This window comes from Pseudoalteromonas sp. SR41-7 (genome assembly GCF_014163935.1).
Lineage (GTDB): Bacteria > Pseudomonadota > Gammaproteobacteria > Enterobacterales > Alteromonadaceae > Pseudoalteromonas > Pseudoalteromonas distincta.
This window is the reverse complement of record NZ_JACJEF010000004.1, coordinates 1-57,671: the sequence shown is the minus strand read 5'-3', so window position 1 is coordinate 57,671 and position 57,671 is coordinate 1. Positions and strand designations below refer to the sequence as shown.

Annotated in this window: 47 protein-coding genes and 2 pseudogenes (1 of these 49 running past the window's edge); 28 read left to right on the top strand and 21 right to left on the bottom strand. The window is 40.0% G+C overall.

Going from position 1 to position 57,671, the window contains the following annotated elements; translation table 11 throughout:
* Positions 1-493, bottom strand: the 5' portion of a protein-coding gene (gene ubiG / locus H5092_RS06590; protein WP_024600254.1) for a bifunctional 2-polyprenyl-6-hydroxyphenol methylase/3-demethylubiquinol 3-O-methyltransferase UbiG. 218 nt of this gene lie to the left of the window's left edge; only the first 493 of its 711 coding nucleotides appear in the window; its start codon is at positions 491-493; its stop codon lies off the left edge, out of view.
* 176 nt (positions 494-669) lie between these two features.
* Between ubiG and gyrA the strand changes: the two genes are divergently transcribed.
* From gyrA to H5092_RS06540, 10 genes are all read left to right on the top strand, one after another.
* Positions 670-3,369, top strand: a complete 2,700-nt coding sequence (gene gyrA, locus H5092_RS06585) for a DNA topoisomerase (ATP-hydrolyzing) subunit A (RefSeq protein ID WP_002961163.1) — start codon at positions 670-672, stop codon at positions 3,367-3,369.
* A gap of 158 nt (positions 3,370-3,527) precedes the next feature.
* On the top strand, positions 3,528-4,610 hold the full coding sequence (gene serC / locus H5092_RS06580) for a 3-phosphoserine/phosphohydroxythreonine transaminase (RefSeq protein WP_024595544.1): 1,083 nt from the start codon (positions 3,528-3,530) through the stop codon (positions 4,608-4,610).
* The gene (gene aroA, locus H5092_RS06575) at positions 4,610-5,887 is read left to right on the top strand and encodes a 3-phosphoshikimate 1-carboxyvinyltransferase (RefSeq protein WP_182733171.1); all 1,278 of its coding nucleotides are present in this window, start codon (positions 4,610-4,612) and stop codon (positions 5,885-5,887) included. The genes serC and aroA overlap by 1 nt, the downstream gene beginning before the upstream one ends.
* Positions 5,888-5,993: 106 nt before the next feature.
* Positions 5,994-6,704: a (d)CMP kinase gene (cmk, locus tag H5092_RS06570; RefSeq protein WP_154903185.1), complete on the top strand. Its 711-nt coding sequence runs from the start codon at positions 5,994-5,996 to the stop codon at positions 6,702-6,704.
* 95 nt (positions 6,705-6,799) lie between these two features.
* Complete coding sequence (gene rpsA, locus H5092_RS06565; protein ID WP_002961176.1) at positions 6,800-8,467, top strand: 30S ribosomal protein S1; 1,668 nt, start codon at positions 6,800-6,802, stop codon at positions 8,465-8,467.
* A gap of 67 nt (positions 8,468-8,534) precedes the next feature.
* A complete protein-coding gene (ihfB, locus tag H5092_RS06560; protein ID WP_002961178.1) occupies positions 8,535-8,822 on the top strand; it encodes an integration host factor subunit beta in 288 nt (95 codons plus the stop codon).
* 21 nt (positions 8,823-8,843) lie between these two features.
* Entirely contained in the window at positions 8,844-9,125 is a 282-nt protein-coding gene (locus H5092_RS06555) for a lipopolysaccharide assembly protein LapA domain-containing protein (RefSeq protein ID WP_039489780.1), read from the top strand.
* 2 nt (positions 9,126-9,127) lie between these two features.
* Positions 9,128-10,264, top strand: coding sequence for a lipopolysaccharide assembly protein LapB (gene lapB, locus H5092_RS06550; RefSeq protein WP_002961182.1), 1,137 nt, complete (start codon positions 9,128-9,130; stop codon positions 10,262-10,264).
* A 44-nt stretch (positions 10,265-10,308) separates the two neighbouring features.
* The gene (gene pyrF, locus H5092_RS06545) at positions 10,309-11,013 is read left to right on the top strand and encodes an orotidine-5'-phosphate decarboxylase (protein ID WP_149602755.1); all 705 of its coding nucleotides are present in this window, start codon (positions 10,309-10,311) and stop codon (positions 11,011-11,013) included.
* A 93-nt stretch (positions 11,014-11,106) separates the two neighbouring features.
* On the top strand, positions 11,107-11,481 hold the full coding sequence (locus tag H5092_RS06540; RefSeq protein WP_024595713.1) for a hypothetical protein: 375 nt from the start codon (positions 11,107-11,109) through the stop codon (positions 11,479-11,481).
* A gap of 39 nt (positions 11,482-11,520) precedes the next feature.
* Here the strand turns inward: H5092_RS06540 and H5092_RS06535 are convergent, their stop codons facing one another.
* Together H5092_RS06535 and H5092_RS06530 are read right to left on the bottom strand one after the other, a co-directional pair.
* Positions 11,521-12,354: a S1 RNA-binding domain-containing protein gene (locus H5092_RS06535; protein ID WP_002961188.1), complete on the bottom strand. Its 834-nt coding sequence runs from the start codon at positions 12,352-12,354 to the stop codon at positions 11,521-11,523.
* 2 nt (positions 12,355-12,356) lie between these two features.
* A complete protein-coding gene (locus H5092_RS06530; protein ID WP_002961190.1) occupies positions 12,357-13,685 on the bottom strand; it encodes a DEAD/DEAH box helicase in 1,329 nt (442 codons plus the stop codon).
* A gap of 208 nt (positions 13,686-13,893) precedes the next feature.
* On the opposite strand from H5092_RS06530, the gene H5092_RS06525 reads away from it, so the two are divergent.
* From H5092_RS06525 to H5092_RS06505, 5 genes are all read left to right on the top strand, one after another.
* Complete coding sequence (locus H5092_RS06525; protein ID WP_182733170.1) at positions 13,894-14,901, top strand: rhodanese-related sulfurtransferase; 1,008 nt, start codon at positions 13,894-13,896, stop codon at positions 14,899-14,901.
* Positions 14,902-15,114: 213 nt separating this feature from the next.
* Entirely contained in the window at positions 15,115-16,131 is a 1,017-nt protein-coding gene (locus H5092_RS06520) for an efflux RND transporter periplasmic adaptor subunit (RefSeq protein ID WP_024600243.1), read from the top strand.
* Between the two features lie 2 nt (positions 16,132-16,133).
* Positions 16,134-19,214, top strand: coding sequence for an efflux RND transporter permease subunit (locus tag H5092_RS06515; RefSeq protein ID WP_182733169.1), 3,081 nt, complete (start codon positions 16,134-16,136; stop codon positions 19,212-19,214).
* A 142-nt stretch (positions 19,215-19,356) separates the two neighbouring features.
* Positions 19,357-21,252, top strand: coding sequence for a DUF294 nucleotidyltransferase-like domain-containing protein (locus H5092_RS06510; protein WP_182733168.1), 1,896 nt, complete (start codon positions 19,357-19,359; stop codon positions 21,250-21,252).
* A 3-nt stretch (positions 21,253-21,255) separates the two neighbouring features.
* Positions 21,256-21,969 carry a 3'-5' exonuclease gene (locus tag H5092_RS06505; RefSeq protein WP_182733167.1) on the top strand — a complete coding sequence of 238 codons (714 nt, stop codon included), beginning with the start codon at positions 21,256-21,258 and terminating at the stop codon, positions 21,967-21,969.
* Positions 21,970-22,049: 80 nt separating this feature from the next.
* Here H5092_RS06505 and H5092_RS06500 read toward each other — a convergent pair whose 3' ends face one another.
* Positions 22,050-23,630: a BCCT family transporter gene (locus H5092_RS06500; protein WP_002961195.1), complete on the bottom strand. Its 1,581-nt coding sequence runs from the start codon at positions 23,628-23,630 to the stop codon at positions 22,050-22,052.
* A gap of 894 nt (positions 23,631-24,524) precedes the next feature.
* Here H5092_RS06500 and egtB point away from each other — a divergent pair.
* Positions 24,525-25,796, top strand: a complete 1,272-nt coding sequence (egtB, locus tag H5092_RS06495; RefSeq protein ID WP_154903179.1) for an ergothioneine biosynthesis protein EgtB — start codon at positions 24,525-24,527, stop codon at positions 25,794-25,796.
* A complete protein-coding gene (gene egtD, locus H5092_RS06490; protein ID WP_182733166.1) occupies positions 25,793-26,767 on the top strand; it encodes an L-histidine N(alpha)-methyltransferase in 975 nt (324 codons plus the stop codon). Before egtB ends, egtD begins: the two co-directional genes overlap by 4 nt.
* 283 nt (positions 26,768-27,050) lie before the next feature.
* Here the strand turns inward: egtD and H5092_RS06485 are convergent, their stop codons facing one another.
* From H5092_RS06485 to pxpB, 6 genes and pseudogenes are all read right to left on the bottom strand, one after another.
* Positions 27,051-27,938, bottom strand: a complete 888-nt coding sequence (locus H5092_RS06485) for a PhzF family phenazine biosynthesis protein (protein WP_182733165.1) — start codon at positions 27,936-27,938, stop codon at positions 27,051-27,053.
* A complete protein-coding gene (gene asnB / locus H5092_RS06480; protein ID WP_182711293.1) occupies positions 27,922-29,595 on the bottom strand; it encodes an asparagine synthase B in 1,674 nt (557 codons plus the stop codon). The genes H5092_RS06485 and asnB overlap by 17 nt, the downstream gene beginning before the upstream one ends.
* Before the next feature lie 153 nt (positions 29,596-29,748).
* Positions 29,749-30,417 carry a pyroglutamyl-peptidase I gene (gene pcp, locus H5092_RS06475; protein ID WP_220492491.1) on the bottom strand — a complete coding sequence of 223 codons (669 nt, stop codon included), beginning with the start codon at positions 30,415-30,417 and terminating at the stop codon, positions 29,749-29,751.
* Positions 30,410-30,688: pseudogene (locus tag H5092_RS20810) on the bottom strand (5-oxoproline transporter, DUF979 family subunit); the annotation flags it as partial. The gene pcp and the pseudogene H5092_RS20810, both read right to left, overlap by 8 nt.
* Before the next feature lie 50 nt (positions 30,689-30,738).
* Positions 30,739-31,665 (bottom strand): biotin-dependent carboxyltransferase family protein, encoded by a 927-nt coding sequence (locus tag H5092_RS06465; protein ID WP_182724320.1) that lies wholly within the window; start codon positions 31,663-31,665, stop codon positions 30,739-30,741.
* Positions 31,658-32,323, bottom strand: coding sequence for a 5-oxoprolinase subunit PxpB (pxpB, locus tag H5092_RS06460; RefSeq protein ID WP_182724321.1), 666 nt, complete (start codon positions 32,321-32,323; stop codon positions 31,658-31,660). Before pxpB ends, H5092_RS06465 begins: the two co-directional genes overlap by 8 nt.
* A gap of 248 nt (positions 32,324-32,571) precedes the next feature.
* Between pxpB and msrA the strand changes: the two genes are divergently transcribed.
* Both msrA and H5092_RS06450 read left to right on the top strand, forming a co-directional pair.
* Complete coding sequence (gene msrA / locus H5092_RS06455; protein WP_182733164.1) at positions 32,572-33,861, top strand: peptide-methionine (S)-S-oxide reductase MsrA; 1,290 nt, start codon at positions 32,572-32,574, stop codon at positions 33,859-33,861.
* Between the two features lie 313 nt (positions 33,862-34,174).
* Entirely contained in the window at positions 34,175-34,771 is a 597-nt protein-coding gene (locus H5092_RS06450) for an amino acid ABC transporter substrate-binding protein (protein ID WP_259398371.1), read from the top strand.
* A gap of 881 nt (positions 34,772-35,652) precedes the next feature.
* On the opposite strand, the gene H5092_RS06445 is transcribed toward H5092_RS06450, so the two are convergent.
* The 9 genes from H5092_RS06445 to H5092_RS06405 all read right to left on the bottom strand — a co-directional run bounded on the left by H5092_RS06445 (position 35,653) and on the right by H5092_RS06405 (position 45,465).
* A complete protein-coding gene (locus H5092_RS06445; protein ID WP_024590165.1) occupies positions 35,653-36,534 on the bottom strand; it encodes a LysR family transcriptional regulator in 882 nt (293 codons plus the stop codon).
* Positions 36,535-36,867: 333 nt separating this feature from the next.
* Positions 36,868-37,524, bottom strand: coding sequence for a CoA transferase subunit B (locus H5092_RS06440; RefSeq protein WP_039489749.1), 657 nt, complete (start codon positions 37,522-37,524; stop codon positions 36,868-36,870).
* Between the two features lie 14 nt (positions 37,525-37,538).
* Positions 37,539-38,237: a CoA transferase subunit A gene (locus H5092_RS06435; protein WP_008135270.1), complete on the bottom strand. Its 699-nt coding sequence runs from the start codon at positions 38,235-38,237 to the stop codon at positions 37,539-37,541.
* 261 nt (positions 38,238-38,498) lie between these two features.
* Positions 38,499-39,395 (bottom strand): hydroxymethylglutaryl-CoA lyase, encoded by an 897-nt coding sequence (locus H5092_RS06430; RefSeq protein WP_182720862.1) that lies wholly within the window; start codon positions 39,393-39,395, stop codon positions 38,499-38,501.
* Positions 39,395-41,398, bottom strand: coding sequence for an acetyl/propionyl/methylcrotonyl-CoA carboxylase subunit alpha (locus tag H5092_RS06425; protein WP_182724324.1), 2,004 nt, complete (start codon positions 41,396-41,398; stop codon positions 39,395-39,397). Before H5092_RS06425 ends, H5092_RS06430 begins: the two co-directional genes overlap by 1 nt.
* Positions 41,399-41,406: 8 nt before the next feature.
* Positions 41,407-42,177, bottom strand: coding sequence for an enoyl-CoA hydratase/isomerase family protein (locus H5092_RS06420; RefSeq protein ID WP_182733163.1), 771 nt, complete (start codon positions 42,175-42,177; stop codon positions 41,407-41,409).
* A gap of 12 nt (positions 42,178-42,189) precedes the next feature.
* The gene (locus H5092_RS06415; RefSeq protein WP_182733162.1) at positions 42,190-43,797 is read right to left on the bottom strand and encodes a carboxyl transferase domain-containing protein; all 1,608 of its coding nucleotides are present in this window, start codon (positions 43,795-43,797) and stop codon (positions 42,190-42,192) included.
* Positions 43,798-43,807: 10 nt separating this feature from the next.
* Positions 43,808-44,983, bottom strand: a complete 1,176-nt coding sequence (locus H5092_RS06410; RefSeq protein WP_182733161.1) for an isovaleryl-CoA dehydrogenase — start codon at positions 44,981-44,983, stop codon at positions 43,808-43,810.
* A 47-nt stretch (positions 44,984-45,030) separates the two neighbouring features.
* Positions 45,031-45,465: a MerR family DNA-binding transcriptional regulator gene (locus tag H5092_RS06405; RefSeq protein ID WP_165723432.1), complete on the bottom strand. Its 435-nt coding sequence runs from the start codon at positions 45,463-45,465 to the stop codon at positions 45,031-45,033.
* 330 nt (positions 45,466-45,795) lie between these two features.
* Between H5092_RS06405 and H5092_RS06400 the strand changes: the two genes are divergently transcribed.
* The 7 genes from H5092_RS06400 to H5092_RS06370 all read left to right on the top strand — a co-directional run bounded on the left by H5092_RS06400 (position 45,796) and on the right by H5092_RS06370 (position 53,545).
* Positions 45,796-46,977: an acetyl-CoA C-acyltransferase gene (locus H5092_RS06400; protein ID WP_008135263.1), complete on the top strand. Its 1,182-nt coding sequence runs from the start codon at positions 45,796-45,798 to the stop codon at positions 46,975-46,977.
* Between the two features lie 125 nt (positions 46,978-47,102).
* Positions 47,103-48,593 carry a CoA-acylating methylmalonate-semialdehyde dehydrogenase gene (locus tag H5092_RS06395; protein WP_182733160.1) on the top strand — a complete coding sequence of 497 codons (1,491 nt, stop codon included), beginning with the start codon at positions 47,103-47,105 and terminating at the stop codon, positions 48,591-48,593.
* 151 nt (positions 48,594-48,744) lie between these two features.
* Entirely contained in the window at positions 48,745-49,902 is a 1,158-nt protein-coding gene (locus H5092_RS06390; protein WP_002961869.1) for an acyl-CoA dehydrogenase family protein, read from the top strand.
* A 10-nt stretch (positions 49,903-49,912) separates the two neighbouring features.
* A complete protein-coding gene (locus H5092_RS06385; RefSeq protein WP_182733159.1) occupies positions 49,913-50,704 on the top strand; it encodes an enoyl-CoA hydratase in 792 nt (263 codons plus the stop codon).
* Complete coding sequence (locus tag H5092_RS06380) at positions 50,704-51,855, top strand: enoyl-CoA hydratase/isomerase family protein (protein WP_182733158.1); 1,152 nt, start codon at positions 50,704-50,706, stop codon at positions 51,853-51,855. Before H5092_RS06385 ends, H5092_RS06380 begins: the two co-directional genes overlap by 1 nt.
* Positions 51,856-51,865: 10 nt before the next feature.
* Positions 51,866-52,765, top strand: coding sequence for a 3-hydroxyisobutyrate dehydrogenase (gene mmsB / locus H5092_RS06375; protein WP_182733157.1), 900 nt, complete (start codon positions 51,866-51,868; stop codon positions 52,763-52,765).
* A 9-nt stretch (positions 52,766-52,774) separates the two neighbouring features.
* Positions 52,775-53,545, top strand: a complete 771-nt coding sequence (locus H5092_RS06370; protein ID WP_149592399.1) for an SDR family oxidoreductase — start codon at positions 52,775-52,777, stop codon at positions 53,543-53,545.
* 243 nt (positions 53,546-53,788) lie between these two features.
* Here the strand turns inward: H5092_RS06370 and H5092_RS06365 are convergent.
* A pseudogene (locus H5092_RS06365) lies at positions 53,789-54,751 on the bottom strand (integron integrase).
* A 239-nt stretch (positions 54,752-54,990) separates the two neighbouring features.
* Here H5092_RS06365 and H5092_RS06360 point away from each other — a divergent pair.
* Entirely contained in the window at positions 54,991-55,344 is a 354-nt protein-coding gene (locus tag H5092_RS06360; protein WP_024607715.1) for a hypothetical protein, read from the top strand.
* Between the two features lie 114 nt (positions 55,345-55,458).
* Positions 55,459-56,460 carry a DUF4365 domain-containing protein gene (locus H5092_RS06355; protein WP_182733156.1) on the top strand — a complete coding sequence of 334 codons (1,002 nt, stop codon included), beginning with the start codon at positions 55,459-55,461 and terminating at the stop codon, positions 56,458-56,460.
* 28 nt (positions 56,461-56,488) lie between these two features.
* On the opposite strand, the gene H5092_RS06350 is transcribed toward H5092_RS06355, so the two are convergent.
* Positions 56,489-57,442 carry an IS110 family transposase gene (locus H5092_RS06350; RefSeq protein ID WP_182733155.1) on the bottom strand — a complete coding sequence of 318 codons (954 nt, stop codon included), beginning with the start codon at positions 57,440-57,442 and terminating at the stop codon, positions 56,489-56,491.
* Between the last annotated feature and the right edge of the window lie 229 nt (positions 57,443-57,671).

Below are 57,671 nucleotides of genomic sequence, written 5' to 3'. Positions count from 1 at the left end.
CGTATAGATATGCTTTAGGTGTTTTGTTAAGGGTTGAAAAAAACACATCCGCGCCTGGTTTGGCAAGTGCAGCTACAGCATGAATGATAGAAGCTGGGTCGGGTACGTGCTCAAGCATTTCCATACAGGTTATTACATCAAAGCGCTCTGGGTTTTGCGAAGCAAACTCTTCTGCCGGTATTTTTATGTAATCTACATTTACGCCAGTTTCTAAACTGTGCAACTTAGCAACAGTTAAAGGCTCTTGCCCCATATCGATGCCAGTTACTTTTGCGCCCATGCGCGCCATGCTTTGGCTTAAAATACCGCCACCACAGCCAACATCGAGTGTTTCTTTATCGAATAAGCCTTGCGTTTTGTTTGCTATAAAGTCTAAACGTAACGGGTTAATTTCGTGAAGAGGTTTGAATTCTCCGTCTAGGTCCCACCAACGCTCGGCGATGGCTTCAAATTTTGCTATTTCTGCGTGATCTACATTTTGATGTTCGGTCATAAAATACTTCCTCGTCAATCTGAGGCCATTATATAGGGCTAAATTGATAAATCGCAAAGTTTTGCGCCTGTAAATTAAAATTAATTGTGATAGCATGGCTGTTAGAAATAATAACAATACTCTTAATACCCAATACCGGGTTGTTGAGAGCTGATACTGAAGGAATGTGATATCAAATGACTGATCTCGCCAATGAAATTCTGCCAGTCAATATTGAAGACGAGTTAAAAAACTCCTACTTAGATTACGCAATGAGCGTAATTGTAGGACGTGCATTACCAGACGTACGTGACGGCTTAAAACCTGTTCATCGCCGCGTTTTGTTTGCAATGAACGAGCTTAGTAATGACTGGAACAAGCCTTACAAAAAATCGGCCCGTGTGGTCGGTGACGTAATCGGTAAATACCACCCACACGGCGACAGTGCAGTTTATGACACGATAGTTCGTATGGCTCAGCCATTCTCACTGCGTTATATGCTAGTAGATGGCCAAGGTAACTTCGGTTCGGTTGATGGTGATTCAGCAGCGGCAATGCGTTATACAGAAGTACGTATGGCTAAAATGTCGCATGAGTTATTAGCCGATCTTGAAAAAGAAACGGTTGATTTCGTTCCTAACTACGATGGCACTGAGTTCATCCCTGATGTTTTACCAACGAAAGTTCCTAATTTATTAGTGAATGGTTCGTCAGGTATTGCAGTAGGTATGGCTACAAATATACCACCACATAACTTAACTGAAGTTGTAAATGGTTGTTTGGCACTTATTCAAAATCCAGATTTAACTATTTTAGAGTTAATGGATTATATTCCTGGTCCTGATTTCCCAACGGCTGCAATTATCAACGGTAAGAAGGGTATTGAACAAGCCTACTTAACTGGCCGTGGTAAAGTGTACATGCGTGCACGCGCCGACATCGAAACCGATGAAAAAACAGGCCGTGAAACAATCATCGTTCACGAAATTCCTTATCAAGTTAATAAAGCTCGTTTAATTGAAAAAATTGCTGAGCTGGTTAAAGATAAGAAAATTGAAGGTATTAGTGCGCTACGTGATGAATCAGATAAAGACGGTATGCGTATCGTTATTGAAATCAAACGTGGTGACGTAGGCGAAGTTATTTTAAACAACTTGTATTCACAAACTCAGTTACAAACTGTGTTTGGTATGAATATGGTTGCGCTAATTAATAACCAACCTAAATGTTTCAATTTAAAAGAAATGTTAGAAGAGTTTATTATTCACCGTCGTGAAGTAGTAACTCGTCGTACAGTATTTGATTTACGCAAAGCCCGTGACCGTGCACACACGCTTGAAGGCTTAGCGATTGCACTTGCGAACATTGACCCAATTATCGAACTTATTCGTAAATCCCCTACACCTGCTGAAGCTAAAATTGCTTTAACAGCGCGTCCGTGGGAATTAGGTAATGTACAAGGTATGCTTGAAAAAGCAGGTGAAGACAATGTTGCTCGTCCAGATTGGTTAGCAAGCGAACTTGGTATTCGCGATGGTCAATATTATATCTCTGAGCAACAAGCTCAAGCAATTCTTGATTTGCGTTTACATAAGCTAACAGGTCTTGAACACGAAAAAATCTTGACCGAATACCAAGCGTTATTAGAACTAATTGCTGAACTACTTTATATTTTGGCAACTCCTGAGCGTTTAATGGAAGTTATACGTGACGAGCTAGTTGAAATTAAAGAGCAATATGGTGATGAGCGTCGCACTGAAATTAATGCAGCTGCTCACGATATCAGCCTTGAAGACTTAATTACCGAAGAAAACGTAGTAGTAACGCTTTCTCACGAAGGTTATGTGAAGTATCAAGCATTGTCTGATTACGAAGCACAGCGTCGTGGTGGTAAAGGTAAGTCAGCAACGAAGATGAAAGATGAAGATTTCATCGAACGTCTATTAGTTGCAAATACACACGATACTATATTGTGTTTCTCTACGGCCGGTCGTTTATATTGGCTTAAAGTATATCAGTTACCACTAGCGAGTCGTGCAGCGCGCGGTAAGCCAATTGTTAACTTGTTACCACTTGAAGCTGATGAACGTATTACTGCTATATTGCCAGTACGCGAGTACGCAGAAGATAAATACATCTTTATGGCAACAGCATTTGGTACAGTTAAGAAAACACCATTAACGGCTTACAGTCGTCAACGTGCAAGCGGTATTATTGCTGTTAACTTAAATGATGGCGATAGCCTGATTGGGGTTGACATTACCGATGGTAGCAACGAAATTATGTTGTTCACTGATGCAGGTAAAGTTGTACGCTTTAAAGAAGCTGAAGAAACAACAGTTGTTGATGAAAACGGTAACCCAGTATTAGACGAAGAAGGTAACCCTGAGATTCGTTTCAAAGGCGTTCGCCCAATGGGTCGTACCGCTACAGGTGTTCGTGGTATTAAAATGGCCGATGATCAACGCGTAGTATCGTTAATTGTACCAAAAACTGACGGTGCTATTTTAACGGTAACTGAAAATGGTTACGGTAAGCGTACACAACTAGAAGATTACCCATCTAAGAGCCGTGCAACACAGGGTGTTGTATCTATCAAGGTGAGTGAGCGTAACGGTGCTGTTGTTGGCGCTGTACAAGTTGATGATAACGACGAAATCATGATTATTTCAAATCGTGGTACCTTAGTACGTACTCGCGTTAATGAAGTTTCTACGGTTGGACGTAACACCCAAGGTGTTATTTTGATCAGAACTATTGACGAAGAGCAAGTAGTTGGTTTACAACGTATAGAAGAGATTGAAGTTACAGAAAGTGACTTGATTGATATTGAAGACGTTGAAACTGTAGATACGGTTATTGATGAAGTAGCGGATGATAATCCTCCTTCAGAATAATTGATATTGAAAAAGCGGCCTTGGCCGCTTTTTTTAATGTTGTTGAAAAAAATTAATAGGGTGTGAAGTTATATTCATTCACTAAAACTCAAAGGTTTAGTGGGTGGGTATTGAGCATTCATGCTTAGTAGTTAAATTACTGGAATGAGGCAAAGGTAATGAGTAAATATAATTTTTGTGCGGGGCCAGCTATGCTTCCGCAAGCGGTTATGAAAAAAGCACAAAAAGAGTTTCTAGATTGGCAAGATTTAGGTGTGTCTGTGATGGAAATAAGCCATCGTAGCAAAGAGTTTTTAGCCCTTACAGCTAAATGTGAAGCCAGCCTTCGTCGCCTAATGAATATCAGTGATGAATTTGAAGTGCTGTTTATGCATGGTGGTGGTCGTGGTCAGTTTAGTGCTGTGCCATTAAATTTACACCAAGAAGGCAAAGCTGCGGTTTATTGCGAAAACGGCGTGTGGTCAAAAAGTGCAACAGACGAGGCCAACAAGTTTACTCAAGCAACCTCTATTGATGTGCGTAATGATGCCAATGGCGAGTTTTCTATTAAACAGGTTGCTGATTGGGTGTTACCAGAAGATGCATCTTACATTCACTATTGCCCTAACGAAACGGTTGACGGCTTAGAAATTTTTGATGTACCAAGCCACCCAACTGCACCGATCGTTGCTGATATGTCGTCAACTATTTTATCACGCGAAATAGACGTTAATAAATTTGATTTAATTTACGCTGGTGCGCAAAAAAATATCGGCCCGTCGGGCATATCAATCGTTATTGTTCGTAAAACATTACTTGAGCGTGAAGGCTTACCTAAGCCAGGCATTTTAGATTACGCATTAGAAGCAAAACAAGGCAGCATGTTTAACACTCCTCCCACATTTGCTTGGTATTTAGCTGCTGAAGTATTTCAATGGCTTGAAAGTAATGGTGGCGTAAAAGCGATGGAAGTTCAAAATATTGCTAAAGCGCAGCTACTTTATGACTTTATTGATGAATCGAGCTTTTATACCAATAAAGTAGCTAAACATTGCCGTTCACGTATGAATGTTCCGTTTTGGCTTAACGATGAAAGCTTAAATGATAAGTTTGTTGCTCAGTCTAAAGATGCAGGGTTACTCGCTCTTGAAGGCCACAGAATTGTGGGCGGTATGCGCGCAAGTATTTATAACGCAATGCCTATTGAAGGTGTTCAAGCACTTGTAGACTTTATGGCTGCTTTTGCAAAGGAGCACAGCTAATGGAGCAGCTTCGTTTAGAACCTATTTCTAGAGTAAATGGCACAGTAACCCTACCAGGTTCAAAGAGTCTATCGAACAGAATTTTATTATTAGCAGCACTTGCAAGCGGTACTACCGTTGTAGAAAACTTACTTGATAGTGACGATATACGCCATATGCTGGGCGCCTTAAAGTTATTAGGTGTAAATGTAACTTTAAATGATGACCGCACTGTAGCCACCGTAGAGGGTGTTAGTGGTGTGTTTAATACACCGACTGAGCCATTGTTTTTAGGTAATGCGGGTACTGCTTATAGACCTTTAACGGCAGTACTTGCTGGCGTTGCTGGTGAATTCGAGCTAATAGGCGAGCCACGTATGGAAGAGCGCCCGATAGGGCACTTGGTTGACGCGCTGCAAGCATTGGGTGGTGATGTTACTTATACAAAGCACAAAGACTACCCACCACTTAAAATTGTCGGTGGCCAAATAAAAGGCGGTGAGGTTGAAATTGACGGCAGTATTTCAAGTCAATTTTTAACCGCTCTATTAATGGCAGCGCCATTATTTAACGGTGATACAACAATAACTATTAAAGGTACTTTAGTCTCTAAACCTTATATTGATATTACACTTGATGTAATGGCACGTTTTGGAGTTAATGTTGAGCACATTGATTATGCAACTTTTAAAGTTAAAGGTGGTCAACAGTATCAATCATTAGATCGCATAATGGTTGAAGGCGATGCATCTTCTGCCTCTTACTTTGTTGCTGCGGCTGCAATTGCAGGGGGTGAGATTGAAATTAAGGGCGTGGGTGCCAAATCGGTGCAAGGTGATATAGGCTTTGCCAAAGTAATGGAGCAAGTAGGCGCAAAAATTGATTGGTATGATGAGCGTTTAGTTGTTCGCAAAGGCGAACTAAAAGGCGTGGATATTGACGCCAATGCAATTCCTGATGCAGCCATGACTCTTGCAACTGTTGCTCTTTTTGCCAAAGGCCCAACAGCCATTCGTAACATTTATAACTGGCGAGTAAAAGAGACAGACCGTTTATATGCAATGGCAACTGAGCTTCGTAAAGTAGGCGCACAGGTTGTAGAAGGTGAAGATTTTATAGAGATCACCCCACCTGAAACATTTAATGATGTTACTGTTGATACTTACGACGATCACCGTATAGCCATGTGTTTTGCAATGGTTGCTGTTGGTGGAAAGCCAATAACAATTAATGATCCAAAGTGTACCTATAAAACATTTCCTACATTTTTCAATGTTTTAGCGTCAGTCAGTGAATAAGCTAATTAGAAGTAATTACAAAAGTTACACACTAATAGCAGATATATTTTAATAACTGACGTATAATGTCGCGGTTTATTTAGGTGTGCATTGCAGGAGGTTTTAAATGCAGGCGTTATTAATGCCCGTGATCACCGTTGATGGCCCAAGTGGTTCAGGTAAAGGAACTGTTTGTCGCTTGTTAGCCGACAAGTTAGGGTGGGATGTATTAGATAGCGGTGCGATTTATCGTGTTTTATCTTTAGCTGCACTTCATCACCAAATTGCATTAGACAATGAAGAAGGGCTTGTCCCGCTTGCTGCAAATTTAGATGTGCAGTTTTTGGTAGATAGCCAAACTAATGCAGGAAAAGTTATTTTAGAAGGCGAAGATGTAACCACTACTATTCGTAATGAAGAAGTAGGCGCTGCGGCTTCAAAAGTTGCAGCATTACCTCGCGTTCGTGAAGCGTTATTACGTCGCCAGCGTGCATTTCGCACTGAAAATGGCTTAATTGCCGATGGCCGTGATATGGGCACTGTGGTTTTTCAAGATGCGCCGTTAAAAATATATTTAACAGCCAGTGCAGAAGAGCGTGCTCGTAGACGCTTTGTTGAGTTGAATACGCGCGGCCTTGATGTTACACTAAGTGGTCTATTACAGGACATTCAAGCTCGTGACGAGCGCGATATGAATCGCACCGTTGCTCCGCTTGTACCTGCAGAGGATGCTATTGAGATCGATACTAGCGATCTTAATGCACAGCAAGTGTTTGATAAGGTAATAACTTTATTGGATATTGCTATCTCTGAAGGTAAGCTTCCTAAACGAAGCTAAACACATTTTATGCGCCAGCAGGATGCCAGTGCTATTTTAACAACCCCATGCAGCATGGTTGCTTATTGGTATTAATATATGAGACGTATATTCGTATGTCAGAAAATTTTGCGCAGTTATTTGAAGAAAGCTTAAAGGGTTTTGAAGCAGAGCAAGGCTCTATCGTTAAAGGTACAGTAATCTCTATCGAGAATAACATTGTACTTGTAGATGCTGGTCTTAAATCAGAAAGTGCTATCCCTGCAGAGCAGTTCAAAAATGCTGCTGGTGAACTAGAAGTTGCTGTAGGCGACGAAGTAGATGTTGCACTAGATGCAATTGAAGACGGTTTCGGTGAAACTATCCTTTCTCGTGAGAAAGCTAAGCGTCACGAAGCATGGATCCGTCTTGAGAAAGCATGTGAAGAGCAAGAGACTGTTACTGGTGTTATCAACGGTAAAGTTAAAGGCGGTTTCACAGTTGAAGTTGATTCAATCCGTGCTTTCCTACCTGGTTCACTTGTTGATGTTCGTCCGGTACGTGACACAACTCACCTTGAAGGCAAAGAGCTTGAATTTAAAGTAATCAAGCTTGACCAAAAACGTAACAACGTTGTTGTTTCACGTCGTGCAGTTATCGAATCTGAAAACTCACAAGAACGTGAAGAGCTTCTTGCTAACCTTGTTGAAGGCCAAGAAGTTAAAGGTATCGTTAAGAACCTTACTGACTACGGTGCATTCGTTGACCTTGGTGGTGTTGATGGTCTACTACACATTACTGATATGGCTTGGAAGCGTGTTAAGCACCCTTCAGAAATCGTTAATGTTGGCGACGAAATCGCAGTTAAAGTTCTAAAATTCGACAAAGATAAAACTCGTGTTTCTCTAGGCCTTAAACAGCTTGGTGAAGATCCATGGGCAGCTATCGCTGGTCGTTACCCAGAAGGTTCTAAACTTTCTGGTCGTGTTACTAACCTTACAGATTACGGCTGTTTCGTGGAAATCGAAGAAGGCGTTGAAGGTTTAGTACACGTTTCTGAAATGGATTGGACTAACAAGAACATCCATCCTTCAAAAGTTGTAAGCCTTGGCGACACTGTTGAAGTTATGGTTTTAGAAATTGACGAAGAACGTCGTCGTATTTCTCTTGGTCTTAAGCAATGTATTGCTAATCCTTGGCAGGAATTTGCTCGTCTACAAAACAAAGGCGATCAAGTTACTGGTAAGATCAAATCAATCACTGACTTCGGTATCTTTATCGGTCTTGACGGTGGTATTGACGGTCTTGTACACCTTTCAGACATTTCTTGGAATACACCTGGCGAAGAAGCTGTACGTGAATTCAAGAAAGGCGACGAAATCACTGCTATCGTATTGCAAGTTGACCCAGAGCGTGAACGTATCTCTCTAGGTGTTAAGCAAATCGAAGCTGACCCATTCAATAACTACCTTGATGCAAACAAAAAAGGTGCTATTGTTAAAGGTAAAGTGACTGAAGTTGATGCGAAAGGCGCAACTGTTGAACTTATCGAAGGCGTTGAAGGTTACATCCGTGTAGCTGATATCGCTCAAGAGCGTGTTGAAGATGCAACTACTGTTGTTTCTGTAGGCGACGAGATTGAAGTTAAATACGTTGGTGTTGATCGTAAGAACCGCACTTTAAGCTTATCTGTAAAAGCTCTTTTCGAAGCTGAAGAGAAAGAAGTACTAGAGAAGCTTAAGAAAGAAGAGCCAGTGTTTGAAAACGCAATGGCAGCTGCTTTCGCAAATGCACAAAAAGACTAATATATAATTAGTTTTTAGTTGGAAGGGCATTTTTTGCCCTTCCTATATCTCTTTTTAAGGAAACGCTATGACTAAGTCAGAATTGATAGAAATACTTGCGGAACAACACGCACACGTTCCAGTGAAAGATGTTGAGAATGCTGTAAAAGAAATTCTTGAACAAATGGCCGGCTCATTATCTACTTCAGATCGTATTGAGATCAGAGGTTTTGGTAGTTTCTCTTTGCATTTCCGCGCTCCTCGCACAGGTCGTAATCCTAAGACTGGCGATACAGTTGAGCTTGAAGGAAAGCATGTACCTCATTTTAAACCAGGCAAAGAATTACGCGACCGCGTGAATGAAAGCATTGCCTAGTTAACTTAGTGGAGTAGTTACTTGTTCAAGGTATTAAAAATTATTCTGGTTGCACTATGCCTTATCAGTGCATTTGTATTAGGGTCACAAAACCCACAGTTAGTACAAGTAAATTACATTATAGCCAGTAATACACTACCTTTAGCTGTAATAATAAGTATCTGCTTTTTATTAGGTGTTTTGATTGGTTGTTTTATTAGCTTTAAATTGTTTTCGCAATTAAAGTGGCAAAACTACCGCTTAAAAAAGCAATTAGCGCCTGAAAAAGATAAAAAAAAGCTTGCCGCGAATAAAGACACCTAACTATGATTGAGCTTTTGTTTTTACTATTACCTGTTGCCGCTGGTTACGGTTGGATTATGGGTAAAAACAGTGCTAAAAACCAAGCTCATCAACTTAATCGTCAGATCACTTCTGAATATAGCAAAGGCTTAAAATTTCTACTCGATAGAGAAGAAGATCAAGGCTTAGAGCATTTAATCAACTTACTTGAAGTTTCAGCCGACTCTGTTGAACACTATTCTACACTTGCCACCATGTTTCGCCGTAGAGGTGAATTAGACCGCGCAATAAAAATTCACGAACTTCTATTAAAACACCCAAGCTTAAATGAACAACAAGCTGCAACTAGCCGTTTAGAACTAGCCGAAGATTATATAATGGCCGGACTACTAGATAGTGCGGAAGAGCACTTAGTTTGGCTAGTTAAAGCAGGGCATGTAGAAGCGCTGGACCCTATTATCACTTTATATTCGCAAACCCGTGAGTGGGAAAAAGGCATCAACATGTTTGAAGCCCATAGCGAACTATTTTCAAAAGAACAGCAATTTAAAGCAATTGCTAATTTTTATTGTGAGTCAGCTTTAAGTGACAATACACCCCAACTAATGAGAAAAGCGATTAGCTTAAATTATAAAGCCGTGCGTCCGCTTTACGAGTTAGGGTTAGTTGCTTACGCAAAAGAAGATTACGTTAAAGCTATTTATTACTGGCGTGAACTTGTCTCTCAATTTACCTTGTTTGCTCCGTTGTTTATTGATGAGCTGGCACATAGTTATAAACAATTGAATTTGACGCATCAATTTCACGAGTTAGTCAGTGACTTGTTAGAGAAGGGCGGAGTATTAATTAAAATAAAGCATTGCCAAGCATTACTTGAGCAAGGTCACACCAAGCAAGCCTTTGAATTTTTAACTGATAGCTTAAAACGTCAACCTACTATTCGTGGTTTTAGTTTTTTACTGCAATTAATGGGTGACCAAAATAAAAATACTAAAGAAGTACTTAACGAAATTGATAAGCTTGTAACCTCTTATATTGCTACAAAACCAGATTTCCAATGCCAGCATTGTGGTTTTACAAGCTACACCATATATTGGAACTGCCCTTCTTGTAAGCACTGGGAAACCATTGTTCCAAGTCGAGGCTTAGACGGATTTTAATAACCCCATAATTTATAACTTTACTGCCATTCACTAGGATAGTTATGTCTTTCGAACACTCAAAAAAAATTCTTATTGCATTAGATTACGATGATCAAGAAGTTGCTTTAAACTTTGTTAAACAACTTTCTCCTGATACTTGCCGTCTCAAGGTCGGCAAAGAAATGTTTACCTATTTTGGACCTGCATTTGTTAAAGAGTTAATTGATTTAGGTTTTGATGTTTTCTTAGATTTAAAGTTTCATGATATTCCTAATACAGTAGCTAAAGCGGTTACTGCAGCTGCTAAAATGGGGGTGTGGATGGTAAACGTTCATGCATCTGGTGGCTTTGAAATGATGAGCAAAGCTAAATCGGCTCTAGAGAAATTTGGTGACAAAGCGCCATTACTTATCGCTGTTACTGTGTTAACAAGTATGGATGAAACAGAGCTTAAGCGTTTAGGTGTTGATAAATCAGCTCAAGAGCAAGTTATTTATTTAGCTAAGCTTGCAAAGGAAGCTGGGCTTGATGGTGTTGTGTGTTCTGCACAAGAAGCAAAAGCTTTAAAAACAGAGTTAGGTGATAGCTTTAAGCTTGTTACGCCTGGTATACGCCCTGAAGGGAGTGATGCGGGTGATCAAAAGCGTATAATGACACCTAAGCAAGCTATAGATTCAGGAAGTGACTATTTAGTTATAGGCAGACCGATTACTCAAGCAGATAATCCTGTAAAAGTGCTTAGTGATGTTAATAACTCTATAGCTTAATTTAACAATAAGCAGTCATATAGTGCTAAAACCCCTTACCTTATGTGAGTTTTATGTTACATTAATAAAATCAAAATGTAGTAGGGGTTTGTTTTGAAGTTATTTTTTGGTTCTATAGTAATTGTTATTGCGGGTTTTTCAGTAAATAAGTACGTTTTTTCTAATAAAGCATACGATGGTGTAACAACCGTTACAGATATAATTCCAACGTACCCAGTCGATATGTTTGATTTTAAAAAAACAATGCAAGATTATGCTCATCATCTGTGTTACAAAAATGAAGATACACTCATATCTCAGCATGTAAGCGTTAGTGAATGTATATCAAAGCTTGATGATAAAAAAACAGAATGTGAAAAAAAGGTTTTTCGTTTGGCGCCGCTCAATCTTGAGTCGGAAGTTGAAGTGCTTGATTATTCAAGGCAATATACGCAATGTACATTGCCTTATAAATATATTTTAGGTTAATTACAAACAGGTATTATTAGTAATTTCAGCCAATTATAATTAAGATCTTAAGCGAATGGATTTCGCTTCAATATCTATTAACTCTTGTTTAAATAAGCCACCAATTGCTTTTTTATAATTAGCCTTACTTGTAGAAAACATCTTCTTTATTGCTTCAGGATCAGACTTATCACCAAGTGGAATAACACCGCCTTCGTTTTTAAGCTTTTGCATAATAGTTTCACCAAGGTCACTTACTTTTCCCATACCTGGCTTTTCTAGTACAACGTCAATTTTTCCGTCGTCACGTACTTTTTGAATATAGCCTTTAAGCTTTTGACCCACAAATAAGCTTTTAAATACCATATTGTAAAAAACAACACCGAAGTGCGACTCTTCAATTAATACTTTGTAGCCAATATCTGTTTTGCCAGCAACAATTAAATCCACTTCTTGTAAGTGAGTATATTGCGGCTCATCTTTTGATAGGAAACGATTAAAGTTGTTTGAGGCACAAATACGTTGGCTTGCATTATCAAGATACAGGCGTACTAAATAAGAATGGCCTTCTTGCATGCGTGGCTTTTGTTCATTAAAAGGTGCAAGCACATCTTTCTCAAGCCCCCAATCTAAAAATGCCCCAATACTATTTATTTCTTTAACGCGTAGTAGGGCATACTCGCCTACTTGAGCATGTGGTTTCTTTATTGTTGCTGTGGCTAAATTAGCATTGTCTAAAAAGATAAATACACTAATACTATCGCCTGCTTCAAGCTCATGTTTTATTTCTTGTTTTGGTAAAAATACTTCACCTAAATCATGGCCGTCTAAGTAAGCACCTTCGTTACTCACTTCTTTTACAAATAATGTTTGTGTGGTTCCTAGGTAACTCATAATTATTCCTGCTCAGGCTTTTTTTTACGGCGCATTGGTGTATCGCCATCAATGTTCATCGGTGCTTTAATTGGTGCTGTAGGCTTTTTAGGTTTAGCTTTGCGCTTAAATGCAGGCTTTTTAACAGCGGCGGCTTTTTCTTTAGATTTGTCCCACGCTGCCTCAGGTTTTTTCTCTTTTAAACCTTTAAACTTAGCTTTTAGGCTCTCTACGCTCGCAAATTTTAATTCGTCATTTAAAAATGCTTTAATAGCTAAATAACTTGCCCAATCTTTTGGGCCAACTAATGAAATTGCATTTCCTTTAAAGCCAGCACGTCCTGTACGACCTATGCGGTGTACATACTCTTCAGCGTGTTTTGGTAAATCAAAGTTAATAACGTGCGTTACGCTTAATAAATCTAAACCACGAGATGCAACGTCGGTGGTGATCAATATTTTAAAGTTTTCGCGACTAAACGAATCCATGATATCTAAACGTTTGTTTTGCGTTAAATCACCAGCAAGCGCTACAGATTTGAAGCCTTTAGCATTAAGGGCTTCACTCAAACGGCTCGTGTCAGAACGCGTTGCTGTGAAGATAATACATTGACCAACATCATCTTGGTTTAAAAAATGCTCTAATAACGCTTCTTTATGATCAAGGTGATCGGCAAGGTATAACGTTTGTTTAATATCACTATGTTGCTCATTTGCTGCACTTAGCGTAATTTGCTTTGGTTTTTTTAATAGGTTACGTGATAGTGCATCTACTTGTGCATGGTCAAGTGTTGCAGAAAACAATAACGTTTGGCGTAGACGGTGATTAGCTTGCTCGTTAATCATTTTTAACTGCTCGGTAAAGCCTAAATCTAAAATACGATCGGCTTCATCAAAAATAAGCAGTTCTAGTCCGCTCAATTGTAATGAACGTTTTGTAATGTGATCAGCTAAACGCCCTGGTGTAGCAACTACGAATTGTGGGTCATTTCTAAGAGCTTTTATTTGGTCATTAAAGTTTTCGCCACCAAGTATTTTTACGGCCTTAATGGCTGTGCCAGCAATTAATAAACGCAGCTGAGTAAATACTTGCGTAGCAAGCTCACGCGTAGGAGCAACAATAAGTACACGAGGATCGCGTTTGCTGAGTGCTTTTTGTTTCATTACCCTTTGTACAGCAGGTAATAAAAACGCCAAGGTTTTGCCCGACCCAGTTTTAGACTGAGCGAAAATGTCATGCCCTGCAAGTGCGGTAGGCACTGCATGCGCTTGAATATCGGTGGGCTGGGTGATCCCTTGATGTGCTAGTTGTGTTTCAAGGCGTGTATCAATCCCAAGATCAGTAAACTGCAATGTGTGTTTCTCCAAAATGAGCAAATTAACTCTATAAATTTATTAGCGCATTATAGCTTACACAGCTAGGTCGCTAACAGTAAAAACCAATCTATAGCGCTATTTTTTGCAATTAAACTAAAAAAGCGTAAAATACGCGCCCCATATGCGCCGGATTTACGATTCGGTAAACGCCAATATTGGCTAACAAGGCAAAATAGGAAATATAATGACTGCTGTTCATAAAGATAATGTAACGGGCGATCACTTTGTAGTATGTGCGCTGTATAAGTTTGTAGGTTTACCTGAATTTGAAGCTATCCGTAAGCCATTACTAGAAGTGATGGAAGCAAATGAAGTACGCGGTACTTTATTGCTCGCTGCCGAAGGTATAAACGGCACTGTTTCTGCAAAACGAGAAGGGATAGACAACTTATTAGCATGGCTAGATGAGCAACCAAATTTAAAAAACATCGTTACAAAAGAATCTTACGACGATGAATGTCCGTTTTACCGCACTAAAGTAAAACTAAAAAAAGAAATTGTAACGATGGGGGTTGAAGGTGTAGACCCTCTAAAAGTTGTAGGTAGTTATGTTAAGCCTAATGAATGGAATGCGTTAATATCAGATCCTGACGTTATACTTATTGATACTCGTAATGATTACGAAATAGAAATAGGTACTTTTCAAAACGCAGTCGATCCAAACACTAAAACATTTCGTGAGTTTCCTCAGTGGGCAAAAGAAAACTTAGACCCTGAAAAACATAAAAAAGTGGCTATGTTTTGTACTGGCGGTATTCGCTGTGAAAAATCAACTGCGTATATGAAAGAGCAAGGCTTTGATGAGGTATATCATCTTGAAGGTGGTATTTTAAAGTACCTAGAAGAAGTGCCAAAAGAAGAAACAATGTGGGAAGGCGAGTGTTTTGTATTTGATAATCGTGTAGCGGTTGATCACGACTTACAAAAAGGTTCTTATGATCAATGTCACGCCTGTCGTATGCCAATTACAGAAGAAGAAAAATTAAAGCCTGAATACATGGAAGGTGTATCTTGCCATCATTGTATTGAAGAAGTAACGGACGAACAGCGGACACGCTTTGCTGAACGCCAAAAACAGATTGAGCTCGCGCAAGCACGTGGTGAAGGCCATATTGGTAGCGAAGCACAGGCAGTTTTACAGCAACGTAAAGAGGCTAAAAAAGCGCAAAAGGATGCTCAGCGCGGTAAATAACATTTATTAATGAATACTTTTATTAGCCCAGCTTATGCTGGGCTTTTTAGTTTTAACTGTCACTTGTATTTTTTGTTAGTTTTACCTAAATTGGTATCACCTACGTAAACTCATCCTATTGTTTTGCTAATTTATCGTTCTAACCTATTTATTGATCAAACAGCTGTTAGACTTCGTACGGTAATGAAAATAATAATTAGTTAGGGTGTAACTTTGAAATCTCGAATTTTATTAATCAGTACATTAAGTGCTTTACTATTTGTAACTTTACCAGCATTAAGCGCTAATGTTGTGGTACAAAAAATAACATTAGAGCGTGCTAAGCAACAAGTACAAGCAGTTGGTAATACAGAGGCAATTCATTCAGTTATGTTATACCCAGCGGTGGGTGATAAGGTGACCGCTGTATACTTTAAACCTGGCGATAAAGTAAAAAAAGGCGATATGTTACTCGAGCTCGACTCTCGCAGGCAAAAAGCCGCGCTTGATGAGGCTAAAATTAAACTTGCCGATACGCAAAGAATATTAGAGCGATTACAGCAAAGCCAGGCTAAAGGAGCTGTGCCTAAAAGTGACGTAGACGACGCTAAAACAGTTGTTGAACTTGCAAAAGTTACTTTAACTCAAGCACAAACAGAGCTTGAAGATAGAAAAGTTATTGCACCTTTAAATGGTATTATGGGGCTAACAGATGTTGAGGTTGGCGACAGAATTTCTGAGCTTACTGAAATAGCGAGTATTGATGACACGAGTGACTTGTATATTAATTTTAATGCGCCAGAATCAGCCATATCTATGCTACGCAATAAAAGTAATATAACAGTATTTCCTTGGCAGTCAGAAAGCCCAATTAACGCCCAAATTGCTTATTTAGATTCTCGAATAAATCCTCAAACTCGTACTCTTCGTGTTAAAGCAAAACTTAACAATGCGAATGAGCAGTTTTTGCCGGGTATGAGCTTTAGAGTTCATATTGAAGTATTAGGTGATAATTACGCTGCAATACCAGAAGCTGCGTTACTGTGGGGAGCAACGGGTCCTTACGTATGGACAAGTGTTGATAATAAAGCCACACGCGTTGATGTAAAAATAGAGCAACGCCTTGCAGGTCGATTATTAGTATCGGGCCCATTAAAAGAGGGTGATATTTTAGTTATTGAGGGCGTCCAACGCCTACGAGCTAAGCAAGAACTAAGCTTTAACGCAATTGATTCAGATTCGCAGGAGTAGGTATGAAACAACAACCTATGATGCAAGATTTACCATCAATGGCTATTCGTCGCCCTGTGCTTATAGTTGTACTCAACTTACTAATTATTATTGCCGGGATTGCAGCTATTGCAGGGATTGAGGTTAGGGAGCTCCCCGATGTAGATAGGCCGCGTATTACTGTTTCTGCACCATTTCCGGGTGGCTCACCAGAAACTGTAGACACTGAAGTAACCAGTAAACTAGAAGGCGCAGTAGCACGCGTAAGCGGTGTTAAATCAATACGAGCGCAAAGTGAAGAAGGAAATTCACGAATTGTCGTAGAGTTTAGGCCCGGAATTAATTTAGACGATGCAGCAAACGAAACGCGCGAATCGGTGGCACGTGTTCAACGAGATCTCCCCGAAGAAGTCGAGCGAGTATCCATTATTAAAGCCGATAACGATGCAGAAGCCGTTGTATCGTTAACCGTCTCTAGTGATAGTCTATCGCTTGAAGCACTTACTGAACGTGTTGATGTTGATTTAGCCCCGCAGTTTTTAACCATTCCAGGTGTTGCGGATGTACGCTTAAATGGTGATAGGGAGCGAGTATTAAGAGTACGAATTGATCCCCTTAAACTAAGCAGCTTCAATTTAACGATTCCAGATGTTGCACAAGTACTTAGCCAAGCTCCGTTTGACGTGCCAGCAGGAAGTTTAAAATCAAACGATCAACAAATTATCGTACGGGCTGATGCTACATCAATAACACCAGAGCAAGTGGGCGACATTATAATTCAAGGTGATACCCGCATTAGCGATATTGCAGCTGTTTACTTTGGTCCCGCTGATCCACGTTCTATGGTAAGACTCAACGGTAAACCTGTTATAGGCATGGAGATAATTCGTCAAGCCCAATCAAATACGATAGAAATATCTGATGAAGTGTTAAAGCTCATCAACAGCATGCAAACGCGCTTTCCTGAAATGGAATTTACCCTTACGTCTGATGATGCACAGTTTATTAGAAGCTCAGTTGATGAAGTTATTTACTCTTTATTACTTACTGTGTTGTTAGTAATTGTAACGCTTTGGGTTTTTATCGGCTCTTGGCGTGCCACACTTGTACCTGCTTTTGCAATCCCCGTGGCGTTAATTGGCTCATTAGCACTGATTTGGGCACTTGGTTTTTCAATTAACATTTTAACTTTACTAGCCCTTGTACTTGCCACCGGTTTAATTGTAGATGATGCCATTGTAGTTAGTGAAAATATTCAGCGACAACGAGGATTAGGTTTAGGCAGACGTGCAGCTGCGGTAATAGGAACACGAGAAGTGTTTTTTGCGGTAATAGCAACAACTGCAGTACTTGCAGCTGTATTTATACCTATTGCATTTTTACCTTCAACCGCTGGGCGGCTGTTTAGAGAGTTTGGAGGTGTACTTGCAGGCGCCGTTATTATTTCAAGCTTTGTAGCTTTATCATTAGTACCAGCGCTAACTTCAAAGCTAAAACTAAAACAGGGTGGTTTTCATCCATTTGCTAAAGTAGGTCATTGGCTTGGTGGTATTTATACAAAATCAATTCACAAAGTGCTAGACCATGCGTGGGTTACATTTATAGCCTGTGTATTGGTAGCGGCTGGCTCAGGCGCTTTATATACAAGTTTAGATAGTGAATTACTACCAACAGAAGATCGTGGAAAAATACGTATATTTGCACGAGGCCCTGACGGTGTAGGGTTAAACTTTATGGATAGACAAGCCATAAAAATGGAAGATATTTTATTACCTTTTATTGATAGCGGCGAAATAGAATCAATTTATACGGTAGTTGGCCAATGGGATCCAAATATAGTATTTATCACTGTGCCATTAAAGCATTGGGATGAAAGAAATTTTACTCAACAAGAAATAATCAATAAAATTCGTCAGCCCTTGGGTGATATTCCCGGTGCACCAGCATCTCCAGGCGGTGCAAATAGTTTAAATTTACGTGGTCAAGGTGGCGGTGTTGAAATAGCCTTACTAGGTCAAGACTACCTACAAATATTTAAAGCTGCGCAGCAGTTTTCAGCGGCACTTGAAAAAGCAGTGCCTGAAGTTGCCCCTGTTCGTATTTCCTATCAGCCATCGCAACCACAGCTTAGAGTTAATATAGACAGACGGCGTGCGCAAGAACTGGGTGTAGCGCTGAGCGACATAGCAATTACACTGAGAGCGGCTATTAACGGAGATGATGTTGAAGATTTAAACATAGGCGATCAATCCGTTCCTATAATGTTGCAAGCTCAAAATCAAACCATAAACGATCCGAGCGATTTAGCTAATTTATATATTAGAGCTGGCAATAACAGCTTAGTGCCATTAAGTAGTGTTGCTTATATCTCTGAAGAAGGTGTAGCAGCTGAACTTGAGCGACATGCACAGCGCCGCTCTATTGAGCTCAGTATGGAATTGCCCGAAGGATTAACTATCGCCTCTTTAGTAGATCAAATTAAGCAGGTGTCTGAGCAATCATTAGCGCCTGGTATTGCACTTGCGTTTAAAGGTGAAGCACTGACCTATGAGGAAACATCTAACGAAGTGCTTGTAACCTACGTATTGGCTTTTTTAATTGTATTTTTAGTTCTTGCTGCCCAGTTCGAAAATGTAAATAGTGCTGTCGTGGTTATGATAACCGTACCATTTGGTATTACATCTGCAATTTTAGCGCTTTATTTAACGGGGACATCGTTAAATATATACTCTCAAATTGGCTTAGTTATGCTGATTGGCTTAATCGCTAAAAACGCTATATTACTGGTTGAATTTGCCGACCAATTACGCGACCAAGGTCTATCTGTCAGAAAAGCTGTTGAGCAAGCTGCACTAGTACGTTTAAGGCCCATTACAATGACTCTTATATCGACCTTGTTAGGTGCGTTACCATTAATTATGTCTACCGGTGCGGGCGCTGAAGCACGAAATGCAATTGGTTGGGTGGTGTTTGGTGGCCTAGCGCTCGCCGTATTATTTACCCTTTACCTTACACCTGTTATTTACTTAGGTTTAGCTCGCTTTACGACCCCTCGAGGCGATGAATCTAAAGAGCTCGAACAAGAGCTAGAAAAGCTAACTTAAAATGTAATTAAAGCTAGACTCACTACTCTTTTAGCTTAAAACAGTAGTGGGTCTTAGTTATATCTTGATTGGCTATATTTGTTTGTTAAGATAACCACCTAAGCATATACATGCCTTACTGTGTGGTCACAAGGAATCCCCTATGCAAGCCGAACAAGTTGAAATCGCACAATTTTTAGCACAACATCCTCCTTTTGATGACTTACCTCAAAAAGCGCTTAATGAGCTAGCTCAACAAGTAGAAGTGGCTTATTTTAGAGCAAAAACAGATATATTGAGTTTTGGACAAGACATTTCTGACTTGTATGTAATTAGAAGTGGCTCTGTAGAAATGTACCGCCGAAATGGCGAGCTGTATAATCGTTTGGCTACCGCAGGTATATTTGGTCAAATGGGTTTATTGATGAACCGTAAGGTACGTTTTCCTGCAACTGCTCTTGAAGATACGTTAGTATATTGCATAAATGTCGAGCTATTTAATCGTTACTGTGATCAGTTTGATGCGTTTGCTGATTACTTCGAAACAGACGGTAACGTGCGTTTGCATCAAGCTATTGTCGAGCAAGCCGATGGCAATGACCTGACAACCGCGAAGGTAAAATCATTAATTCACAGAGATGTAGTCACCGTAGATGCAACCTCTACGATACAAGATATCGCTAAATTAATGACCGAAGAGGCGGTATCGTCAGTGTTGGTAACCGATGTAAATAAACCCATAAATGATGACCCAGAAGAAGATGATGGACAAGTAGTTGGTATAATAACCGATAGGGATTTACGCACTAAAGTAGTGGCTAAAGGGCTTGCCTTTAACACGCAAGCAAAAGACATTATGTCCACTAACTTAGTACTATTAGATGCTAATGACTATATTTTCGAAGCTGTATTGGCCATGCTTAGAGATAACTTACATCATTTGCCAGTAGTACAAAAAAGACGCCCAATAGGCGTTATCTCCCTCTCTGATATTTTGCGTTATGAATCCCAAAGCAGCTTATTACTTGTACGTGGCATACTGGCTCAACAAACAATAGAGGATTTGGCGCATTATGCACGCCAATTGCCCAATGTGTTTGTTCGTATGGTGAATGAAGATGCAAACTCACACATGGTTGGTACAGCCATGGCTGTTATAGGGCGTACATTTAAACAAAGACTACTTGTATTAGCAGAAGAAAAGTTTGGGCCACCTCCTGTGCCTTACTGTTTTATTGCTCTGGGCTCAATGGCTCGAGACGAGCAACTTATTGTAACCGATCAAGACAACGCGCTTATTTTAGATGACAGTTATGACGACGAAAAACATAACGCGTATTTTCAAAATATTGCCGATTTTGTGTGTGATGGTTTAGCGCAGTGTGGTTACACCTACTGTGATGGAGAAATTATGGCGTCGTTTAAAAAATGGCGTAAAACTCGCTCACAGTGGTTCGATCAATTTGCAGATTGGATCGCGCAGCCAAAACCACAAGCATTGCTTAATAGTTCTATATTTTTTGACTTAGACGGTGTGTGGGGTAAAACCAAGTGGGCCGACGAGCTTAAAATATTTATAGCAAAACAGAGTAAAGTAAATCGCGTATTTTTAGCTAATATGGCAGCAAATGCTAGAAATAGAACACCTCCACTAGGTTTCTTTAAAGGCTTTGTTATGGAGCATAATGGCCAACATAAGCGTTCAATGAACTTAAAGCGAAGAGGGACTGCACCTCTTTCTGATGTTATTCGCGTGCACGCATTGGCTATTGGTTCACGTAAACAAAATTCGTTTGAACGACTAGAAGATATTATTGAAGCGAAACTTTTACCACAGGGTAAAGCGCAAGATTTACGTGATGCACTTGAGTATATTGCCATGATGCGAATTCGCCATCAAGCGTGGCAAATAGAGAAGGGCGAAGAGCCCGATAACGACTTAGATCCACATTTACTTTCTCCGTTCGAGCAACGAAACTTAAAAGAGGCATTCGCCATTTTAGAAAAAGCACAAAGCTATTTAAAATTTAGTTACACAGCAAACTCTGGTGTGAAGTAGCCTATGAATCCGCGTAATCATAAAGCAATTGATTGGCAAGCTAGTAGGTATAACGAGCTTGCCAATAGCACCAAAAATAAACTCTTAAAACACTTTTATGCGGGTGCTTATAACCAAGACAAAGCTGCAATAAAAGACGTACCTTTTGTAGCAATGGATTTTGAAACAACAGGCTTAAATAGCCAAAACGACGATATAGTGAGTGTGGGTTTAGTGCCGTTCAATTTAGAGCGCATTTATTGTAAGCACAGTCGGCATTGGGTTGTGCAGCCTAGGCGAAACCTTCATGAAGAGTCTATTTTAATACATGGAATAACGCACTCTGAGGTGGACGACGCCCCCGACTTTAATCAAATTATAGAGCCTTTACTTGAAGCGCTCAGTGGTAAAGTTGTCGTGGTGCATTATGCCGCAATAGAACGTCACTTTTTAAATAATGCGTTATTGTTAAGGCTTAAAGAAGGTATTGAGTTTGCACTTGTTGATACAATGGAAATAGAAAAAAGAGCACTAAAAGCAAGGCAGGGTTTATTAGGGCGATTGTTTAACACAAAATTAGGTTCTCTTAGGCTAACAGATTGCCGTGCGCGTTATTCCCTACCAGCATATCAAAATCACAATGCGTTAACGGATGCACTTGCTACAGCAGAACTTTTACAAGCGCAACTGAGTTATCATTATCGTGTAGATACTCCAATCTCAGAGCTGTGGTTCTAGCTTTTAATGACCAAACAAAAAAACGCCGCAAAAATTGCGGCGTTTTCGTTACTAATTAAAAGTGTTACTTACTAAAAGTATTATTTAACTGGGCGAGGCTCAGTTCGTAAACCTAAAACTAAACTTAAACACATAAATAATAATACAATAGTAAATGGCAAGCCTGTAGAGACAGCGCCTGCTTGTAGTGCTTCAATTGCTTGTGTGCCACCAATCCAAAGTAAAGCAGCTGCAATTGCGCCCTCAACCGATGCCCAAAATATACGTTGTGGTACCGGTGCATCAATTTTACCGCCAGCTGTAATTGAATCAATTACTAATGAACCAGAGTCAGATGACGTAATGAAAAATACCAACACTAATAAAATTGCAATAAACGATAAAATATTAGATAAAGGTAATTCATCAAGCATTTGGAACATAGCTAAAGGTACATCAGTTAAACCATTAGTGCCTAACGCACCAACACCATTAACTACTTGATCAATCGCAATACCACCGTAAATAGACATCCATAAAACAGTAACTAGAGTAGGAATAAGTAAAACCGCAATTAAGAATTCACGAATTGTACGACCACGTGATACACGCGCGATAAACATACCTACAAACGGTGACCAGGAAATCCACCAAGCCCAGTAAAACACAGTCCAACCATGCATCCATGTTTCGTCTTCACGACCGTGAGGATTACTCAATGGAATAATATTTTCTACATAGCCCATCACGGTAGTGGGTACATTACCCATTGCTACAGCAAAGCCTACTAAACATACAAACAATAATAATGAAAACGCAATTAGCATATTTACATTACTTAGTAGTTTCACACCACCGTCAATACCACGAACCACAGAGACAATGGCTAAAAGTGTTACACCCGCAATAACTAGAATTTGAGAGCCAATGCCACCTTCTGTACCAAATACATGGTTAATGCCTGCAGAAGCTTGCTGCGCACCTAAACCTAAAGATGTTGCAAGGCCAAATAACGTAGCAAGTACAGCTAAGATATCAATGATATGGCCAGGCCAACCCCAAGCTCTATCACCCAATATAGGGTAAAAAATAGAACGAATTGAAAGTGGTAAACCTTTGTTATAGGTAAAAAACGCAAGAGATAAACCAACAACTGCGTAAATAGCCCAAGGGTGAAGACCCCAATGAAACATAGTTGCGCCCATTGCTAATTTTGCAGCTTCTGGTGTATTAGCGGCTACATTAAGCGGTGTTTCGTACCAACCAGTAAAGTAAGCAACTGGTTCAGCAACGCCCCAAAACATAAGGCCGATACCCATACCGGCAGCAAATAACATAGCAAGCCATGAAACGCGAGAGTGAGAAGGTTTAGCGTCATCACCACCAAGGCGAATATTACCGTAAGGAGAAACAATAAGTGCTAAACAAAAGAGTACAAAGAAGTTAGCAGCCCACATAAATAGGGCATCAAAATTATTAATAATATCGGTCTTGATACTATCAAGCGCTGTTTTTGCAGTTTGTGGGTCGGTAACAAGTATGGCGATTAAAAAGATGACAATCAGGCCCGCACTAGTTCCAAAAACAGGGTTGTGAATATCAAACCCCCACTTTTGTACGTTGTCCTGACCTACGGTGTAATCCGTGTTGTCAATACTATATTTGTCATGATTTTCCTTCATGCAATACCTCTTTAGTTGTCCTAACAAGCCAAAATAAATTCGGCGTCATATCGAATTACATTAGTCTTTAAATATTAAGTAAAAAGTAATACCGTAATTATTCGAAGACTAACTAATTTGAAGCGTGATCATACAGCTAGTAGTGTATGAGTTAAATATTAAATGTAAATGAATTTGTATTTAAAACGCTGTTTATATGGCCAAATTCATGATTTTTTCATTTAAAAGCCCTAAATTTAAAAATTCAGTGAACGTTAAAATTTAGTTTGCTATTAAAAGTATTAATTTACTTGGTTAAGTAAAAAAAGATCATTTTTAAGTAGCTTAATTAATGCTTAAATATTAGGGCTTGTTAGTCTTTTAGGATTGAAATTTGTTAAGTCTAGTCGCGATTTAATCGCTCCTAGATTTATAGCTTAGCGGTTCGGTAACAGCTTATGCGTTATTTTTCATGCTTGCATGCACGTAAGAATAATCAAAAACCGGCTAGCGAAGAGCAAATTTCTCTTCAAGGCTATTATAAATTTATAAGCCGATAAGCACCTTTAATCAAGTTGTAATATGAATATGATTTAACACAACATTAGGGCATGTTGAATTTTGGCGATTGAATTTACAGTAGTATGTTTGGTTTTTAGGCAAGGCAGAGCCTATGTAGTGTGGTCATTCCCCATAAATAGGCGATAACGCAGCATAAATACCAAACATACACTGCCCTTTGGGTTCTTTCTAGGGACGATTAACTCTTTGTTACTCGGTTTTTACTTAGCCCACTAGGTTACAAACCTCGTGCCGCGATTTAATCGCCTCTAGATTGAACAAATTTCAATCCAAAAAGCTCAGCATGCCCTAAGCTATATTTTATAAATAGATAGGCAAAGGATTAATACTATTATGCGTGAAAGCGTTACAAACGATACCAATCAAAATGTACTTGTTAAACGCTTTTGCAGCGTTAGAGACGAAAGCCTAGCTATTATTGAGCCACTCACTGTAGAAGATTGCCAATTACAAGCTATGGCTGATGCCAGTCCTACTAAATGGCATTTAGCGCATACCACGTGGTTTTTTGAAACATTTTTACTTAGTGTTCATTGTAAACAGTACGCAGTGTTTAACCCTCACTATAAAATGCTTTTTAATTCTTACTACAATGGGATTGGAGAGCAATTCAAACGGGCAAACAGAGGAAGCTTATCTAGGCCAGGTTTAGACGAAGTGCTAGCTTACAGAGAACATGTAGATAGCCGCGTGATTGAATTACTTAAGACTGACGTTAACCCGCACATTAAAGATATTATTGAACTTGGGTTACACCACGAGCAACAGCATCAAGAACTAATGCTTATGGACATCAAATATAACTTTTCAGTAAATCCATTATTTCCTCAATATAAAACATCGCTTTTAAATAGCCAAAAAAAATCAGCTGATATTAAACCCCTTAATTTTATCAATTTTGAACAAGCCATTATTAATATTGGCACAAATGCCGACGATGAATTTGCATATGATAACGAGTGCCCCAAACACCAAGTACTAATTCATCCATTCAGTTTTGCTAATAGATTGGTCACTAATGGTGAATATTTAGACTTTATAAATGCCGGTGGATATAGCAATCCACAATATTGGTTAAGCGACGGTTGGGCGCATATTCAAAACACTCGTTTAACGCATCCATTATATTGGCATTACATAAATAACGAATGGTTTGAGTTTACACACTATGGATTGCAGCCTTTAAATTTAAGTGCTCCCATCAGCCATGTTAGTTATTTTGAGGCCAGCGCCTACGCTAATTTTGTAAAGGCTCGCTTGCCTACAGAGTTCGAGTGGGAATATGCAGCTAAAAATACACCTTCAACAGACACTAATAATAACTATCTAACACCACAACAAACAAAAGATGATACTGAAATAAACCAGTTAACGGATTCATGTTGGCAATGGACAAACAGTGCATATTTGCCATACCCCGGTTTTAAGCCTATTGAAGGAGTAGCAGGGGAATACAATGGTAAATTTATGAATAACCAAATGGTGTTACGGGGCGGGTGTGTGTTTACCCCTCAAGACCATTTACGACAAACATACCGAAATTTTTATTACCCACATCAAGCGTGGATGTGCAGCGGGATAAGACTAGCTAAGGATATAGTATGAGCCAAGTAACAGCGATTAAACAAAGTAACATAACCGACACTGAATTTTTAAACGACGTGATAAGCGGATTAACTCAACAACAAAAAACGCTTCCGTGTAAGTATTTTTACGATGATAAAGGTGCTGCATTATTCGAGCAAATAACATCCTTACAAGAGTATTATGTTACACGTACGGAGTTGTCTATTTTAGAGCAATACTCGCAGTCGATTGCTCAAATGCTACCTGAAAATCTCTCTATTATTGAGCCTGGGTGTGGTTCGGGTAAAAAGGTCGCGTATTTATTAGCGCACATGGCAAACGTAAAAACCTTCGTACCGTTTGAAATTTCTGAGGAAATGCTCAGTTATTCACTTGCACATTTATCACCATTATTCCCAGATTTGGCCATTTCGCCATTACTAGGAGACTTTACACATAGCCAAATGGTTAAACAGCTAACCAAAGACACCGCTTTAGATAGTCAAACCAATTTGGTGTATTTTCCAGGCTCTACTCTTGGTAATTTTGCCCCAGTTAAAGCTATAGAAATTATGAATAATTTCCATCGCTTATGTGGTGTAAACGGTTATGTATTAATTGGGATTGATTTAGTAAAAGAGCGCCAAGTGTTACTTGATGCATATAACGATAAAGCGGGAATCACCGCCGCATTTAATAAAAATTTACTACAACGTATTAATAACGAGCTAAACGGCACATTTAATTTAGATAACTTTAGCCACGAGTCACGCTTTAACGAGCAACATAGCCGTATTGAAATGCATTTAGTAAGTAACTGTAATCAAAGCGTGGTTATAAATGATCAGCAAATAGACTTTATTGAAGGCGAAAGTATCCATACAGAAAACTCTCATAAGTACACGCTCGAATCGTTTAAGCAGCTTGCAGCGCAAGCTAATTTAAAGTTAGAGCAAACATGGCAAGACGATAGTAACTATTTTGCATTGTGCTTATTACGACCGCTATAAACGTTTACTTAATATGTTTAGGGCGTGTTGATCTTTGATAGTTGAATTTGCAGCAATATGTTTGGTTTTTAGGCAAGGCAGAGCCTATGAAGTGTGGTTATTCCACATAAATAGGCGATAACGCAGCATAAATGCCAAACATGTGCCGCCCTTCGGGTACTGCCTAGGGGCGATAAACTATTTGTTGCTCGATTTTTACTTAGCCCACTAGGTTACAAACCTCGCGCCGCGCTTTAATCGGCCCTAGATTGAACAAATTTCAATTCGCAAAGATCAACACGCCCTAGTAAATGACAACTTTAGCATTGCTAAACTCATAGCTTAGCAATGCACCATTATTTGATTGCTGTATAAGCTTAGCTTTATTTAAACCGTATAGTCTAAATAGCAGGGGGGCAATAACAGATACCGCAGAGCCCGTTGCACTGTCCTCATTTACTCCAAACTGGGGTGCAAAATATCTAAAATGCGCTATGGCATTTTTCTTGTCTTTATTTTTTATACTGAAGGCAATTACTGCATTTTTGTGGAGTTTACTCAAAGCTTTAAAATCAACGTGTAAGCTTTTTAAATCGTCTTTTTCAACGTCTTTACTAAACTCTTTACTAAATTCTTTATTAAATTCTTCATTAAATAACACAACCGTATAACCGTTATTTTCGCCGGTACTGTAGGCTACTTTTATTGCGGATGAAAACACACTTTTTAACTCACCTTTAGCTAATTCGCTTTTTTTAGGCTCTATACTTTTTAGTAACAACTGTGCGCGTTGTTTTTTTACTCTTATAGTAAAGCGCTCATTACTCATTGATATAAATACTTCAGGGCAATAACCAAAATACTTTATTAAAAAATTAGCGGCCGCTAAAGTACCATGCCCACAGCGTTTAATTTCACTTGTTTGGTTGAACCAGCGAATATTACAATGGCGTTTAGTTATCTCATTTTGATTTAAAAATACGGTAGCAGGGTGGTTTGATTGTGATGCAATATATTGCATTGTTTTTGATGTTAACCCAATTTTATAAATAACAATTAAAGCACTTGAGCCTTTTAAGTTATTTGCAGGGCTATAAAAAACAGATTCGGTGGAAGTGAGTTTTATACAGCGAAGCGTAAGCCATTTGGGCTTACGCTTCGTTAAACAAAGAGTGTTATCCTTTGCTTGCATACGCGTCGTTATGAACGCCCGCAGCACGACCTGATGGATCTGCATTGTTTTGGAACGATGCGTCCCATGCAAGTGCTTCAGGAGTCGAACACGCTACCGATTTGCCATGTGGTACACATTTAGCTGATGCATCACCAGGAAAGTGAGATTCAAAAATAGTACGGTAGTAGTAAGCTTCTTTTGAATCTGGCGTATTAATAGGGTATTTAAATTTAGCATTTGCAAGCTCTTGATCGCTCACTTGCTCATTTACAAACTCTTTTAACGTATCAATCCAACTGTAACCAACACCGTCTGAAAATTGCTCTTTTTGGCGCCATAAAACTTCATCAGGCAAGTAGCCATCAAAACCTTCACGTAAAATGTGTTTTTCAATTTTGCCATCTTTACACATTTTGGCTTCAGGGTTGATACGCATAGCAACATCAACAAATTCTTTATCAAGGAACGGTACACGTGCTTCAACGCCCCATGCTGCCATTGATTTATTAGCACGTAAACAGTCAAACATATGCAGTTTTGATACTTTACGGTTTAGCTCTTCATGAAACTCTTGTGCGTTAGGAGCTTTATGGAAGTATAAGTAACCACCAAATAGCTCATCAGCACCTTCGCCAGATAACACCATTTTAATGCCCATCGCTTTAATTTGGCGAGCCATTAAGTACATAGGTGTAGAGGCACGAATCGTTGTTACATCATACGTTTCAATGTGGTAAATCACTTCACGCAGAGCATCAATACCTTCTTGAATGGTAAAAATGATAGGGTGGTGAATAGTACCAATCATGTCAGCTACTTTTTGAGCAGCGGCTAAATCAGGTGAACCCTCAAGGCCTACTGAAAAAGAATGCAACTTAGGCCACCATGCATCGCTTTCATCGTTATCTTCAATACGTTTGGCAGCAAAACGCTGGGTAATAGCAGAGATAACCGATGAGTCCAAACCACCAGAAAGTAATACACCGTATGGTACATCACACATTAGCTGGCGTTTAACGGCCGCTTCTAATGCATCTTTAACGTCTTGCGCTTGTGCGCTGTTATCTTTAACTGCATCAAATGTTTCCCAATCACGCTTGTAATAAGGCGTGATTTTGCCATCTTTGCTGTACAGGTAATGCCCTGGTGGAAATTCTTCAATATGCTTACAAATTGGAGAGAGTGCTTTTAGCTCTGAAGCAACGTAAAAGTTACCGTGCTCGTCGTGACCAGTGTAAAGCGGGATAATACCAATATGGTCACGGCCAATTAAGTAAGCGTCATTTTCTTCATCGTATAAACAAAATGCAAAAATGCCATTTAGATCATCTAAAAAGTCAGATCCTTTTTGTTTATAAAGCGCTAAAATAACTTCACAGTCTGATTGAGTTTGAAAAGTAAAATCAACATCTAGCTCTGCTGCAAGTTCTTTATGATTATAAATCTCGCCATTAACCGCTAAAATATTTGTTTTTTCAGGATTGTATAAAGGCTGTGCACCGCTTGATACACCAACAATAGCTAAACGCTCATGTACTAAAATAGCTTTTTCAGATGCATATACACCAGACCAATCTGGGCCACGGTGTCTAAGCAGCTTTGACATTTCAATTGCTTGGGTACGCAATTGAGCGGGATCAGATTTAATATCTAATACCCCAAAAATTGAACACATAGTAACTCCTCATTCCTATTATGTGTGCAGCAAAGCCAATTTGCTGTGCTGCGAAACCTTGTTTTATCAGAAAAAATTACTCAAGTCACATAGCTTTTATAATTAATTAAGAATAATTTATGCACCAAGTTATATGTAACCGCACCAAAGTGGTTAATGCGTAGTGCCTGCTGCTATTTTTACGTCGTTATTATTGTTCAAAGCTTGTGCAATCATCACTTTTAGCGCGTTAATAACAGTGTCTTCACACATGCTTGGTGCGCCATTGTGGTGCACAGCTTGGCTTGGTAAATAAGGAATATGCACAAAGCCACCTTTCATTACAGCGCAATGATCATTTATGTAATGCATAAGGCCATACATAACATGATTGCATACATACGTACCTGCCGTATTGGAAATGGAAGCAGGTATATTGCTGTTGTGCAGTGCTTGTAACATACGCTTTATTGGTAAATTTGTGAAATAGGCATCAGGGCCATTTTTTTCTATTGGTGTATCGACAGGCTGCTTACCTGCATTGTCTTTAATACGTGCATCGTCAACGTTTATTGCAATACGCTCAATTGATATTTCGCTGCGCCCACCGGCTTGGCCTATACATAAAACAACCGCCGGATTATGTGACTCAATGGCGTTTATAAGCTGACTAATAGACGTATTAAACTCACAGGCAAGTTCTAGTGTATATATTTTGTGTTTCATGATGATAGTTTCATCAAGTTTTTGCACTGCTTGCCAAGAAGGATTGATAGTTTCGCTACCAAAAGGCGCAAAGCCGGTAATTAATACACACGCCATAGAAGAAGTTGATTTAGTCATTACACACCAAGCTATACATTAAAATAATATTAACGGCGAGTAAGGTAACTGCCGTCTGAATTTGAACCTTAATTACATAGTACTTATTTTTTAAGTCTAAAAGAGCTGCAGGAATAATATTTAATTTGCTGCCATAGGCGTCATTAACATACTGCAATAGCCGCTATACATGCCGAGCGCAACTAATGGAGCAGGGCTTGCGCCCATAACCTCCAATTAAAAATGCCATACCTACACAATACAAAACAACCAGCATAAAACGATTATCAGGGCCAAAAATTTAAGTCGAACATAGTTTTCCTATTTATTTTTAGAATATTTTTATAATGTATTTTTAAGTGCAAGGCTCAATTGATGTAGGTGTCCGTCAAGTTTCTGCTTCGCCTTTGCTGCTTCTTCAAACGTTACATATTTAAACTCAACAGTATCTAAAGGTCTAAACTGTGCAAATTGACGTAAGTCGGCTTCAATAACAGTCCCTAGCAGAGGGTAGCCCCCTGTAGTTTGGCCATCATTTAGTAACACAATTGGCTCTCCACTTGGTGGGAGTTGAATACTCCCAGGGCTTACCCCTAATGATGGCAAAGAGTGCGAATGCCCCAAATTATTCTTATGCTCAAGCCTTACACCCATTCGGTTACTATTATTGCTGACTTTAAAAGCGGTAGACACAAAGTTGCTAAGTAAAGTCTCGCCTAATAAGTCGGCATGAGGACTTGGATGCAGGCGTATAAGTTTGCGCTGGGCGGGAGCAATTGCGCCTACCTTTTTAAACTCTCCATAATAAGGAGTAATAGGTATTTTATCACCAGAGGTGAGAGATCTACCTTCAAAACCACCAAAACATGCGTTTAAATCTGTAGATTTAGAACCCATAACTTCAGCATTTTGTATACCGCCTTTCACTGCTAAATAAGCTCTTAAGCCTGCTCTACCAGTAGCAAAACTTAGGACTTGTTTGTTTTTTACTGCGTATGTCCAACCAGGATAAATTGCATGTCCATCAAGGGTTGCTTGCAAATCTGCACCATGAAGCGCAATTACTGTGTCGCAGGTAAATTCCAGTTCGCACAAACCCACAGTTATTTCTAAAACGGCATCATTGTCGTTATTGTTAAGTAATCTATTAGCAATGATTTGTGCAATAGGGTCTAAGCTACCCGCTTTGCTTACACCTAAATGGCGGTAGCCCTCACGGCCAAAATCTTGAATTGTAAGTAATACACCACTTTTAAGTACTTTAATCATGATTTGCTCCTTTATTAACGTGCGGAACAAATTCAAGCGTATCGCCTGGTTGAATTAAACAAGGTTGCTCAGAGGTCGAATCAAACAAAGCAGTATCTGTATGACCTATTATATGCCAACCACCTGGGGTATCTGCGGGGTAAATGCCGGTTTGTGCAGCACCTATAGCAACAGAGCCTTTAGGAACTTTAATGCGTGGCTCATCACGTCTTGGTGTATGTAATTGCTCATTTAAGCCATGTAGGTAAGCAAAACCGGGCTGAAAGCCTAAAAATAAAACGTGGTACTTGGTTTTACTATGAATATTAATAACTTCATCGGCACTTAAATTATGATAGCGAGCCACGTAATTAATGTCCTCACCCTTGTATGTGGTTTTGATTAAGTGATGCTGCCCCTTAAAAGTACTCGTTTTAATATCATTCCACAGCGAAGGTAGCACTCGTAACCACTTATTTAAGTGTTTATCTGATTTTAAATAAAGAGTGAGCGAGTTCATGGCGGGCACCAAATCGCTAAATTCATCAGTGCTTTTACAGTGGCTAGCTAGAGCCCAAATTTTCTTTTGAATAGATAGTATATCTGTAGCGTCTAAATGCGATGCATCAAACAGTAAACTACTGTTTGTTAATGCATAAATATGATGAGCTGGCTTCATTAAATAAACCTATTTGTACAACATAATTTAAACGTAACACAGTTTTATTAATTTATTTACACCATTGCGACTAAGTGGTTATGTTTATTGCCCAACTTACTTTAAGAGTAGTTTTATATTCAATTAATCGTATTTAACTTATTGAAGACCAAAACTTAATACGCTTCGTACTAAATAAGTAATTAGGTTGAAATGAAAATTAGGATAAGGAGGTCTTAGTTAGCACGCACTTGTTTAAGAGGTACTTTATGAAACACCAGCATTTATTATATTTATCAGGCGCTGCTATTATATTTAGCGCAGGCAGCTTTGCTTTATCTATGGAAAAGGTTGAGCACAGTAATGTAGAAGCCACCATGCATGTAGAAACCATTGTACTTGGATCGGGTTGTTTTTGGGGAGCCGAAAAACGCTACGAAGCGCTTAATGGCGTTATTGATGCTGAATCGGGGTACGCTGACGGCAATGGCTTTAAAGCTACCTACAGAAACATTACTGATCAGTCTCGTCGTTTTGACGAGAACAATTATGCTGAAGTTGTACAAGTTATGTATAACAGCAATATAATTTCAGCAGAAGATCTCTTAAAAAACTATTTTGAAAGTCACGACCCTACACAAAAAAATCGCCAAGGTAACGACATTGGTACGCAATACCGCTCAATTGTATTAACGACCACTGATGCGCAAGCTAAAGTAGCTGAGCAAGTTAAATCGCAATATCAGCAGCTTTTAACTGATGCGAGCTATGGCAAAATTGAAACAGTTATTAAACCGCTTCAAGGTTTTGTATCGGCAGAAGAGTATCATCAAAATTATTTAGAAAAGAACCCTAATGGCTATTGTCCCGATCACTCTACCGGTGTTGTTTTTAATAAAACACCTGTAGAAAAAGTAGATAACACGGCTTTATTATCAGGAAAGCAAATAGTGGTACTTGATTCACGTGAATACTGCCCATACTGTGAAAAGTTTAAAAAAACAGTCGCAAATGATTACAAAGGGACAATACCAATGTCGTTTCGCCATGCTGACAAACTTGATGATTTAACTATTAAGTCAGCCACGTGGGCAACACCGACCATTTTGTTTTTAGAAAATGGTATTGAGGTATATGGCCGTCAAGGTTACGCAACGCCTGAAGAGTTTTATAAAGCATTAGGCGCTTTTAAATTAGGCAACAGTGATGCTTATAAAGTTGCATTTGATGCACGAACAGATAGACCTTACTGTAAAGAGTACAAAGAGTTTAAAAATACACCAGACGGCACTTTTGTTGATAAATTAAGTGGCGAGCCACTATTTGATACAAGCGATAGGTTTAACTCAGGTACTGGTTGGTTGTCGTTTACTCATCCTGTAAAAAACAACGTAACACAGCACGACGATAGCAGCTGGGGAATAACACGTATTGAGCTACGTTCTAAAAGTACAGGTATTCATCTTGGTCATTTATTCCCAGGAGAAGGCCCTAGAGGCACAGACCGCTACTGTATAAACGCAACAGTACTCGATTTTGTACCAAGAGATAAAAGCTAAACCTTTTACTTTGTAAAGCCTGATTTTAATCAGGCTTTTTTTTACATAAAATAAAATAGATTTATCATATTCTTTGCAAATTTGTTAAAATTAAAGCGTTGAGCTACACATCAATAATATTACTTAGGTTGTAAATGAATCAATTTATAAAAATAACGACGCAGTTAATGTATTTGCCTTTAGCTTTATTAATTTTTATTACCGATGCTAAGTCGGCAACCCACTATGTCGTCGGCGTAGAGAATATAGAGTATCTACCTACTTTGATGGTAGTGGAACAAATGGTGCAGATTATTATGGCTTCAGTGAAGAGTTGCTCACATTATTTGCACAGCAGCACGATTTTGAATTTGTGTTTTACACGCTACCAATTAATCGTCTCTATAAAGAATTCATTGATCACCATCATGTTGATTTTAAATATCCTGATAACTCTCAATGGAAACCAAGTTATAAAGCTTCCTTTGGTGATTTAAATGAAATTATTTATTCGCAGCCAACCGTTGTGACTAAAACGGGTATTGCGAGTTTAAATAAAAATATCACTATTGATGAATGCGTTAGTTTTGCAACGGTGAGAGGGTTTACGTCTCAAAGCTTTAAACCTTTAATGAATAACGAAAACGTTGAGCTAATTGAAACAGCTAACGTAATGGAATTAATAGAGATGCTTTTAAAAGAGCGAGTGGAGTGTATTTACATATCTAACGATGTATTAAACTATAATATTGTTAAATATTTCAAATTAACCCGACCCGTTTATTTTCAAAACGAATTGCCGACAGATTTACAAGCCTTTTTATTATCGTCGATTGACTACCCTGACATAATCAAGAAATTTAATACCTTCTTGATTTCACATAAAGTGCAAATAAGTAAATTAAAAAAAGAGTATCAAATAAAAAATTAACTAAAAAAGCCCCGTAAGTTATAACTTACGGGGCTTTTTAAAATGTATTAATCTGTATATAGCTATATTATGTATGTGCTTAATAATAAAAACAGTCCAAGCCAAGTCACCACCTAACTTGAACCGCTTTTCACACTGACAACATCTTCACACACAATATAAAGATTCTGTTTGCTACGCTTTAGTAGCCTTGTAATGCATATCATGTGGTTTGAGCCAAGAATAAAAACAGTTCAAGCCAAGTCACCACCTAACTTGAACCGCTTTTCACACTGACAACATCTTCACACACAATATAAAGATTCTGTTTACTACGCTTTGGTAGCTTTGTATTGCATATCATGTGGTTTGCGCCAAAAATAAAAACAGTTCAAGCCAAGTCACCACCTAACTTGAACTGCTTTTTCACACTGACAACATCTTCACACACAATATAAAGATTCTGTTTACTACGCTTTGCTAGCTTTGTATTGCATACCATGTGGTTTGCGCCAAAAATAAAAACAGTTCAAGCCAAGTCACCACCTAACTTGAACCGCTTTTTCACACTGACAACATCTTACACACACAATATAAGATTCTTTTCACTGCTACGTTTGAGTTACTAGAACTCTAAAGGTTGCATTTATTGCTCTTAAAAAACAAATTAACTAAGTTGTTTTGAGCTGATGAAGTAACTTTAATATTTAACTTTATTTTCGACAAACGATAAAAATGAAACCAATGAGTGAAAAAAATTAAACTATAGACTTTAGTCTAATGCTCGGCGTTAAGCTTATGTATTTAAATAAAAAATATTATTCAAATTTGCAGGGAGGTTTAGACGAGTTCAGTAATACAACACAGAGTAGGTTGTATTACTCAACTCGTCTAATAGGGGATTATTCTTGGATTTTTCTAAACGTATTTACAACCCACTTCGCAAATAAATCAAGCGGGTGATTAGGCGTGCTTGATTCGTGCTGTACTAAATAGTATTTATCTTTAGTTGTTAAAGGCTGCTCGAATAATTTATAAAGCCATTGCTCATCTAACCAGCTTTGACTAATAGGCAGTGGAATAAGCGCAATGCCCATGCCTTGCTGCGCTGCACGCGCTACACCAAACATGCTATCTATTTGAATAATCTGCGAAGGAGAAAAGTCATCAATCCCCGCTTTTTCGGCCCACTGGTGCCATGCCCAAGGGCGAGCTTTGTGGAGGATCAGCGGAACTTGGTTAAGCGCTTGACGATGATCGTCCCTCCATTGATCGAGCAATTTTTTATTACATGCAGGAATATATTCAAGGTTAAACAACTCTGTTGCTAATCCTTCTGTAGGTTTACCAGAGGACAATACAATAGATAAATCGCTATGACGCGTTAACTCTTTGCGTGTTTTAAGCGTGTCCATTTGCAGGTTTATATTAGGATGTTCTGACGTCCACTCACTTAATTTAGGCATGAGTAGCTCGCTGGCAAAAAACTCAGGCAACGTAATTGTCAAATTTGTATTTTGCTGCATCTGACTAAACTCGTTAATGGTGCCCTCTAACATTGTGATGATAGGAGACACAGCATCAAAAAAGTTTTTACCCGCTGTGGTTAAGCTAATTGAACGCGTTTTACGTTGAAAAAGTTCAATACCAAGTTGTTCTTCAAGTTGTTTTATTTGATGGCTTACCGCAGACGGCGTTAAGTACAGCTCATTAGCTGCATGCTTAAAACTTAGGCTTCTTGCGGCAAAGCAAAAAGAGCGAAGGCCACGAATAGGAGTTTGCATGTTTTCCAGAATTATTTAATTTATTGAGACGCCTTACTTAGGCAAAATTTGAACCAACTATTTAATGTTTAAATATCAATAGGTTAAAAATAAAATTAACGCTAGTTCACAAAAAGGGTGCAGGCTATCCACAAAATAGTGCAAAGAATCTAAGCGCTTACATTTAGTTTATATTTGTATTATAGATAAAATTTACTACAGATGTATGAATGACGGTAAAAATAATGACAAAAGATAAAAAAAATCCCTCGTAAGAGGGATTTTGGGTAACTCAGCGCCATTGGCACTGGGAATGAGGTCGGTACAGGGTAAAGCGTTATTTTAAGCTAAAGCCTAAAAAACCATTTCTGGAACTTCACCGTCAACAAGTAATTTACCTGCTGTTTTACTAATGATTTCATCAACAGATACGCCCGGAGCACGTTCTAATAGATGAAATGCGCCGTCTTTAACTTCTAATACGGCTAAATCTGTCACTATTTTTTTAACGCAATTAACGCCAGTAAGCGGTAAAGAGCAGGCTTCTAATAGTTTAGAGTCACCATGCTTACTTGCATGGGTCATAGTAACAATAATGTTTTTCGCGCCAGCGACTAAATCCATCGCGCCACCCATGCCTTTAATCAGCTTTTTAGGGATCATCCACGATGCGATGTTGCCATTTTGGTCAACTTCAAATGCACCCAGAACGGTTAAGTCTACATGACCACCCCGTATCATGGCAAAACTATCTGCACTATTAAATATGGCTGCACCAGTGGCTGCTGTCACGGTTTCTTTACCCGCGTTAATCATATCGGCGTCTAGCTCTGCTTTAGTCGGGTACGGGCCCATGCCTAAAAGGCCATTTTCGGACTGTAACATAACTTCAATATCATCTGGTACATAGTTTGCGACGAGTGTCGGAATTCCTATGCCCAAATTTACGTAGTAACCATCTTGAAGTTCTTGTGCAACGCGCATTGCAACTTGTTCACGTGATAATGCCATAATTTTGCTCCTGCTTAATCTCGTGTTGTTACACGTTCAATGCGTTTTTCAAAGCTGCCTTTAATAACGCGATTTACAAAAATACCCGGGGTATGAATTTGGCTTGGTTCAAGCTCGCCCGGCTCTACAATTTCTTCTACTTCGGCAACGGTAATTTTACCAGCTGTTGCCGCCATTGGATTAAAGTTCATGGCGGTGTGTCTAAACACTAAATTACCAAAGCGGTCGGCTTTCCACGCTTTAACAATAGCAAATTCACCTGTTATAGACTCTTCTAAAATGTATGGGCGACCATTAAATTCTTTTACGTCTTTGCCTTCAGCAACTGGAGTGCCGTAACCGGTAGCGGTGTAAAACGCAGGTATACCCGCGCCACCAGCACGCATTTTTTCAGCTAATGTACCTTGAGGCGTAAGCTCTACATCAATTTCGCCACTTAATAACTGCTGCTCGAATAGGGCGTTTTCGCCAACGTATGAGGCAACTACTTTTTTAATTTGTTTGTCTTGTAATAAAATACCTAAACCAAAGTCATCAACACCACAGTTATTAGATACTACGGTTAAGTTTTTTGTTTGCATGTGCTTAATTTGTTTAATTAAGCCCTCAGGAATACCACATAAACCAAAACCACCGGCGATAATGGTATCGCCGTCTTTTAATCCTTCCATTGCAGCTTCGTAACTAGAAACTACCTTATCAAAACCGGCCATGAGTCTCTCCTCATTGTGTGCTATTTGTTGTTAACTATCTTTAATCATCATTTCATAAGATAGCTATTTAACCTGAACTCTGGTTAATAGATTTACTAACATATGAATCAGGGTGATATTTAAATTTATTTTCTCTAGCCAGAGATTTTCAGTGAAAACAAGGCGAATTTACGCGTCAATAGCTGGCCTATTGCAAGTAAATTCAACGCAGTTAGTGCTGAAAATAGCTGCTCGAGATAGATTTATTATCCAGAGCTCAGGTTATTTTGTGTGCAGTGCCACAGATACTTTGCTCACAGGTTGCTTACCAAGTGCTTTGGTTATTTCCCAGCCAGCGTCACTTAACCTTTGTAAATCAATTGAGTGTTCAATGCCAAGCCCTTGCAGTAAGTAAACTACATCTTCGGTGGCAACATTTCCTGACGCCCCCTTAGCATAAGGACAGCCACCAAGGCCCGCGACTGCCGCGTCAACCGTTGCAATACCTAGGCTTAAAGCTGCGTAAATATTTGTGAGCGCTTGGCCGTATGTATCATGAAAATGCACGGCCAACTTGGCTTTATCAATGTGCGTTAAAAGTAACTCGATTAATTGCGTTACTTTTTTAGCGGTGCCAACACCTATGGTATCGCCAAGGCTTACTTCGTAACAGCCTAAATCTAATAGCTTTTGCGATACCTTAAGTACTACTTGCGGGTCAATCTCCCCCTCGTATGGGCAACCGAGTACACAGCTTACATAACCACGTACACGAATATTATTCGCTTTAGCAAACGCTATTACTTCACTAAAGCGTTCAATACTTTCGTCTATTGAGCAGTTGATATTTTTTTGACAAAACGACTCACTCGCAGCTGTAAATATAGCAAATTCTTTAATGCCAACAGCGTGCGCTGCTTGTGCACCTTTTAAGTTAGGTGTAAGGGCGCTTAAATTTACATTGGGTAAATCAAGGGCTGATATTACATCCGCTGAGTCTGCCATTTGCGGCACCCACTTAGGGGAGACAAACGCGCCCGCTTCAATATCTTTTAAACCTGCAGCACTTAGGGCGTTAATAAGCGCTACTTTATCGGCTGTGCTTACTGTCTTTTCGTTTTGTAGGCCGTCTCGCGCGCCAACTTCAACAATACGTACTTTATTTGGAAAGGCACTCATTATGCACCTTCCTCAGTTGTATCTTCGACAATAGCAAGTAAGGCTCCATGCGTTACTAATTCGCCTTCACCAAAACAGTAGCTTTTTAAAATGCCGTCATGTGGTGCGTTAAGCGTGTATTCCATTTTCATGGCTTCGATAATAACAACCGCATCGCCTTTGGTAATTGTGCTACCAATATCGATTAAGTGCTTAACTACTGTGCCATTAAGCGGCGCGGCAAGTGGCAGTGCTTCACTTTCGTGCGAACTAATATAATGTTTATCAACTAGTTCAAGCTTAGTTTGCAGTGCTTTATTCATCACTGTCACACTATTGCCAACAGTATTATTACCTACCGTAGTTACGTGCGCGCTATGTTTTTCACCGTTAATAAATACACTGCAAAGACCACTATTTAATGTGCCTTGTAGATTAAAAACGTGCTCGTTATGCGTAATACTATAACCCGCTGCTGTTTTTATAGCGCTTAGCTGCAAATCGGCAAAAGGGATCTTAATTGCTTGCGGAGCATTGAGTCTAAAACCAGTTAGTTGTTGCCACGGGCTTGCACTGTTTTGCGCATTTTGGGTGCTAGTTAGCGATTCTAAATACGCAAAAGCACCAATAAGCTGACTTGCTTGCAATAACGATTTATCAACCGCAACTAACGAATCACCTTGCTCAGCAATAAAGTGTGTGCTTGGCGCACCTTGTTTAAACGTAGGGTGGCTTGCTAAATTATGTAAAAAGCCAATGTTAGTGCTAAAACCTGCTAAATGAAATTGCTCAAGAGCGTGTTGTAAACGGCTCAGTGCTTGTTCGCGATTGTCGTCGTGCACAATAAGTTTTGCAATCATCGGGTCGTAAAACGGGCTGATTTCGTCGCCTTGTGCAATGCCTGTATCAATGCGTACAAATTCACTGTTAAGCGGTGTGTGTAGTGCTTCAATAGTGCCCGAACACGGGATAAAGTCGTTAGCTGGATCTTCTGCGTATATTCGCGCTTCAAAGCTATGACCCTGCAATTGAATATCACTTTGTGTCAGCGGCAATGTTTGCCCACCCGCAATATTAATTTGCCAATTGACTAAATCTACACCCGTTACCATTTCGGTCACAGGGTGTTCTACTTGAAGGCGCGTATTCATTTCCATAAAGAAAAATTCATCGCCACACAGTAAAAACTCAACCGTACCTGCGCCTCTATAATTTATAGCCAGTGCACAACGTACAGCCGCTTCGCCCATTTCTTTGCGTAGTTCGTCAGATAAACCCGGAGCAGGGGCTTCTTCAATTACTTTTTGATGACGACGTTGCAAAGAACAATCACGATCGCCTAAATAAACACAGTTGCCATGGTTATCTGCAAATACTTGCACTTCTACATGGCGAGGCTGGTTAACGTAGCGCTCAAGTAATACTAAATCGTTACCAAAACCGGCAATCGCTTCACGTTGCGCACCTTGTAGTGCGCTCATAAAGTCTTGTGCTTTTTCAACCACACGCATGCCTTTACCACCGCCACCAAAGGCCGCTTTAATGAGTACAGGGTAGCCAATTTTTTCAGCTTCACTTTGTAAAAAAGCAGGGTCTTGCTTATCACCGTAATAACCAGGCACTAACGGTACATTAGCAGCTGCCATTATTTCTTTAGCGCGGGTTTTAGACCCCATTGCTTCAATGCTACTTGCTGGTGGCCCTATAAAAGCAATGTTATTAGCTTCGCAGGCTTTAGCAAATTCGCTGTTCTCAGATAAAAAACCATAGCCTGGGTGAATACAGTCAGCGCCGCAGTCTTTGGCAACTTGTAAAATTTTGTCTGCTACTAAATACGAATCTTTACTTGGTGCGGCACCAATATGGTAAGCCTCATCGGCCATTTTTACGTGCTGGGCATGTTTGTCTGCATCAGAATAAACCGCGACCGTGGTTAAGCCCATTTGTTTTGCGCTGCGCATTACACGGCACGCAATTTCTCCACGATTGGCAATCAGTATTTTTTGTAATCGTTGTGTGTTCATAATCAATCCTACAGTTGCCAAGCGGGTGGGCGTTTATCAAAAAAAGCACTTAGCCCTTCTTGACCTTCTTCAGATACGCGAACTTTTGCAATATGCTCTGCGGTAAGCTCAATGAGTTCATCGGTTATTGGTTTATTTGCTACATCGTTAATTAATGCTTTTGCGGCTTTTACTGCAACAGGTCCGTTATCAATCAGTGTTTGCAGCATATTATCGAGCGCACAGTCTAAATTACCGGTTACTTGATGAATTAAGCCAAGTTGCTTAGCAGTATGTGCATCAAACACTTCAGCCGTTAAAAAGTACCTGCGAGCAGCGCGCTCACCAATAGCTTTAATAACGTATGGACTAATAACCGCCGGAATAAGACCCAGTTTTACTTCACTTAAACAAAATTGTGCATCGTCTTTACTAAGGGCTATGTCGCAACAGGCTATTAAGCCCAGAGCACCACCAAAAGCGGCACCTTGCACAGCACAAATTGTAGGATGCGGGGAGCTTGCCAATACCTGCATTAATTTAGCTAATTGCATTGAATCAGCTAGGTTATCGGTGTAATTGTTATCAGCCATCGACTTCATCCAGGCTAAATCGGCGCCAGCTGAAAAGTGTTTACCCTCTGTTTTTAAAACCAAAGCACGAATTTCAAGCGTATTTGCATGTTCAATACACTGGATCAGCTCATGTATTACTTCGCTGTTAAATGCGTTTCTTTTTTCTGGGCGACTTAACACAAGTACAGCCACATTAGATTTTGTAATTTGTAGTGTTACTGACATTTTGCGCTCCGGTTACATTCTAAATACGCCAAATTTCGAATCACGTTTTGGTGCGTTATTCGCAGCTGTTAACGCAAGACCTAATACATTACGCGTGTCAGCAGGGTCTATAATGCCGTCATCCCACAAGCGTGCGCTGGCGTAATACGGATGACCTTGCTCTTCGTATTGATCAATAATTGGCTTTTTAAAATCACTGATTTCTGGCTCGCTCATGCATTGGCCTTTACGTGCTAAACCATCTTGTTTAACTTGCGCCATTACACCCGCAGCTTGCTCGCCGCCCATTACCGAAATACGAGCATTAGGCCACATCCACATCATGGTTGGTTCAAATGCGCGGCCACACATACCGTAGTTACCTGCGCCGTAAGAGCCGCCAATAAGTACAGTGAATTTAGGCACATCAGCACACGAAACAGCCATCACCATTTTAGCGCCGTGCTTAGCAATGCCTTCGGCTTCATATTTTTTACCTACCATAAAGCCGGTAATATTTTGTAAAAACACCAAAGGAATATTGCGCTGAGCACACAGCTGAATAAAGTGCGCGCCTTTTTGCGCCGACTCACTAAATAAAATACCGTTATTAGCTACTATGCCTACAGGGTTACCGTAAATACTGGCAAAACCTGTTACCAGCGTTTCACCAAAGTAACGTTTAAATTCATCAAATGAGGAATCGTCCACTGTGCGCGCTATTACTTCGCGTACATCAAATGGCTTTTTAAGGTCGGTACCTACAATGCCGTAAAGCTCGTTAATATCGTAACGTGGTGGCTTTATATCCTCTAGAAGAGGGGCCGTAGGGCGTGTATAATTAATACGCTCAATACATTGGCGCGCAATAGACAGCGCATGAGCATCGTTTTCAGCGTAGTGATCGGCAACACCCGAAATTTTACAGTGCACATCGGCGCCGCCTAACTCTTCGGCTGTTACTTCTTCGCCGGTTGCTGCTTTTACAAGGGGCGGACCTGCTAAAAATATAGTGCCTTGATCTTTTACAATAATACTTTCATCGGCCATTGCAGGTACGTACGCACCACCTGCGGTACATAAGCCCATTACTACAGCAATTTGTGGAATGCCTTTACCCGACATACGGGCTTGATTGTAAAAAATACGACCAAAATGCAACTTATCTGGAAATACATCATCTTGCTCTGGCAGATTTGCACCGCCCGAATCCACCAAATAAATACACGGTAAGTGGCAGCGCTCGGCGATATCTTGTGCGCGTAAATGCTTTTTAACGGTAAGCGGAAAATATGTACCGCCTTTAACCGTGGCATCGTTTGAAATAATCATGCATTCAACGCCTTTAACACGGCCAATACCGGCTACAACGCCTGCACAAGGTATTGCTTGTTCGTACACACCAAAGGCAGCAAATTGCGAAATTTCTAAAAACGGTGAGCCTTCGTCAATTAATGTATTTATGCGGTCGCGTACAAATAATTTACCACGGCCTTCGTGGCGCTCTTTTAATGCAGCGCCTCCGCCTTGGCTAATTGTGGCTACTTTACTGCGTAAATCATCCACCAGCGCTGACATATTTTTATGGTTTTGCACAAACGTTGGGTCGTGAGGATTAACGCGCGATTTTAAAATAGTCATGGTTTAATCCTTAACGGCTTTCTGTGAAAAGTTCGCGGCCAATAAGCATGCGACGAATTTCGGATGTACCTGCACCAATTTCGTATAATTTAGCGTCACGAAGAAGACGACCCGTTGCGTATTCGTTTATGTAGCCATTGCCACCTAAAATTTGAATTGCATCTAGCGCCATTTTAGTTGCAAGCTCTGCGGCGTATAAAATGGCACCGGCGGCATCTTTACGGGTGGTTTCGCCTCGGTCACACGCTTTAGCTACCGTGTATACGTATGAGCGCGCAGCATTCATTTGTGTATACATGTCGGCTATTTTGCCTTGAATTAACTGAAATTGACCAATAGGGGTATCAAACTGTTTACGCTCATGAATATACGGTACCACTATGTCCATACATGCTTGCATTATGCCAAGCGGGCCCGCTGCAAGTACTACGCGTTCGTAATCAAGGCCACTCATGAGTACTTTAACGCCTTCGTTTAAGTTACCTAAAATGTTTTCCTCTGGCACTTCGCAGTTTTCAAATACCAGCTCACAGGTGTTTGAGCCGCGCATGCCTAGTTTGTCGAGCTTTTGCGCCGTTGAAAAACCAGGAAAGTTGCTCTCAACAATAAACGCGGTAATGCCTTTAGCGCCGGCATCTAAATCTGTTTTAGCGTAAATAACTAATGTGTGCGCGTCTGGGCCGTTGGTGATCCACATTTTGTTGCCGTTTAAAATGTACTTATCGCCTTTTTTTTCGGCTTTGAGTTTCATCGATACAACGTCAGAGCCCGCATTAGGCTCGCTCATTGCAAGGGCACCAATGTGCTCGCCGCTAATAAGCTTAGGTAAGTATTTTTCTTTTTGAGCTTGTGACCCGTTACGGTTAATTTGATTAACACACAGGTTTGAATGTGCTCCATAGCTTAAGCCAATAGATGCACTAGCACGGCTTATTTCTTCCATAGCAATAACATGTTCTAAGTAACCTAAACCGGCGCCACCAAGTTCTTCAGATACGGTCATACCTAGTACGCCCATTTCGCCCATTTGAGTCCAAAGTTGATTTGGAAAAGCGTTATCTAAGTCCGTTTTTTCAGCAAGCGGGGCAATCTCCTGACTTGCAAAACTGTTTACGTGGTCGCGGATCATATCGGCGGTTTCGCCAAGGCCAAAGTTCATTTCTTTATATAGTGAAATAGTGCTCATGATTCATTCCTGTGTGTTGTCAGTGTGTTTTTATTTTAAAAATAAACTTACTCGTCTATTTTATTAAGCGTGTCTCTACAGCGGCGCTCGGCCGTCACCAACTCCATAAGAACAACTTTAATGTCGTCCATTTGTTGAGATAGGTCTGCTTTTTTTTCTGATATAAGGTCAAGCATAGTAACCAACTGCTTAGCGCTTGATTTATCTGCGTCGTACAGTTCAAACAAACGTCCGGTTTCGGCCAATGTAAAGCCAAGGCGCTTACCACGTAATATTAGTTTTAAACGCACTTTATCGCGTTTTGAATAAATACGGGTTTGACCATTACGATCAGGCGTTATTAACCCTTGGTCTTCGTAAAAGCGAATAGAGCGGGTTGTAATGTCAAATTCTTTAGCGAGTTCGCTAATGCTAAATGTTTGTTCATTACTGGCCGGCATTTTGGCTGAGCTTGCAAAGTTTGTTTGATTATCTGGTTTCATAATTGTATTTACCTCATTCGAATAACTCCAATATAAGTGAAGTTTACGTAAAGGTAAAGTATGGTGTGATTTGAAACTATTTATAAAGGGATATTTAAGTGAGGTGTTTATTTATATTATTAATATTCAATGGGTTATTTTTATTTTATCAGTGTAGCCTAACCGATGGAAAATAATCATTACACTTATAAAACTAAAAATTAAGCTGTTTTTAGTTGACGTTGGCGTAAACGTTAGTATTGTGTAAGGGTATTAAATAATAAATGAATACTAAATTAATAGAGCAAATATACTAACAACTATTTGCATATAAATACAATGGAGTTAGTTATGACTTTAGAATCAGTGGTAATTGTAGCAGCAAAACGCACCCCAATGGGTGGTTTTATGGGAGCGTTAAGTGATGCGCAGTCTACCGAGCTTGGCGCAACCGCCATTGCAAGTGCACTTGCACAAACTGGTTTAGCTAATGATGCAATAGACGAAGTAATTATGGGCTGCGTATTACCAGCAGGCCTTGGACAAGCACCCGCACGCCAAGCAATGTTAAAAGCAGGCCTTGCACTTAGTACTGGCGCTACAACAATTAACAAAGTATGTGGCTCTGGTTTAAAAGCGGCCATGCTTGCAAACGATTTAATTAAAGCTGGCTCAATTCAATCTGCTATTGCTGGTGGCATGGAGAGCATGACAAATGCACCGTACTTTATACCAAAAGCGCGTGGCGGTATGCGCATGGGACATGGCGAAATAAAAGATCACATGATGAGCGATGGCCTTGAAGATGCTTACGACAACAAAGCAATGGGTTGTTTTGCACAAGACACCGCCGACGAATACGGCATTGGCCGCGAGCAAATGGATGCGTTTGCATTAGGCTCATTAAGTAAAGCAAAAGCAGCAATACAAAATGGTAGCTTTGATAACGAAGTTGCACCCCATACAATGCAAACACGCAAAGGCGATGTAACAGTATCGATTGATGAGCAACCAGGTAACGCCCGCCCAGAAAAAATCCCTACCTTACGTGCAGCTTTTAAAAAAGACGGCACTATTACAGCGGCTAATTCATCGTCAATTTCAGACGGTGGCGCAGCGCTTATATTAATGAGCGAATCAAAAGCAAAAGAGCAGGGCTTAACACCGCTTTGTAAAATTGTGGCGCACAGCACGCATTCTCAAAAACCAAGTGAATTTACAGTAGCGCCAGTAGGGGCTATGAACAGCGTGCTTGAAAAAGCAGGTTGGGCTGTAAACGATGTTGATCTTTGGGAAATTAACGAAGCATTTGCCATGGTAACCATGCTGGCTATTAACGAGTTAAAACTTGATGAAAGCAAAGTAAACGTTAATGGCGGTGCATGTGCATTGGGTCATCCAATTGGTGCAAGCGGCGCGCGTATTTTAGTAACGCTTATTCATGCCCTTAAAAACCGAGGCCTTAAAAAAGGCATTGCGTCTTTATGTATTGGTGGCGGTGAAGCGGTTGCTATGGCCGTAGAAGCGTATTAACTAGGTATTTAATAGTTATAAGAAAGCTGTACGAATAACTATAAAAGCGCTGCACTAATAATACTAACAAAGCGGCGCTACCAATTTTAAAAGAGAACACACAACTCACACACTAGGATTTAATCATGCACCAAGTACCACTACTTATTAATGGCGAATTTATTCAATCAGCATCAAAAGAGCTTATCGATGTTATAAACCCAGCAACTCAAGAAGTACTTGCACAAGTGCCATGTACCACAGAATCAGAAATGGACGCGGCAATTGCCTCAGCTTCTGAGACGTTTAAAACATGGAAAGACGTACCTATTACTGAACGTGCTCGCATTATGATGAAGTACGCGGCGCTATTAAAGGAACATCATGATGAGCTTGCTACCATTATTTGCCATGAATTGGGTAAAACATTTGAAGATGCAAAAGGCGATGTTTGGCGCGGTATTGAAGTAGTAGAACAAGCAGCAAACGCACCATCATTAATGATGGGTGAAACAATGGAAAACGTAGCGCGTAAAATCGATACGTATTCTTACATGCAGCCACTTGGCGTATGTGCGGGCGTAACCCCGTTTAACTTCCCTGCGATGATCCCCCTTTGGATGTTCCCGCTGGCAATTGTGTGTGGTAACACCTTTATTTTAAAACCGTCAGAGCAAGACCCACTTACACCAATGCGCTTAGCAGAGCTATTTATTGAAGCCGGCGCACCAAAAGGCGTATTACAAGTTGTTCACGGTACAAAACCACAAGTAGACCGCTTACTTGAAGATAAAGCAGTACGCGCTATTTCGTTTGTTGGCTCGTGTGGTGTAGGTGCTTATATTTATTCTAAAGGCACGCAAAACCTTAAACGTGTGCAAGCCTGTGTTGGCGCTAAAAACCACATGGTTATTATGCCTGATGCAAGTAAATCGCACGTTGTAAACAACCTAGTAGGCGCATCTGTCGGTGCTGCTGGCCAGCGTTGTATGGGTATTTCGGTTGCTGTGTTTGTAGGTCAAGCAAGTCAGTGGGTAGATGAAATAAAAGCAGGCTTTGAAAATGTACGCCCAGGCGTGTGGGATGATGCAAACGCGGCATACGGTCCACAAACATCAAAAGCAGCAAAGGCACGTATTTTATCACTCATTGCTGGTGGTAAAGAGCAAGGCGCTACCTGTTTAATTGATGGCTCTGACTTTACGGTTGAAGGGTATGAGCAAGGTAACTGGGTTGGTCCGACGTTATTTAGCGATGTAACCAAAGAGATGGATTTATACAAAGAAGAAATATTTGGTCCAGTACTAGCGTGTATGTTTGTAGACACGCTTGAAGAGGCAATCGCCCTTATTAACGACAGCCCTTACGGTAACGGTACCTCGTTATTTACGTCAAGCGGCGCAGTGGCTCGTAAATTCCAACACGAAATTGAAGTAGGCCAAGTAGGTATTAATGTGCCAATTCCGGTGCCTCTTCCGTTCTTTTCGTTCACCGGTTGGAAGGGCTCGTTTTACGGCGATACACACACGTACGGTAAACAAGGTATTCGTTTTTACACAGAAACTAAAACGATTACCTCACGTTGGTTTGAAGACGACATTGCGTCGGGTCCAAACATGAGCATTAACTTAAAGTAATCATGATTAAAACGAATAACTAATAATAAGAAAGATGGGCGCGAAGGCTACTTCACACACAACACACACATAAGCCTTCGCCGCTCGTCACTAACTATCCCTGTGACGGGAAACACTAACAACACAACTAACACAATTAAAGAGGTCTACCATGGACTTTAACTTATCTGAAGATCAACAAGCCTTTGCTCAAACTGCACGCCAATTTGCCGAGTCAGAACTTGCGCCCCATGCCGCAAAATGGGATCGCGAACATATCTTTCCTAAAGACACGATTAAAGCTGCGGGCGAGCTTGGTTTTTGTGGTTTATACACGCCAGAGGAAGCAGGCGGCCTTGGTTTATCTCGTTTAGATTCGAGCATTATTTTTGAACAACTTGCTATGGGCTGTACCGCAACAACGGCCATGTTGACCATTCATAATATGGCCACCTGGATGGTAGCAAGTTTTGGTACCGATGCCGTAAAAGACAAATACGTAGAGCAATTAGTAATGGGCGAGCTACTTGCCTCTTACTGTTTAACAGAGCCAGGCTCGGGCTCAGATGCCGCATCACTTAAAACAAAAGCCGTGCTTGAGGGTGATGAGTACGTTATTAATGGCTCAAAAATGTTTATATCAGGCGCGGGCGAAACCGAAGTATTAGTGGTAATGGCACGTACAGGCGGCGAAGGCGCTGCGGGTATTTCGGCATTTGTAGTGCCTGCCGACGCAAAAGGCGTTGAATACGGCAAAGCTGAAGAAAAAATGGGTTGGAACGCACAACCAACACGGCTAATTAGCTTTGAAGATGTGCGCATCCCTGCGCATAACTTGTTAGGCGCAGAGGGCGAAGGCTTTAAATTTGCGATGCAAGGCCTTGATGGCGGCCGAATTAACATTGCCACATGTTCAATTGGTACAGCGCAAGCGGCGCTTAATACAGCCCGTGAATATTTAAAAGAACGTACACAATTTGGTAAACCATTGGCTGCGTTTCAAGCATTGCAATTTAAAATTGCCGATATGAACACCGAGCTTGTAGCTGCGCGCCAAATGGTAAGGCTTGCTGCATTTAAACTTGATAATAACGACGTTGAAAAAACCACTTACTGCGCCATGGCTAAACGCTTTGCTACCGATGTTGGCTTTACTGTGTGTAACGACGCACTGCAAATTCATGGTGGTTACGGTTACATAAAAGAATACCCGCTTGAGCGCCATGTACGTGATGTACGCGTTCATCAAATTTTAGAGGGCACTAACGAAATTATGCGTGTGATTATAGCGCGCCGTATTTTGGCTGAGTCTGCAAGCGACGTTTTATAAGGAGCAATGTATGTCAGAATCTAAATCTAATCCGAGTATTGAACTTACAACCGAAGGTCATGTTGCTATTTTAACTATGTCTAACCCGCCAGCAAACACCTGGACAAAAGACACATTAATTGATTTAAAAAATACCGTTAACGCGCTTAATAACAATAAAAATATTTATGCATTAGTACTGACTGGTGAAGGCGAGAAGTTTTTTAGCGCAGGTGCCGACCTAAACGTATTTGCTGGTGGCGATAAAGGCGTAGCCGCCGATATGTCGCGTGTATTTGGTGAAGCATTTGAAGCGCTTGCTAATTTTAGAGGCGTGTCGGTTGCGGCCATAAACGGCTATGCAATGGGCGGCGGGCTAGAAGTTGCCCTAGCGTGCGATATACGTATTGCGGAAGAGCAAGCACAAATGGCGCTCCCTGAAGCTAAAGTTGGCTTATTACCCTGTGCGGGTGGTACACAAAATTTAGCATGGCTTGTAGGCGAAGGCTGGGCAAAACGCATGATTTTATGCGGCGAGCGCTTAAAAGCCGATAAAGCCCTACAAATTGGCTTAGTAGAAGAAGTAGTACCACACGGTGAAAGCTTTGCAGCGGCATTAAAACTTGCAAACCAAGTGGCCGATCAAAGCCCTAGCTCGGTAGCTGCGTGTAAAACTTTGATTCAAAAAGGGCGTCATCAACCCATGGCAAGTGTATTGCCTCTTGAACGTGAATTATTTGTTGGTTTGTTTGATACCGAAGATCAACAAGAAGGCGTAAATGCCTTTTTAGAAAAACGCCGCGCTAATTGGGTAAACGGCTAATGAGTGCTTTAACAGTATTAAATAACGCCGATGAGCCCGTGGTATTTGAAACTGCAGCCGCAGAAAATGGCAGTTTAATTGGGCTTATTACACTCAGCGCGCCAAAAGCCTTAAATGCACTTAATTTTGAGATGATCAAATTACTTGAACCGCAGCTGCGAGCTTGGCAAGACGATGATGCTATTGCAATGGTGCTGTTAAAAGGCGCAGGCGATAAAGCATTTTGTGCAGGCGGCGATGTTGTAAGCCTTCATTATGCAATGGCGCAAGGTAAACCAATAAGCTTAGTTGAAGAGTTTTTTACGCTCGAGTACAAGCTTGATTACCTTATTCATACCTTTGATAAACCTATCCTCGTTTGGGGTAACGGCATAGTGATGGGCGGCGGTTTAGGGCTAATGGCCGGTGCTAGCCACCGCGTTGTAACTGAAACATCACGCATTGCCATGCCAGAGCAAACCATAGGTTTATACCCTGATGTAGGCGGCAGTTACTTTTTACATAAAATGCCACAAAACGTGGGGCTATTTTTAGGGTTAACGTCGGCATCAATTAACTGCGACGACGCGCGTTTTGTATCACTTGCCGATCACTTTATCGACAGCACTAAATATGATTCCATGCTTACGCAAATTTTAACTGCAAAGTGGGGCAAAACCGCAAGTTTAAATCATGAGCGTTTAACTAAGTTATTAACCGATTTAGACAACCAATCTGCGCGTATGCCAAAAGGCAATATAAAAGCTAATTTAAAAACGATTCAAAAGCTGGGTGAATTTACAACCTTACAGGAGCAAGTTGATTATATTTTAGGGCTAGCTACTGACGATAAATGGCTACAACGCGCCCAAAAGTCACTTAAACACGGATGCCCACTAAGTTGCGCACTCGTTAGTGAGCAATTAAAAACAAGTAAAGGCAAAAGCTTATTAGCGTGTTTTAAAATGGAGCTGGGTATGTCGGTTCGTGCTGGCGAAGTAGGCGAGTTTCAAGAAGGTGTAAGGGCGCTATTAATAGATAAAGACGGCGCACCTAATTGGCAATACAAAACATTAAGTGATGTACCACAAACAATAATAGACAGCTTTTTTGTTAATCGTTTTGGCGAAAACCACCCACTTAATGGCTTAGACACGCCAATACACAAATAAAGGAAAGACGATGACTAAACTCAATATCGGTTTTATCGGCTTAGGCAATATGGGCGGCCCAATGGCGGCTAACTTAATTAAAGCTGGACATACTGTTAGTGTGTTCGATTTAAACCAGTCGGTCGTAAATGAACTTGCAAGCAAAGGCGCAAAAGCCGCAGTTGATGCAAAGCAGTGCGCAACAAATGCTGACGTACTTATTAGCATGTTACCTGCGGGCAAACATGTTAAATCCCTATACTTGGGTAATAACGGCGACAGCGGTTTAATTAACGTGCTGAGCAAAAATACATTAGTAATTGATTGCTCAACAATAGATGCAGAATCAGCACGCACTGTAGGCAGCGCACTTGGTAAACAAGGCATAAGCTTTGTAGATGCACCGGTATCGGGCGGCGTTGCAGGCGCAACTGCTGGCACTCTTACCTTTATTGTAGGTGGCGAAAAAGCCGCGTTCGATAAAGCAAATACAGTGCTTAGTGATATGGGTAAAAACATATTTCATGCAGGCGATATTGGCGCAGGGCAAGTAGCAAAAATATGTAATAACATGCTACTTAGCATTTTAATGGCAGGCACCAGCGAAGCACTGCAAATGGGTATAAATAACGGCCTCGATCCTAAAGTACTTAGCGACATTATGACTGCAAGCTCTGGCCGTAACTGGACGCTTGAGCTTTACAATCCTTGCCCAGGTGTAATGGATACCGCACCGGCTAGTAACGATTACAAACCAGGCTTTATGGTTGATTTAATGGCTAAAGACCTAGGACTTGCCATGGAAGCCGCGCAGCAAAGTAATTCATCAACCCCAATGGGTTCAATGGCTAAAAATTTATACACTATGCTACAGCACCAAGGTGCGGGTAGTGATGACTTTAGTGCCATTTTTAAACTGTTTTCTAAGTAGGAGCAACGCGTGGAAATTAAAAATAACACGGTAGTAATAACCGGTGGCGCACAAGGTTTAGGCTTTGCAATGGCGCAAAAGTTTGCACTTATGGGTGCCAACATTGCTTTAATAGATATGGCGCAAGACTTATTAAACAACGCATGCGAGCAATTAACGCAGCTTGAAGGTGTAACTAGCAATATTAAAGGTTATGCCGCAAACGTAACAAATGAGAGCGAAGTAGAAAACGTATTTAATACCATCAACAGCGATTTTGGCCACATTGGTGTGCTAATAAACAACGCCGGTATTTTACGCGACGGCATGTTTATAAAGGCTAAAGACGGCAAAGTCGTTAAAAAAATGTCTCTTGAGCAATTTCAATCAGTGATTGATGTAAACCTAACAGGTGTGTTTTTAGCCGGGCGGGAAGCTGCAAGCCACATGATTGAATCTGGTAAAGGCGGCGTTATAGTTAATATGTCGAGCGTAGCGCGCGCAGGTAACATAGGCCAAACAAACTACGCGGCATCAAAAGCAGGCGTAGTGGCACTTACCACCACATGGGCTAAAGAACTTGGTCGATTTGGTATACGTGTAGGCGCTATTGCACCAGGTGTAATAAGTACCGCCATGACCGACGCCATGAAGCCAGAAGCCAAACAACGTATGCTCGCGGTAACGCCAGTAGGGCGCTTAGGGGAAAGCGACGAAATTGCGCATACTGCACAATACATAATCGAAAACGACTTTTTTACCGGTCGCGTGGTAGAAATAGACGGCGGCATTCGTTTGTAAACCGAGGTTGATTAAGGTTGATTAAAAAAGCATGGCTGTTTTGGGCTGTGCTTTTTTGTTTTAAATCGGGGAGTTTATAATCTTGAAAAAGGCTAATAACGGCGTTGGCAATTTGTTGTAAAACATGGGTAGTATACCCGCTGAATTAAAACGTAGAACATTCTAGCGTTCCAATTAACTGCGTTAAAAACTTCTCATATAGATAAACTATATAACCCAAATTTTGCCTTGTTACTGAGATATTTATAATCTTGAAAACGGGCTAATAACCCCGTTGGCACCTTGTTGTAGTACATGGGTATATATTTGTGTGGTACGCACGTCACTGTGACCTAATTGTGTTTGTACTGTACGTATATCAGCGCCGCTTTGCAGTAAATGCGTAGCGAAAGAGTGGCGTAAAGTATGTGGCGTAACATGTTTGTTAATATGTGCATCAAAAGCGGCTTTTTTAACAGCGCGTTGTAATTGTTTTTCATCGATATGATGACGTCTTAATTGCTTACTCTCAGGATCAATGCTTAATTTATGTGATGAAAATAAATATTGCCAGCCCAGCTGTCTATTGTGGTTTGGATATTTTTTACGTAATAAATGAGGCATGTAAGCGCCGCTATACAAGGGGTTTTTCAGATCTAATTGCAGGTAACTATCAACTAATTGTATTTGAGAACGTAATTGCGGTGTGAGCTCTACGGCAAGGGTTACAACACGATTTTTGCCTCCTTTGCCATCTCAAATTCGAATGCAGTTATAGTCAAAGTCAATATCGTGTACCCGTAAACGCAGTACCTCCATTAATCGCATACCACTGCCATAAAGTAATCCACAGGGTAAATAATGCTTTGCAGAGCACACTTTAAAAAAATTATTTATTTCTTGCTGCGTTAAAACTACCGGTAGTTTAGTTGCTCGTTTGCTCTTAATAAAACTTAATGATAATGAAAGTGGCTTTTTAATCACTTCTTTAAATAAAAAGCTCAACGCATTTAAGGCTTGTGTTTGAGTGTTAGGAGCAACATTTTGTTGATTGACTAAGTAATTTAAAAAAAGTTCGACCTCATTATCTCCCATCGTTGTTGGGTGCCTCATAGAGTTAAATCGAATAAACGAAGCTATCCAGTATAAATACGCTTTAATAGTACTTTTAGCATAACGCTTTAGATACATTTGTTCGGCTATCATAGTTAAAAAAGGTGATTTCATGATATGAATCTCTAGCAAAAGTTAACTGTATATATAGACAGTGCTTGTTGTTTTGTCCAATATTACTGATCTCCACCATTTCGGTGTATTTGTGCATTGATTAAAAATAATTTCCAGTTAACTAATTGTTTACAGTTGTTTATTTGATGGTTAAGATAAATGCACTGTAATATATGGACATTTGTCGGTTTATAAAACGACAAATGTCGTAGACAAAATTGTTATAAGCTCAGGTACATATGCATCAGATTAAGCACTCGGCAAGTCCATACCTTTATAAGATTGTATTAGATAGTAAATGTAAATTATCTGGTGCTGACATAAATAAATTCAAGAAGACAGTGAGCCAAGGTGTCGCTGTTTATGGCTTCACACCCAATATTATAATAATTTCAAATTCACATTATGCACATTGGGACTCCATTTCAGTGTTTGCAAAAGTTATGGATACAGGTAAGTTGGCTATTTGTAGTAATGATAATTTAAGTGGTGTTATTAAAAATATCTCTACTGAGTTCACATCTATTAATGTAAAGCTGTTTGGTAAAAATGATATTAAAGACTGCAATGAGTGGATTACCTCCGCGGTCTAGCTTATAACAAGCGCTTTAAACGGAACAAAAACAATTGGTTAGGTTCCGCTTCGCTGCACATTATAACCAACAATTTTTGTCCGCTTAAGCGGGTGTTAGGCATTTAAGGAAACTATGAGTCTGCCGAAATATAATCCAACAAACTCCCAAGAAAGGTTTGGTGTGAATGCTGTAGCTGAAGCTATTGCAAGGTTAGGTCAAATCTGGCGAGAAACTTCTATTGCAGATGTAGGTATTGATGGTCAAATTGAATTTGTTAGTAGTGAGGGGTTTGCTACTGGGAAAATGGTTGCTGTGCAAATAAAGTCAGGCCCTTCTTTTTTCAAAGAAAGTGGAGATAACTGGGTCTTTTATCCGGAAGAAAAGCATAGATTTTATTGGGAAAGATATCCTTTACCCGTATTAATCATTATACATAACCCAGATGCGAACTTAAGTTATTGGGTTGATGCTCGACAGGCTATTAGGACTGCCAAGGCTTCTGATCCTAAAGGGATTAAAATACCCAAATCTAATATTCTACAAACAACAGACTCTAGCACTCTTTTTGAAGGTTTCGCAGCCTCAGAACAACACTTAATGTCACATGAAGAGCTATTAGATTTTTTAATAAAAAATGAATGTGACAATGCCTCTTTTCCAGTTTCATACTTTAATCTTTTTTGTTCTGGTCTAACAAACATTTGTCGTTCACTATATTTTGGTATGGATGTGGCTGCGACAGTTGCTGAAGAAACCTTAGTTAACCAAAACTCTGAATTTGGAATGGGAGTTGGACATTCGGAACATAGCTTTCTTTTTGATTACCTTAAATTTTTAGTTCACCAAAATATAGCAGATATTGATTTTTCAGATTGCATGATTGATTGGTATGATCGAGAAATGCAACCTTCGTTTTTGGCACCTTTGACTTCTAGAGGCAAAGCGCTAGTTAAATTAATTCATGAGCTAGAGAGTAAACTGAAATCTGAAGGTAAAATTGAAGATACTGGTAACTTACATGCCGCTCAAGAGTCTTTTGTACAAGTTTTATTTACTCACAGTGAAATCAATCGGATTGCTTTAATAAATAAAGTAAAAGATGAGTACCTAAATTCACAAATCAAAAATGCCTAACAAGTGACTATGGTGTCAATTCCTAATTTCAAACCATTTTAGGATCCCACATGACACCATCCCTCACCATAGAATTTATGATTACTATAAGCTTTCTTATACAGGCAATAATAGCCACTTTTTTAGGTTTCCCTGCCGCGACTAGCCGATGATAAATAGCTTTAAATTTAGGGTTACATTGGATAGCTGACATCATTGCCATATACATTGCGGTTCTAATTTTTGGCCGTCCACCTCGTATCATCCGTTTACCCTGATAAGCACCACTTTCTCGATTAAATGGTGCAACACCAACCAGTGATGCAGCCTCTTTATTGTTTACACACCCAAGCTCAGGCATGTCACTAAGTAAGTTAAATGCGACAACATTCCCAACGCCAGGCACACTTTGAATAATGTCATTCTTGACCTTATATTCGTCACATTCTTTGATGAGTTTTTGTAGTTTCAAATCTACTTTTTCAATCTGATTTTTTAATGCCGTTAGGATAGGTTTTATTAGTGATGATATTGTTTTTGGCATTATCTGTGAACGATTTTTCTCCATCGTTTGCATATCCATTAACTGCCTTCTTCTAGAAAGTAAATCACTCATCAAGCGCATCTGCTCTGGCTTTAAAGAAGAGAGTGGTGGCTTTATTGCTTCACCAAAATGAGCGATGAGTTGCGCATCAAGTTTATCTGTTTTTGCTTTTTGGCCAATAGCGCCTGCGAAACGTTTAATATTAACGGGATTAGCAACAACGAAAGGGATATTCGCTTGAGCACACGCCATAATAAAGGGGTGTTCAAGGCGCCCAGTTGCTTCAATAGTAACACGCGTTATTGGGTGCTTTTTTAGTGTTTTTATAGCGTGTTTAATGCCGCCGTCATTGTTTTCTACGGTGAAATATATATCTAAAGGTCGGATGTAAATATCGAGTTGAGTTTTACCTGTATCGACACCGACGTTAATTTCATTTTGATTATTGAGTATATTCATAATAAGCTGACTCTGCCTTGCGATTCGGGCTCGAGGCCCCGTTGACTATCCGAGTTTAATGCTTGGAGTTTATACAGCGTTCTTTCTTGTTATCGGTCTCTCAATAGAGGAGCCTTCAATCAATCGAACTACTGTATAAAAGGCTTTGGTTGCAGCCAAAGCTTGGGCCTCACATTACCCGAACTTGGTTAAAGTATTAATTAATTTATGGGTTTATTATCCATACAAG

Coding starts and splice junctions, on each gene's coding strand:
- H5092_RS06445 (WP_024590165.1), bottom strand. CDS start 36,534: ATGCAAACTCCTATTCGTGGCCTTCGCTCTTTTTGCTTTGCCGCAAGA.
- H5092_RS06425 (WP_182724324.1), bottom strand. CDS start 41,398: ATGAACACACAACGATTACAAAAAATACTGATTGCCAATCGTGGAGAA.
- H5092_RS06385 (WP_182733159.1), top strand. CDS start 49,913: ATGTCAGAATCTAAATCTAATCCGAGTATTGAACTTACAACCGAAGGT.
- asnB (WP_182711293.1), bottom strand. CDS start 29,595: ATGTGTTCAATTTTTGGGGTATTAGATATTAAATCTGATCCCGCTCAA.
- H5092_RS06395 (WP_182733160.1), top strand. CDS start 47,103: ATGCACCAAGTACCACTACTTATTAATGGCGAATTTATTCAATCAGCA.
- msrA (WP_182733164.1), top strand. CDS start 32,572: ATGAAACACCAGCATTTATTATATTTATCAGGCGCTGCTATTATATTT.
- H5092_RS06430 (WP_182720862.1), bottom strand. CDS start 39,395: ATGAGTGCCTTTCCAAATAAAGTACGTATTGTTGAAGTTGGCGCGCGA.
- H5092_RS06440 (WP_039489749.1), bottom strand. CDS start 37,524: ATGGCATTATCACGTGAACAAGTTGCAATGCGCGTTGCACAAGAACTT.
- H5092_RS06535 (WP_002961188.1), bottom strand. CDS start 12,354: ATGAGTTACCTAGGAACCACACAAACATTATTTGTAAAAGAAGTGAGT.
- H5092_RS06500 (WP_002961195.1), bottom strand. CDS start 23,630: ATGAAGGAAAATCATGACAAATATAGTATTGACAACACGGATTACACC.
- H5092_RS06505 (WP_182733167.1), top strand. CDS start 21,256: ATGAATCCGCGTAATCATAAAGCAATTGATTGGCAAGCTAGTAGGTAT.
- H5092_RS06400 (WP_008135263.1), top strand. CDS start 45,796: ATGACTTTAGAATCAGTGGTAATTGTAGCAGCAAAACGCACCCCAATG.
- H5092_RS06350 (WP_182733155.1), bottom strand. CDS start 57,442: ATGAATATACTCAATAATCAAAATGAAATTAACGTCGGTGTCGATACA.
- H5092_RS06465 (WP_182724320.1), bottom strand. CDS start 31,665: ATGATTAAAGTACTTAAAAGTGGTGTATTACTTACAATTCAAGATTTT.
- pcp (WP_220492491.1), bottom strand. CDS start 30,417: ATGACTAAATCAACTTCTTCTATGGCGTGTGTATTAATTACCGGCTTT.
- ihfB (WP_002961178.1), top strand. CDS start 8,535: ATGACTAAGTCAGAATTGATAGAAATACTTGCGGAACAACACGCACAC.
- H5092_RS06360 (WP_024607715.1), top strand. CDS start 54,991: ATGCATCAGATTAAGCACTCGGCAAGTCCATACCTTTATAAGATTGTA.
- pyrF (WP_149602755.1), top strand. CDS start 10,309: ATGTCTTTCGAACACTCAAAAAAAATTCTTATTGCATTAGATTACGAT.
- H5092_RS06415 (WP_182733162.1), bottom strand. CDS start 43,797: ATGACTATTTTAAAATCGCGCGTTAATCCTCACGACCCAACGTTTGTG.
- mmsB (WP_182733157.1), top strand. CDS start 51,866: ATGACTAAACTCAATATCGGTTTTATCGGCTTAGGCAATATGGGCGGC.
- H5092_RS06390 (WP_002961869.1), top strand. CDS start 48,745: ATGGACTTTAACTTATCTGAAGATCAACAAGCCTTTGCTCAAACTGCA.
- gyrA (WP_002961163.1), top strand. CDS start 670: ATGACTGATCTCGCCAATGAAATTCTGCCAGTCAATATTGAAGACGAG.
- serC (WP_024595544.1), top strand. CDS start 3,528: ATGAGTAAATATAATTTTTGTGCGGGGCCAGCTATGCTTCCGCAAGCG.
- H5092_RS06405 (WP_165723432.1), bottom strand. CDS start 45,465: ATGAAACCAGATAATCAAACAAACTTTGCAAGCTCAGCCAAAATGCCG.
- egtD (WP_182733166.1), top strand. CDS start 25,793: ATGAGCCAAGTAACAGCGATTAAACAAAGTAACATAACCGACACTGAA.
- H5092_RS06515 (WP_182733169.1), top strand. CDS start 16,134: ATGAAACAACAACCTATGATGCAAGATTTACCATCAATGGCTATTCGT.
- H5092_RS06510 (WP_182733168.1), top strand. CDS start 19,357: ATGCAAGCCGAACAAGTTGAAATCGCACAATTTTTAGCACAACATCCT.
- H5092_RS06525 (WP_182733170.1), top strand. CDS start 13,894: ATGACTGCTGTTCATAAAGATAATGTAACGGGCGATCACTTTGTAGTA.
- H5092_RS06355 (WP_182733156.1), top strand. CDS start 55,459: ATGAGTCTGCCGAAATATAATCCAACAAACTCCCAAGAAAGGTTTGGT.
- H5092_RS06380 (WP_182733158.1), top strand. CDS start 50,704: ATGAGTGCTTTAACAGTATTAAATAACGCCGATGAGCCCGTGGTATTT.
- lapB (WP_002961182.1), top strand. CDS start 9,128: ATGATTGAGCTTTTGTTTTTACTATTACCTGTTGCCGCTGGTTACGGT.
- pxpB (WP_182724321.1), bottom strand. CDS start 32,323: ATGAAGCCAGCTCATCATATTTATGCATTAACAAACAGTAGTTTACTG.
- aroA (WP_182733171.1), top strand. CDS start 4,610: ATGGAGCAGCTTCGTTTAGAACCTATTTCTAGAGTAAATGGCACAGTA.
- cmk (WP_154903185.1), top strand. CDS start 5,994: ATGCAGGCGTTATTAATGCCCGTGATCACCGTTGATGGCCCAAGTGGT.
- H5092_RS06435 (WP_008135270.1), bottom strand. CDS start 38,237: ATGGCCGGTTTTGATAAGGTAGTTTCTAGTTACGAAGCTGCAATGGAA.
- rpsA (WP_002961176.1), top strand. CDS start 6,800: ATGTCAGAAAATTTTGCGCAGTTATTTGAAGAAAGCTTAAAGGGTTTT.
- H5092_RS06410 (WP_182733161.1), bottom strand. CDS start 44,983: ATGAGCACTATTTCACTATATAAAGAAATGAACTTTGGCCTTGGCGAA.
- egtB (WP_154903179.1), top strand. CDS start 24,525: ATGCGTGAAAGCGTTACAAACGATACCAATCAAAATGTACTTGTTAAA.
- H5092_RS06420 (WP_182733163.1), bottom strand. CDS start 42,177: ATGTCAGTAACACTACAAATTACAAAATCTAATGTGGCTGTACTTGTG.
- H5092_RS06485 (WP_182733165.1), bottom strand. CDS start 27,938: ATGCAAGCAAAGGATAACACTCTTTGTTTAACGAAGCGTAAGCCCAAA.